Origin of the sequence: Vibrio sp. 99-8-1 (genome assembly GCF_013114595.1) — a bacterium.
Classification (GTDB): Bacteria; Pseudomonadota; Gammaproteobacteria; order Enterobacterales; family Vibrionaceae; genus Vibrio.
This window is the reverse complement of the sequence record NZ_VTXE01000041.1, coordinates 1-42,598: the sequence shown is the minus strand read 5'-3', so window position 1 is coordinate 42,598 and position 42,598 is coordinate 1. Positions and strand designations below refer to the sequence as shown.

Here is a 42,598-nt window from a genome sequence, read left to right as displayed (position 1 = left end):
GACGTAGGTCGTCTTGGTCACGGTTTAGGTATGGAACTGACAGAGCGTCCTTCTAACACCGCAACAGACAACACTGTGCTGAAACCTGGCATGGTAATGACACTAGAACCAGGCATGGTGTACGCACCTGGCAAGTCTATGGTTCATGAAGAGAACATCGTAATCACAGAAGATGGTGCGGAATGGTTAAGCGAGCGTGCTGAACCAGAATTGATAGTCATCAAGTAAGCCTTATAGTCGGCCATAACCATTGCAGGCTATGGCATTTCAGTAGAATAATAAAATATGCCTCTTTTTACCCCCAAGAGGCTATTTTCATCGACTTCATTCTCATGAAGCAGTAATCAGGAAATAGTAATCATGAAACAATTATCAGCCGAGTTGATTAGCAATATGGTCTCTTGGAGGCATCATATTCACCAGCGTCCGGAAATTGCATTTGATGTTGTTGAGACCGCGGCGTTTGTCTCTGAGTCGTTAAAGAGTGCAGGAATAGAAGTTCATGAAGGCATTGGCAAAGTTGGTGTAGTGGGCGTACTTCGTTGTGGAGATAACCCTCAACGTAAATCTATTGCGCTTCGTGCGGACTTAGATGCCATTGCCATAGAAGAAGAAAATGAGTTTGACTATAAGTCACTCAATGCAAATAAAATGCACGCATGTGGACATGATGGCCATACGGCCATGCTACTTGGTGCGGCGCATCACTTAGCGAAATTCGGTGACTTCGAAGGTACTGTCTACTTTATCTTTCAGCCGGATGAAGAGTACGGCATGGGCGCTAAGTCTATGCTAGAGGATGGCCTTTTTGAGCGATTCCCTGCGGATGAAGTTTACGGAATGCATAATTTGCCTGGATTAGAGTTGGGCAAAATCGAGATGCGTGTTGGTGGTACGATGGCGAGCGAAACGCTATTTGATATCAAAATCAAAGGACAAGGTGGTCATGCATCCTCACCGCACCGTATTAATGATCCAATCGTAGTTGCGGCTCAAGTGATGTCGAGTGTTCAGGCTATTGTGGCGAGAGCAGTTGATCCATTAGAAGCAACCGTTGTGTCTATTACCGAAGTTATTACTGACGGCGCGAGAAACGTGATACCTAGCAATATCAATATTAAAGGCGATTCAAGAACCTTTAGTAATGAAAATATTGCACTGGTTGAAAAACGAATGAGAGAGATTGTCGAAGGAAGCTGTGCCGCATTTGGTATGGAAGGAGAGGTCTCAACCGTCACTGAATTCCCTGTATCCTATAATGCTGAAGCGCAAACGGCTATTGCAGAACGCGCAGCAAAAGCTGTTGTGGGTGAGCAGAATGTCACTACTGGCTGTGTACCGAAGAGTTTTTCTGAAGATTTTGCTTTTCTAGCGAAAGAGGTTCCGGCGTGTTATGTATTCATTGGTAATGGTGTTGAAGGTAGTCATGGAATGATGTTGCATAACCCTAAATATGATTTCAATGATGATGCATTGGAAATTGGTGCTAGCTACTGGTGTCAATTGGTGGAAGTAAGTTTAGCAAAGTGAGATAAGCGATAAACTTTGCTATATGAATTCTTGTACGAAATATAGATTACATTTATATTTCGTACATATTCGCTTTTGACGATTTATAAGAATGCTGATAAAAATTATAACAGGTATGACCCTCTCTTCGTGTCTACTCGCCGTATTAAATCTAGGGGTTAATGACATCGAATATGCGGAACATTATAGCGCGGTGGCCATTAGTTGTGATGCTAATGCGACGGAAAATCATTTTAGTATTAACGGTATAGACTTTTTGGCTATGCATTCCTCGTCGGCTGACACAGAACAAAAACCTCTAAAATGGCAATCTAACCTGCACGATACTCAATGTTAACATTGTAAGTTAGGGCATCCTTGCCCTTCACATCAGCTCGATCGAGCTATCAATCAGGAATGGTTATTTAATCAATCTCTTTCTTAAAGATAAGGGAAGTATTAATGCCACCAAAGGCAAAGTTGTTACTCATAATATACTGCGCGTTTATCTCTCTGCCTTCACCAGTAATGTAATCTAAATCGCCACAGTCTGAGTCTAAATCCGTTAGGTTCAGCGTTGGGTGGAACCAGCCTGAATGCATCATCTCAATGCTTAACCAAGCTTCAATTGCTCCGCAAGCGCCTAAGGTATGGCCAAAATAGCTTTTAAGTGAGCTGATAGGGACGTTTCCTAACGCTTTCTCGGTTGCATTTGTTTCTGCTATATCACCACGATCCGTTGCAGTGCCATGAGCCGAGACATAATCGATCTGAGAAGGGAGTATATTGGCGTCACGTATGGCCATCTCCATGCAAGATTGCATGGTTTCCATTTGTGGTTGAGTAACATGAGCGGCATCGCAATTGCTGGCAAAACCAATAATCTCAGCGAGAATAGTCGCGCCACGCGCTTTTGCGTGTTCATACTCTTCAAGGATCAAAGTGCCTGCACCTTCACCTATCACCAAACCATCACGGTTTGAATCGTAAGGACGAGGGGTACTTTTTGGGTCGTCATTTTTAAGACTGGTAGCAAATAGGGTATCAAATACCGCTGATTCCGTTGGGCATAGCTCTTCGCCACCTCCGGCTATCATTGCCGTTTGGTAACCATGTTTAATCGCTTCATAAGCGTAGCCAATTGCCTGACTTCCAGAAGTACAAGCACTGCTGGTTGGAATGATTCGACCTTTAGCACCAAAAAACAGACCGACATTAACCGCTGCGGTGTGAGGCATCATCTGTACATAGGTAGTAGCAGTAATCGCTCGGGTGGTTTTCTCACTAAGCATTATGCCAAATGCACCAACCGCATCAGTACTGCCTGTTGAGGAGCCGTAAGCAACACCCGTTTGACCATTAGTGAGAATATCATGGCCGATTAACCCCGATTGAAGTAAGGCATTTTCAGTGGCAACTGTTGCCATCTTCGATACTCTGCCCATACTACGTACTTGTTTACGCTTGTAGTGTTTTGGCAACTCAAAATGGTCAATTGGCGCTGCTAACTTGGTATTTAAACCATCGTATTGTTCATAAGATGGCATGTATTGGGTGGCATTTTCACACGCTTTCAATTTAGGTTGGATTGCTTGCCAGTCGTTACCAAAGGCCGTCACACCTGACATTCCTGTTATTACAACACGACGACTCATATTAAACCTCCGTTGATTGAGATAACTTGGCGAGTAACATACGCCGCAATATCTGACATAAGATAACTCACTAAACCGGCCACTTCCTCTGGTTCACCCATACGACGAAGTGGCACTTGAGGCAGTGCGTGTTCTTTAACGTGCTCATCGACCATACCCGTATCAATAAGTCCTGGTGCGACACAGTTTACCGTTATCTTTCGTTTAGCCAGTTCGAGCGCTAAAGATTTGGTTGCCCCTATAACCCCTGCTTTTGCAGCGCTGTAGTTAGTTTGCCCCCGATTACCCATTAAACCCGATACTGATGCAAGGGTGATAATTCGACCCCCTTTGCGATTTTGAACCATAGGCATGACACAAGGGTGAAGCACGTTATAAAAGCTGTCTAAATTGGTATGGATAACGCCATCCCACTCTTGTTCTGTCATAGCCGGAAACGCTGTGTCCCGGGTAATTCCTGCATTATTGACCACACCATAGTATGCACCATGCTGTTCAATGTCTGCTTCGAGCTTCTCTCGGCACTCATCTCTCTGACTAATGTCAAACTGAATCAGACGAGCAGAACCACCAAGTTGCTCAATGGTTTCTGCTGTTTGCTGGGCACCTTTTTGATCGCCCATATAGTGGACAATAATGCTAAATCCGTCTTTAGCGAGTTGAATGGCAATCTCTTTGCCTATTCCTTTGCTTGCTCCGGTGACGAGTACTTGTCGAGTCATGATAAGTTTCCAGTTTTCATCTGTTGCAATTGTTGTTCGGTCGGCACGTAAACATTTAATTGGCAAGAGGCGAGTACTTCACCTCTATCTTCTAGCCGTGCCATAAATACCGCCATGTTGTCATCTGCTAATACTTGTTCTGCATAGATATCTAATGTTTGATTTTTGGTAAATTTATCACACATTGCAGTATAACGTCGGCTACCAAGTAAGAACCCAATCGGCGGGCTGTTATTTTCTAACAGGGCGTGGTAACCAGACCAAGCGGCGACAGATTGCGCCATAAACTCTATGCCGACATAAGCTGGAACCGTCTCTTTTTCAACATCAAAAAAGGGGTTATGTTCACCTATATCAACCTGACAGTGGATCGATTTTTCTTCAATGGTAATGGCGCGGTCAACCAAGATCATTGGGTTGTCATGAGGCACAAGTTTTTCTATAGAGGGAAGATCATTCATTACTGTAACCAAATATAAGGCTGATGTTGTTGCCGCCAAAGGCAAAAGAGTTACTGAGTATCGCTTTTCCGTTGAGTTTTGTAGGCTGTTCAATCAGGTTTATGTTTATATCCTCTGCTTTGTCAGAGCAGTTTTGTATCGGCAGAGATAAGCGGTACTTAAGTATGTGCCAAGCAATGGCAGCTTCTGTCGCGCTGGCTGCTCCCAGCGTATGTCCCGTCATCATTTTGGTAGAGCTTACTGGTGTAGCTTGACCAAAAATTCTCTGTATGGCTTTGCTCTCCATGCGGTCATTAAGTTCTGTCGCGGTACCATGCGCATTGATATAGCCAATATCATCAATGGATAAACCGGCCTGCTCAAGAGCGTTGCGCATTGCCACTTCTGCGCCATGTCCTTCTGGATGTGGGGCAGAGATATGGTGAGCATCAGAGCTCTCTCCAGCACCTAACAGGACAATATCACTCTGCTCATTACTAAGTAGCATGAATGCCGCGGCCTCACCAATATTAATACCATCTCGTTGTTCACTAAATGGTCTGCACAGCTGTTTAGATAAAGCTTCTAAGCCACGAAAGCCATTCAGAGTTAGCCGACAAACCGTATCGCAACCACCAACAATGACCGCATCTACCAAGCCTGATCGTAATAGTCGTTGGGCGGTGATAAATACTCGTCCGCTCGAGGAGCAAGCGGTAGAGATGGCATAGCAAGGGCCTGTGAGCTGAAAATAGTCGGCAATAAACTGGCTACTGTTGGCAATTTCTTGTTGTTGATAGTGAAAATGCTCAGGAAAGTCCCCTTCGGCTAACAAGCTTTCATATGCCTCTTCACCATCTGATATACCCGATGTGCTGGTCCCAACGACCACAGCCACTCGCGAGGCTCCGTACTGTTCTATCGCTTGCTGAATGGTCGGTGCAATTTGCAATAATGCAGATAAGGCCAGCTGGTTATTGCGAGTAGAGTAGCGCTGCATATGTTCAGGTAGAGTGGGAAGTGTTTCTTTAACCCGGCCAATAACAGTAGGGTCTCCCGTATTCAATATCTCATCATTGGCGATCATATTGGCATCTTTGTCACCACTGAGAACGTGATGAATCTGCTCATGCTCATTGCCCATGGCGGAGTGGAAACCACAGCACTGTATATAGACTGGGTTTGCTGATCTATTTTCCATATTAGTGCTCTACTGCTGTTTCTGCTGAATCTGGTAATTGAGGGTCTGAATTTCAATCAAATAGTCTAATGATTTATGAGTAAATCGGATAGTACCTTTCAGCGGCTGTCTATGTTGATAGTTTATCTCTATGATCGCTTTGCCGGTTTCATCCGTAATAATGCGTTGATTATCGGATTCTATAATACTCCAACCTAAATCATCTAATGGAGCGTGCCATGCGCTTTTAGGCCATAGGGTGATCATTAAATTGAACAGTATCTGTTCAGGATCTGGCAATACACCGTTTAGCCCATTCATTACTTTGGTTTCAATCTGACTATCTTGATAGCTGAGAGATAAAAGTCGAGTTCCCCAAGATGAAAATCCTGCTAACACGATTTTACTATTGGAGACTTCAAGTTGTACTGGTAACTGTTGTGTTTGGGCACCTTGCGCTGTTGTCCATTGAGCCGAAATAAGTTGGCTGGCGGTAACCTGATAACCCAACTGGCTAGGTTGTGGCAGTTGCACAAATCGATCTTTTGTAATCTCAACCTTGGCTGAAGAAGGCTTTGTAGTAAGGCTGCATGAGGAGATAAATGCGACTATAAACAGCATAACTACAAGGTTAATAATCGATTTTGCTCTGTATCTATATCTAATCATTGAGGGGAGATATCCTACATTTTGCCTTATCATTAAACTCGGGTTGTTTCTCGTTCTGGCTAGTGGAGATGTTAAGCATAAAAAGCTAATGTTCACGGGACTGAATAGCCATGGGTGACAATAACCAAGCAACAAAAATACCACTTAAAACAGTGATGCCAAAGCTGTGTATTGCATGAGTTTGACTTAACGCCAGTAAACCAAATGATAACAGAGTCGTAGTGGCGGATAATGTAATGGCAAGTAACGTACTTTTATTGCGACTGTTTTCCGCAAAAAATAGCGTGTAATCAATACCTATACCGATCACTAATATCAGTGCCAGTAAATTAAATAAGTTTAGCGCTGAGCCTGTGAGCGTTGTGACGGCTAAACCAGCCACGCATGCGATAACCGATGGCAATATGATTTTAATCGCCTGTATCATGTTATAGCGGACGCTGAGTACCAGTGTGATGGCGACAATAGCAGCAGCCAATAACTGCATCACTTTTATTCGGTAATCTCCAAACAGTGAGGAGAGTTGTTCCGCTTTATCCAAATAGAGCAGATTAGGCTGTTGTTGAAGATAGCTGTGGATAGTGTCTAAATTACTCGGCTGTTTTAACAAGATGACAGTAGCAACACTTTCGCCAACCTGACCTAAGTAAAGAAAACGTACCGGCTCGGAACTGGCTTGGCTTAAATAATCATCCAATGATACTGGGGAGAACTGAGCCGTAAAATTAGGAACGTCGGTTAGTTTTAACTGGCTAGCTAATAGGGGGCCATATTGTTGGTAATAGTTTGAGATTACCTCAAAATCTCGCTGCTGCAGTTGTGTAGAGGCAAGATATTGATTGAGTGCTTGATACCCCTTAATTACGCCATCATGGATCCATTGTTGAAGCTGAGGTTGAAGTTGTTCTAGAGACTGCATCAGTGCTTCATTGTTGCTGGCGGTTAGCAGCAACATTTTTTGCGAAGAGTGTATGCCGCTTAACTGAGATATTGTCTCTTCTTGCTGCTTAAGACTGGCTGGCATAGCTTGCAACTGTTTAATATCATCATTGTAATCGACGCCTGTTAACACCAACAAACTGATCATTAAAATTGCTACCGGTAAGCCTAATTTAAACATAGGCTTCTGCCATGTTAGCAGTAGAGAAGACCAAATAGCGCCCCAAGGAAGAGGCCTAGTTGGACTTGGTTTAGCGGCTAAGATGGGGTAGCAAACGACTACAGTTATATACGCTGAGATAAGACCAACAGCTGAAAATAGCGCGAGCTGTTGCAATCCGGGAAATGGTGCAACCAATAAGCCTAGATAACCGATTAAACTGGTGATCAGCCCTAAGGTGATTGCTGCCAAAATATGCTTCAGTCCTTGGATACTTTGCCATTTATCTCCTGAGGCTAAACGGTCAGTAAGGTAGTGAAAAGCATAGTCTATAGAGACCCCTATTAAACTCGCACCAAATACCAAGCTAAACAGATGAACCTTGCCAAAAATCATACTAGTGACACTCAGAGCGACAAGCAGGCCGACAGAGATTGAGAGTAAAGAGAGCAGCAGCGGAGTGACGCTCCGAAACACGGTAGCGATTAAAACAACAATACCCAGTAACGAGAATAGCCCAATGGTGCTGATCTCTGATTTAGCGCTTTGGGTGCCAAAGTCAGCATAAAATAGAACCCCTGTATGGAGTATCTCTACGTTGTATTGTTGAGCTAGGGTATTTTGTAGCTGGTTAATTATAGGGACTGCTTGCTGGGCAGATAAGCTGTATGGCGACTCTTTTAGCTCGGCACTAATGAGAAGATATTTTTTTCCTTGATAGTGAGTAGCAAGAAAACGCTTGTCTAAAGTAAAGGTGGATGATTGCTGACTTATCTCTGCTAAGTAATCTCGAAAAAGTAGAAAAGGGTCCGCTTCTAACTCTTGTGCGGTGACACCGGAAAATGGATTGTAAAGTGATTGAATGACTTGCTGAATTCGATCATCGGGGGACGTGGTTAACTGTATTCGCTGTGCTTCGGTGAGTTGCTGAAACCTATTCTGAAAATAGTACTTGCTCCACTCTTGCTGTTGAGATGAGTGGATCTCTCCGATTACCTTACTGAAGTACGGGGTTGCTGCTAGCCCTTCCTCTAATGCCTTTGCCGCACTATATAACGAACTCTCTTCTTTTCCTGTGACAACAAAGATAACCTTGTTGCTCATGTTACTGGTGACTTTTTCAAATGCCTGTTCAGCCAGTGGGTTTTGCTGATCCACAGGTAGCAGTTTTATTATATTGGTCTCGATAGGAGAGCCAGCAGAGAAGAACCACAGTTTGGCTAGATAAACAGAGCAAACAAGGATAAAACCAAGCCAGATGATGGCGAGATGTTTTCCTCGTGAAAACAGTAGATTAGAAAGCAAACTGTTGTTGCTCTTCATTCGTTAATGTCTCAGGCTGATGACGTTGGTTACTAAAGATAATCTCCGTTTTATCACCTCGAAGTTCTTCTAAAACTAAGCGGTTAATATCTTGCTGCCCCGACAATATGATCTGCTTAAATACTGAGTTTAAAGGTGCAGACAAAGGCACCAGTGTCAATTGCCACTGCTCACCTTGCAAAGAAAAATCCAGTTCAAATTGCTGTTTTAGCTGCTCTGTATCACCATGAAAAACCGAAAGGAAAATGTGGCTAAAATAAAATGCCATCGGGTTCTGTTGCTTGGTCACGATTTGCGCCGGTTGGTTAGCAAACGTTTGACGTAATTTATCTTCAGTTAAAACCAAGCTAACCGGAAACGGTGAGGTTTGATGCCATAACAGCCCATGCTCTTTTGCCAGTAGAAACTGGCCTGAAGAAGCTAATGGCTGCTCAAACATAGCAATATGGCGCTGCTGCGAAAAGTCACCTCTAACTAAACTCTGTGATGCTAATTGTTGTTGCAAAGAGGCGAGGTCGGTCACTTTAGCTAAGGCCAAAGGTGACAAAATAAACAAGACAATAAACAGCCATACGCGATGCATTACAAACACTCTCCATGTTTATGCCAATGAGCTATTTTATCAATAAATAGCTTGGGTGAGGCAAAGCACATCTCTTGGTTTTCCATTTCAACGGCAACTTGAGTGGTATGGGCTTTACACATACGTTGACCACTTTGACCGTCATAGATAACGTAATCTATTCGTAGGCGATTTTCCCACTCGGTTAATGTTGCGGTGACAGTAATTTGATGATTAAAAGGAAGCGCTTTTACATACTTAACTCGAGTATCGATAATTGGCCACATGTAACCAGAGTCATTCATAGCAATGTAACCGTAATCTATTTTATCCAACAGTACTCGGCGAGCTTCTTCAAAGTAACGAAAATAGTTACCATGATAGATAACGCCCATAGGATCAGCATCTTGAAACGAAGTAATAATGCTGACTTCTGATGTTAATGGAAACAATACTGCTTCACTCATATTGGCTTACTCATTTTAATGAATTATAGGGCGTCGGAATAAAGGGACCAATGGCGCTGTTGAATGCGTTGAACAAAGTGACGCAAGTCGCCTTCCAATGGACGGTCCTCTACCAATAAAGAGAATTCAGACAACACTTGCTCACGAATCGCTTTGATATTGTCACTTAGATGAGCGTCATCGAGCTGTTGCTGAGCTTTTCTAATCTCTAGCGCTTGAGTTGCGGCAAGCAACGATGCAGCGGTGACCTGTTCTGTCAGTTCCAATACTCGTAGACAATCTCGCGCCGCGATAGTGCCCATACTGACTTTGTCTTGATTGTGACATTCGGTAGAGCGAGAAAATACGCTAGCAGGCATGGTCTGTTTTAATGCCTCAGCTGTCCACGCTGAAATACCAATTTGAACCGCTTTAAAACCATGATTAATGGGTTTTCTTTCCCCAGTTGCCCCAGTCAAATTAAAAGGAAGGCCATTATTAAACTTGTAGTCCATTAATTGGGCCATTTGACGGTCAAGCAAGTCGGCAAGGTTCGCGACACCGGTTTTAAGGGTATCCATCGCCATTGCGATATGTCCACCATAGAAGTGACCACCATGTAAAACACGTTCATTATCGCCATCAATAATAGGATTATCATTAGCACTATTTAGTTCATTTTCTATTAGCTGGCGTAACCAAGGCAGTGAGTCTTGCACCACACCAATCACATGAGGAGCACAGCGAAGAGAGTAACGATCTTGTAATCTGTCGCTGTTACTTGGTGGGCGTTCTGAGCGAAGATCTTCTCGTAACCATTGTGCAATCTTCTGTTGCCCTGGATGAGGTTTCACAGCAAAAAGGCCTTGGTCGAAATGGAAGTCGTTGCCTTGAATGCCTAAAGAGACCATCGCGGTGATTTTTGTACATAACTGGCAAAGATACTCTGCACGTTTATAAGCAAGACAAGCTAAAGCTGTCATTACTGATGTGCCATTCATCAAGGCTAAACCTTCTTTAGGCTTGAGTTTGATCGGGGCAATATCAAGTTGCTTAAACACCTCTTCTGTTGAGCAAATGGTGTCGTTATAGATAACGTCACGCTCTCCAATGAGAACTGCTGCAAGGTAAGATAATGGCGTCAGATCACCACTGGCGCCGACGGAACCTTCTTGTGGAATGCGTGGGGCAATGTCTCTGTTTATAAGAGTAACAATCTGTTCTAACAGCTCATGAGAAACACCAGAAACCCCTTGAGAGAGTGAGCACAAACGCGTCGCCAGTACAGCGCGAGATTGCTCTTTGGTTAGTATCTCTCCCAAACCACAGCCATGAAAGCGGGTTAAATGCAGTGGTAGTTCGTCGACAAGTTCAGGAGGAATCGCAACAGTACAGGAGTCACCATATCCTGTAGTAACACCATAAATAACGCCATCTTCTTTTAATAAACGTTCAAGAAAAGCCACGCCACGATCAATTTTTTGTCGATACTCTACGGTATCGTTTAAGCTTGCCGTTGCTCCTTGTGAGATAGCTACGACGTTTTCAATGGTTAAGCGCTCTGCGCCAAAAGTTATATTAGTCATCTTTATTATCTTGTTGCGTTTGGCTTAACGTCCAAAAGTTGAAAAAATTGTACCACTGTAGTGGTGCTTTTAATGTGTAGTGTTCAAGTCTTGTTGCGTATTTTTGTACTGTCTGTGTTAATGCTTCTTGTCGCTCGTGTCGCGGAAACTCCAATCTATCGGAAAAGTGCTCAAAGTAAACCTCAAAATGGTCCGATTTACTCTGCTCATCACGCAATCCAAACAGAAGATACACCGGGGCTTTTAATACTGAAGCCAGCATAAAAGGCCCTTGGGGGAATGGTGCCGGCTTGCTAAGAAACTCTGCCCAGATAGAACGGCTCTCTTTACTGGTGGAGGTTCTGTCGCCAACAATGACGATCCACTCGCCCTGTTCCAACTTCTGCTGTAACAATATCGCGGTGTCTGGGCCGATAGAACTTACTTGGATAAGGTTTAAGTTCGAGTCCGGATTGATGGCGTTGAGTACAGAGTTGAACTGCTGCGCATGCTCGGTAAACACCAAAGCATTAATTTTTAAATCCGTGTAGTGACGGCTTAATGCTCGACATAGCTCAATATTGCCTAAATGAGAGCCAATTAATAGCGCCCCCTGTTTGTTGTCTATTAATGATTGAGCATCATCTTGTCCGTAAATGGATAAGTTATCGAAAGAGTAATCACCTCTCCAAGCAGCCAGTTTATCCAGCATGGTTTGACCAAAAGAGAATAGGTGCTGAAAACGGGTGAGTTTATTGGGCAATTGGATGTTGTTTTGACTTGCGTGCTGCGCAAGTTGCTGCAAATAGTGATTCGAGGCTTGTTTCGCTTGGCGGCCAACTAAAAAGTAGTAGCCAATTACAGGGTAAAGAAAAAGATTAAATACTCGCCTACCTAGCAGGCTATAAACCGCAAGCAAGGTTTTAATGCCCAACACCGTTCCCTGCTCTTTGCGTTTAGACCAATGAGCACTATCGGACGAAGAGTTTTTATTGCTCCGAATGGTGCGCATTAATAATTTTGGGCTTCGGAGTAGCATGCCAAAAAACAGCTTCGTATGCATTTTACTGATATAAATATTGTCCCACAGGGCATCAAAATGGGAGATGCCTCCTTCAGGATAGACGACTTGAGTATCAACAAATTCAATCTCACAGCCCTCCCAGTACATGCGAACCATTATTTCAGTGTCAAAATCCATGCGTAGACCAATACGGTATTGATCTAACACTTTTACGGTTTGAGAAACAGGGTAAGCCCTAAAGCCGCACATGGTATCTTTAATTGAGAAAGATAAAGTCTCGACCCAAACCCAAAAATGAGTAATGTAGCGCCCGTAAAGGCGGGACTTAGGAATGCTCTCATCATATATAGGCTGGCCGGAAATAAGAGAATCAGGTGATGACTTTGCAGCGGAAATCAGTTCAGGCAAGGCATTGACATCGTGTTGGCCGTCAGCATCTATCTGAATAGCGTGGGTAAAATTAAGGGAATTTGCATGGTGAATACCCGCGATAACGGCACCACCTTTTCCTTGGTTTTTTCTTAGGGTAAGCAGATGAATGTCATCTTGCTTTGCCAGTTCATTTAATGCCGATGAGGTGTACTGATCGCTGCCATCATTAACTAAAATTATTGGATAAGAAAACGCTTTCAATGACTGAGTAACCTTGGCAACGGTATCACCATGGTTATAACAGGGGATCAAAAAACAGGGGCTAAAGTCACTCATCACTCTCACCTAACTTGATCTTTCCTGAAGAGTGAATGGTCACGACTTCATCCTGTTCAGAGTAATATTGAAAAGAGAGTTTATGTTTATCACTATGCCATGTAAGTTGTAATGTCACTTTACCATCAGGAAGGATTGGCTCTTTAAATTTAAGTACCTCCAACCCTTTAAAGCTAGTTGGCGTTTGTAAGTACTTACTTGCGTAATAAATAGCCCAATCTATTTGGCTGACTCCGGGTAAAAGAGGGAAATGACTAAAGTGCCCAGTAAAGTCTAAAATGTCGGCATCTGCTTTGAGCTCTAATAAGGCCTGCGATACTGAAATCTGTTTCGCTAAAATTGTCGGTTTTCTTTTTACCATCATTACTAACTACACTTATCTTTAAATAGGGCTTCTATTTGTGAAAACTGTTTTTTCCCTTGGCTGTTAACAGGGATATCATTCAACACCCGATATTTTCTCGGTATCGCGACAGGCTCTAACCAGGCACGAAGTTCATTTCTAAGCTGTATCCAAAACTTACCTTTACCAAGTTGCTGGAGTTTATCTGTACCTTCTTCGGTTAACACGATTGCGGCTGCCAATATGAGTCGGCCATTTTCCTCAAGAGGAATAACGGTACTTTCATTAACCCAGCTAGTGTGATCCAATCGATTTTCTACTTCAACAAGTGATACGCGTTTTTCTTCTACTTTGATTATTCGATCTGCTCTACCAAGTAACCGGAAGTGTACGGCATCATGAAAATAGCATCGATCAGATGTTTGATACCAATCTGTACCGTTGATATGAGGGGAACAGAGTTGCAGGCACTGCTCATCATCTAACTGTGCTTTGACGGACGGGAAAAGTTGCCACAGCTGTTCTGATGTATGCTGTTGTCGAAAGGCAATTCCTCCTGTTTCCGTGCTACCAAACACCTCAATAGGAGATTGTGAATAGAGCTGTAGCGCATGTTGTGCTGCTGCAAATGATAGAGGTCCACCGGAAGAAAAAATAGCGGTGAGTGTCGACGGTGTATCTTCTAAAGATAAACGTTTTAGTAGCGCTGGACTGCTAATTAGTGTGGTATTTGAGCTGGCATGAGAGGCGATCTGCTCTGGGTATTCTAGGTTACGACAGGCAAACGCTCTACCCGCACATAAAGGCCAGAGAACTCGAAACAGCAAACCATATATGTGCTGGTGAGAGACGGTACTCTCAATGCGACTGTGTTGCAGTTGCTCTCCCCACAGCTGTTCCAAAATGGCTATTTCGCTATCCAGTTGGTGCAATGTTTTATTAATGGCTTTAGGTTTTCCGCTGGAGCCTGATGTGAAAAGAATCAGTGAAATCTCATCCAGCGCTAGCGGTGAATAACTGAACATTGAATTGGACGGAGTTGCAATGTCAATATTCATCGACCTTACATGCTCGCTAACGTCTGACTCTCCATCGCAGAATAAAAGATCAAACTGTTGTGATAATTCTATTAAGGCTTCAGGCTGATGGTTACCCGGCAGAACAATGCTCTTTCCTGCACAGGCGATGGCAAAAAATCCCACCGCGAATTGATAGCTATCGCTACAGCAAAGGGCCACTTTTTTCGCTTGGCTTTGCTGTAATTTTTTACTGTTGTAATCAATATCACTTAATAGGGACTGCCAGCACCAAGAGTGTGATGCATCAAATGCAACTAAATAGGAGAGCGGTTTAGGTGAACAGAGCAGTGTACTGAGTGAGTGAAATGCCACTTGCTGATTACTTGTCATCAATAGAGCCTATTTGTTATCTGTTCTTTATTTTTCGATTGTGTTCTTAACGTAAATAGCGAGCGTATCTGAAAACACCGTTTCTGCTAGGCTAAAACTGTTTTCGAACCTTTTGCCTAACCAACCACTCAATAGCAAACAGTGACCCTGCAAATAGGTAGCTGACTAAACCATTATATAGCGTCCAGATCTCCATCGATTGAAAACAGGTATAGAGCGCTATTGAGCCATTAATAACAAAAAATAGACACCAAACGATGGTGACTTTTCTTGTGTAATCAATGCCACTTTGAGGTAGGTCTGGTTCTTGTAGCCTTGCCAAACGTTCAATAATTGTTTTTGGCTGATTTAAGCTGTAAGCAAAAACACAAAGCATGCAGAGGTTAACGGCAACAGGATAAAAGGTTAACCAGCTGTTTTGTTTAAACCAAGCGCCAAGTAACGCCAACATGATGCCAACGCTACCACTTACCCATGCTAGCTGTTTTAATTCTTTAAGTTGTGCTTTGCTGCCGGTGATAATTCTAATAACAAATGCTGCAATTAAAAATCCACCGACAATTTCTAGGCCAAACTTATCGATCCCAAAGTAGATAGCAAATGGGTAACCGATAAGAACAATTGCAGACAGTAGTGTCAGCAATTGTCGCATTAATTATCCTTGAGAAGAGCGTCTACAGATTCGACAATATCACTCACTGTACGCACTGCTTTAAACTCTTCAGGTTTGATCTTTTTGCCAGTCACTTTTTGCAGATGAACCACAAGGTCAACCGCATCAATACTGTCTAAATCTAAATCTTGATATAGGTGGGCATCAAGGGTGATATCCGCTTCATCGATCTCAAATAGCTCGACCAAAGCATCTTTGATTTGGTTAAAAATTTGTTCTTTATTTACGTCTGTCATAATGAGGTCTGGCTGTTATTGGCTGGTTTGTGATGAAATATAGCTGGCTAAGTTGGCCACTGATGCAAAATGTTGTCGAGTATTAGAGTCGTCAGCATCAATAACAATGTTAAACTTTTTCTTTATAGCAAGACCAAGTTCTAACGCGTCAATTGAATCTAACCCCAAACCATCACCAAAAAGAGGTGCGTCAGTGTCAATATCTTGAATGGTAATATCTTCAAGATTTAAGGCATCAATAATTAACTGCTTTATATCGTTGTGTAGTAATTCCACTGCTTGTCACTCTTTGTTTTTATTGTCTGGAAAAATAGCTTTCGCTAAATATTTATTAAGCTTTCTTGCGGCTAAAGTTGGATTATTAGTTTGCTCAATAAATGATTGAATATCGATTTTACCCTTTATTTGAATATGGAAAAAGGGCTTTGTCTTCGGAACTTGATACCACTTTTTTTCTTTTGTAAGAAAACTTGGCGAAACCGAAATATGTATAACTCGTAGATCCGTCTCAGTACGAACTGCAATTTGAGCCGCTCCTCGTTGCAAAGTGGACTCTACACCGGGAGTGGTCCGGGTGCCTTCGGGGAATATTAGCAGCACATTGCCATTATCGAATCGCTGCTGACAACTGTGCAATAGATCATCTGAAGCTTGATTCGGTATATAACCTGCAGCCTTAACAATATGTTTCAAAAAAGGGTTAGACCAGATAGCGCTTTTTACTAAGCAATCACACTGTTTTAATTGTGAGGCGATAATCACATAGTCAATAAAGCTAGGGTGATTTGCCACAATGATGCAGTTTCTATCTTGTGCAAGTTGCTCGGCACCTTCAATTTTGTAGTCTATTGCACCCGACAGTTTCATTAGACGGCAGAACGTATTGAAGGTTAGCTGAATGATATGCTGAACCCGATATTGTCGACTATCAGGCTGTGAAATGAATAGAAACAGCAATGGAATAATGACAAAGCTAAGGAGTAAGCTACCAATACCAAATATGACGAAACAAAAACCGGTAGCAAAAACACGCCAATATTGATTAATGGTTAACAACGCTTCCATCTCCAATACTGACGATCCGCGTTGATTGACCACTCTTTTTTCTCTGACAGAAAATGGCTAAGAAAAGCTAGGCCTTGTGGTAACTGGCTAGTGTTGGTTAGATCTGTTTCTCTGTTTTCTAATGCAGTTAGGGAGAAATCATCGCCCTTAGACAATACCAACCCTAACGAAAAACCTTGAAAGTTATCGGTCTCGTACTGTTGATACACAGCGGGTAAAGGCTCATCAAAGTCCACCAATAGCACTTTATGACTGGGGTGTTGTTCAAGGTAACTCCAGGCTTCCAATATTGCGCTCTGAAAAGTATTTTCTGCGGCTGAAATAGAAGTTAGGGGAATCGGCTTTTTGGTTATTATGGTGGAAAGTCCTGCTGCGGTATTGTGTACCGACTGAGAAAAAGCCATGGGTGACGCTTCTTCACCTTGTACAATATCTTGGATCAATTGTGCGCTTCGGTGCAGCTCACCATGTCGGCTAGAAAAAACCAGATAATCAATATTATTCTGGTTAAGTAGCGGTATTGCGGTTTGCACAGCAAGCTTACTTAACGCACTCATTCTTCTTCTCGTCATGGCAGGAATAGCGTCTACTGCAATTGTTCCTTCATCAGGCCACTGATTATTTATCGCCCATTGTTGCCATTTTTCAGGCTGATCGAGTCCTTTCGAGTTCGCTGACCAGTGGTCTATATTTAGTGATATTACTTGAGAATAAATTGACATAACATATTGATTTTAATTTGTAGTAACGAAATACTAGCAAGCTTCTTAACATATATTTAGGGAAATACTATGAAATTCTTTAAGCTAGCCGCCGCGCTATTTTTGACTCTAATCGTTGTTGGTTGTAATCGTGTGCAACCAATAATGAATTTCGAGGATACTCCAGTTGCTTATGAACTTCAAAGTCAAGATGTTAAAGCGGCCATTATCAAAGCTGCCTCTGCTCGTGACTGGTTGGTAAAAGAAGTGAAAGAGGGTGAACTTGACGCAAAACTGTATGTGCGTAGTCACTTTGCGGAAGTGAGCATCACTTACAGCAATAAATTTTACTCTATCAATTATGTTCGTTCAGAAAACCTGAAAGAGAGTGATGGAAATATTCATCGTAATTACAATCGTTGGGTAAACAATTTGAATGTTGATATTCAAAAACAATTATCCATAATGGCAGCTTCAAAGTAGACCTTTGAGTTCCTATTCAACATTTGTTTAAGTTAGGTTTTTCAGTGATAAATCAAAATATTGATCCATTTAATGCTCTAGAAGCAAAAACAGAAGCACAAAAGCTCTCTTTTGCGCCTATTGCTTTTCATACTGCCCGCACATTAAGAGATCTTGGTATTTTAACCGCGCTCGATAAAGCGGGTACGGAAGGACTAAGTGTAGAGCAGATCTCGCAATCCACTGACGTTTCAGAGTATGGCGTTAAGGTGTTGCTAGATATGGCCATTAGCGCAAACATTGTGTTGTGGGAAAAACCTAACTACTCCCTTGCTAACCTTGGTTTTTTCTTACTGCATGACGGTATGACTAAGGCGAACATGGATTTTACTGCGGACGTTTGTTATGCCGCTATGATGCATTTGACGGAGTCTATTCAGCAAGGAAAACCGGCAGGGCTAAAAGAACTGGGAGATTGGGAAACGATCTACCAAGGTTTGTCTCGACTTCCAGAGCAAGCAAAACAGAGCTGGTTTGCTTTTGACCATTTCTATTCAGACCGATCATTTCCGGTATTGCTAGAGAAAGTGTTTCAGTCTAACCCTAAACATATCGTGGATATAGGTGGTAACACTGGTAAATGGGCAATGCAGTGTTGTAATTACAATAGTGATGTGAACGTGACTATTGTCGATCTACCGCAACAGCTTGAAATGGCAATGGCGAACGCTAAAGAGAATGGCTTTTCTGAGCGAATTCAAGGGTACCCTGCCAATATGCTGGATAAGGCTCAAACCTTACCTGAGCATGCGGATATCTGGTGGATGAGCCAGTTCCTAGATTGTTTTTCACCGATGGAAATTCTTAACATCTTAAAACGAGTGAAACAGCAGTTAGCACCGGGCTCGGTGGTTTATGTTTTAGAACTGTTTTGGGATGCACAGAAGTATGAAGCGGCTTCTTACAGTTTAAACGCTACTTCACTCTATTTTACCTGCTTAGCAAATGGCAATAGCCGTTTTTATCGCAGCGATGACTTTTTAGAGATAGTCGCTGAGTCAGGGCTAAAGATGGTAGAAAGAACGGATAATATCGGTTTAGGCCATACCTTGTTAAAACTTACCGCTTAGTTATGCCATAACGTTACTCGACAAATGTCCGTTATTTTAAATCGCCCAAAGTATAAAAATACTTTGGGCGATTTAATGACTCACTTTCACGAATTAACAATAAATGGGTTATGGCTATTGAAATATTAGCCAAATAAATTAATCTATTTGTATATTCAATTAAATTGAACCTAACTTATGTCAGACTCGCCTCTATACATTCAGATAAAACAGTATATATCGAAAAATATTGCTTCCGGTAAGTGGCCTGTCGGGCATCGTATCAATACGGAGTTGGAGCTGACTAGCCAGTTTAATGTTAGCCGAATGACGGTGAACAAAGCCATTCGAGACTTAGTCTCTGAAGGAATGTTAGTAAGAAAACCGAGAGCAGGAACCTTCGTTTGTGCTAAGGAAGAGAAGGCTGAGTCACCATTATTGGATATTCGGAATATTGCCGAAGAGGTTGTTTCTCGCGGTAAGCATTACCACAACAAAGTGATCAAACAGCTAAAAGTGGTGGCTGACGAAGTGATAGCAACAAGGCTAGGAGTTATGGTGAATACCGAGGTTTTCTATAGTGAAATTATCCACTATTCTGATTCTCTGCCCGTTCAATTGGAGGTACGCTGGGTAAACCCAATCTATGCTCCAGATTATCTAGAACAAGACTTTTCCCACTCAACCCCAAACTCCTATCTATCAGAAAATTGTCCATTAAGTGCCATTGAACATACTGTCGAAGCAATAGTACCAGAGGTTATGGTTCGTGAAGCGTTAACCATGACTGACAGTGAGCCCTGTTTGCTGTTAAATCGTCGTACTTGGAGTGACGATAAACTGGTTAGTACTGCACTGCTTTATCATCCGGGCAGTAAATATCAACTCAGTTCTAAAATTATGCTTAAATAACCCCTACTCAAGATAATAAAGTCAAAATAGCCCGCATTTTAGTACCGCTAGTTTGCCACTCTTCAGCTATTGAATGGGTTTTATAATCGCTAATCTTTCTCTATTTCTCAACTTTTGATCACATTTTCATAACATTACTATTGTCTCTGGGCTATACTTGATTTAATTGTATATACAATAAGCTTAAGTTGATGAGTGACTTGTTGATGTGAAAAGTAGGAGAGCATGATGAATCTAGTATTGGAAAATGCCCGTCTAGTTACGATGCAGTCGGGATCGCGAGGCTATGTGGTAACTGAGCCAATGCAACTGCTGATTTCTGAAGGGAAAATAGACTCTATTGATCGTCAGTCATCACAAGATAAACCTAGCCTTTACACTTTTTTTGCTGATGAGCCTTATGTTCACCTTGATTGCAGTGACACCCTTGTTACGCCTGGTTTAATTGATTGCCATACGCACCTTATCTACGCGGGTAATCGCTCTGGTGAGTTTGAGCAGAGATTGAATGGAAGCTCTTATGAGCAAATAGCCCAGCAAGGTGGCGGTATTCTATCTACGGTTAATGCCACTAGAGAGGCGACTATTGAACAGCTTGTAGACTTAGCTCAACCCCGCCTGGATGCGCTAATGGCTAGTGGCGTAACCAGTATTGAAATTAAATCTGGCTACGGCTTAACGGTGGTAGATGAACTTAAAATGCTTAGAGCGGCAAAACGGCTGCAACAGAATAACAATATAAAAATCTCGACTACTTTACTCGGTGCTCATGCTATTCCTCCTGAATATCAGGGTAGGGCAGATGACTATATCGATTATGTGTGCGAGAAGATGATCCCTTTGGCGGCAGGGGAAGGGTTAATTGACAGCGTTGATGTGTTTTGTGAAGGGATTGGTTTTAACCTTCAGCAAACAGAGCGTGTTTTTCAATGTGCCATCGAGCATGGCTTATCAATAAAAGGGCACACAGAGCAGTTGAGCCCTTTAGGTGGCAGTGCGTTAGCGGCTAAATATGGTGCGTTGTCCGTTGATCATGTTGAATACCTTACAGAGTCCGGAGTGAAAGCCATTGCGGAATCAGAAACGGTCGCTACTTTGCTACCCGGTGCGTTCTATTTTTTAAGGGAACAACAAAAACCGCCTGTCGATCTGCTTCGTCAATATAAGGTGCCGATGGCCATTGCCACGGATCATAACCCCGGAACATCGCCATTCTCTGATGTGACTTTAATGATGAATATGGCTTGTACACTGTTTGGCTTAACCCCAGAAGAGTCTCTTCGCGGAGTGACATGCCATGCTGCACAAGCACTGGGTTTTTCACAGAGCCGAGGCCAGATTAAGACCGGTTTTGATGCAGACTTTGCTCTGTGGAATATCGAACATCCTGCCGACCTGAGTTACCAAGTTGGAATAGATAGATTAGTTTGCCGCGTGGTGAATGGGGAAGTTTGCTATGACTAACCATGATTGTTCTATTGGTAACGAAAAAAACAGTAGTGGCAAACCGTGTCGACATGGTTTCAATTGGACAGGAAGAGAGGATAAAGAGGATGGTGAGTTAGGCGAGCGAGTTCATCACGTTATCACCAACTGTGAAGTTGAGAATTTAGCCAATAACAACGCGGATGTTTGTCTACTCGGGTTTGAGTGTGATGCGGGTGTAAAGCGTAATAAAGGCCGAATTGGTGCAAAAAGTGCGCCAGATTCTATCCGTACGGCACTCGCGAGTATGGCGTGGCATCAAGATAGAACACTGGTTGATTTAGGTAATGTGCCGTGTCACAGAGATGAGTTGGAACAGAGCCAGTTTGAATGTGCAACTGTGATAGCGACAGCGCTGCATCACGCCCCAGTCATTACATTGGGGGGAGGACATGAAGTGGCTTGGGCGTCTTTTCAGGGATTAGCGCAACGGTTAAGTCAACAAGAACAGCCCCCTGTTATTGGCATCATTAACTTTGACGCTCATTTTGATTTAAGAGCGTTTTCCAGTGATGAACACGAAACAGTCATGCCTAGCTCTGGAACGCCTTTTTATCAAATTGCCGACTACTGTCATAACAAGGGCTGGCCATTTCACTATGCTTGCCTAGGCGTTAGTCCTGCCAGCAACACGCGAGCACTATTTCAAAGGGCAGATGAGTTGAATGTGTGGTACATCGAAGATCATCAATTTCTCGCAGATAAAACCGCCAAACAGCTACAGCAACTAAAGAAATTCATCACTCAGTGTGACTTTATCTATCTCACCATTGATCTGGATGTGTTCCCGGCGGCCACCGCACCGGGAGTAAGTGCACCGGCAGGGAGAGGAGTTAGCTATCACGCGATTGAGCCATTTATTCAGACCATTTTATTACAACAAGATAAGTTGATTTTGGCAGACATTGCCGAATACAACCCAAACTACGATCTAGATAATCAGACGGCAAGATTGGCCGCTCGACTATGTTGGGATATCGCCAACAGCCTATCGAACTCAGATGCAATTAAAAACATAGATCGTTAATTCAATAACAGAAGCTACCTCAATCTTTGGCGATTAGCTGAGAAAGGTTGCGCTCACAGATACAAAGGAATCTCTATTATGCCAACACAAGACCCTCGTCATGATACCTCTCGTACTATTCGTGCCCCAAGAGGCACCCAGTTGCGCGCGAAATCTTGGTTAACGGAAGCACCACTGCGTATGTTAATGAACAACTTAGACCCAGAAGTTGCGGAGCATCCTCATGCTTTGGTTGTGTATGGTGGTATTGGTCGCGCTGCTCGAGATTGGCACTGTTTCGATAAAATTGTTGAGGTGTTAGAAAGGTTAGAAGACGATCAAACCCTATTGGTGCAATCTGGTAAACCGGTTGGTGTTTTCCCTACCCATAAAAATGCTCCAAGAGTTCTGATTGCTAACTCGAACTTGGTACCTCATTGGGCAAATTGGCAACACTTCAATGAGTTAGATAAACAGGGACTGATGATGTACGGTCAGATGACGGCGGGATCATGGATCTATATTGGCTCACAAGGGATAGTGCAGGGTACTTATGAAACCTTTGTCTCTATTGCCAAAAAACACTTCGATGGTATCAGTAAAGGTCGCTGGATCTTAACGGGTGGATTAGGTGGTATGGGAGGCGCTCAGCCTCTTGCTGGCACGATGGCCGGCTTTTCGATGTTGGCGGTCGAGTGTGATGAGTCTCGTATTGATTATCGCCTTCGTACCGGTTATGTAGACAAAAAGGCCACCTCTCTTGATGAAGCGCTGGATATGATCACTCAATCAGACACACCTGTGTCTGTCGGCTTGTTAGGGAACGCTGCCGATGTATTTGCAGAGTTAGTTGCACGAGGAATTACCCCAGATGTGGTGACAGATCAGACATCGGCACATGATCCACTAAACGGTTACCTACCTCAAGGTTGGACGATGGAGCAGGCTAAGCAAGAGCGCTTAGAGAATGAGTCAAAAGTCGTGAAAGCGGCGAAACAATCTATGGCGGTTCAGGTTCAAGCGATGTTAACGCTGCAAGAGCGAGGAGCGGCAACTTTAGACTATGGGAACAATATTCGACAGATGGCGTTGGAAGAGGGAGTTAAGAATGCCTTTGATTTCCCAGGGTTTGTTCCGGCTTACATCCGACCACTATTCTGTGAGGGAATTGGTCCTTTCCGTTGGGCTGCTCTGTCAGGCGATCCAGAAGATATTTATAAAACAGATGCAAAAGTAAAAGAGCTTATTCCGGACAACCCTCATCTGCATAACTGGTTGGATATGGCTCGTGAACGTATTCAATTTCAGGGACTTCCTGCACGTATCTGTTGGGTAGGACTAAAAGATAGAGCTCGCCTTGGTTTGGCCTTCAATGAAATGGTCAAAAATGGTGAGTTGAAAGCACCAATAGTGATTGGTCGAGATCATCTTGATTCCGGTTCAGTTGCTAGCCCTAACAGGGAAACAGAAGGCATGATGGACGGTTCTGATGCTGTGTCTGATTGGCCTCTGTTAAATGCGATGCTGAATGTATCTGGTGGCGCAACATGGGTCTCCTTGCATCATGGTGGTGGTGTTGGTATGGGCTTCTCTCAACACTCTGGAATGGTGGTGTGTTGTGATGGTAGCGATGATGCCGCAGAACGTGTTGGAAGAGTACTGCATAATGACCCTGCCACGGGAGTGATGCGCCATGCTGACGCAGGTTATGATATCGCCAAGCAGTGTGCTGCCGAGCAGCAGTTAGACCTTCCGATGATCAACAAGTAAAGACAGTATTAGGAAATGAACACTATGATTAATTTGCAGTTAACACCGGGACAACTTTCACTGTCTGCTCTTCGAAACATCAGTCGAGCACCGGTAAATTTATCTCTTGATCCTGCGGCAATACCTGATATTGAAGCCAGTACCAAAGTGGTGGAACAAGTGATCAGCGAAGATAGAACCGTTTATGGCATCAATACAGGATTTGGCTTACTCGCCAATACCCGAATTGCCGCAGAGGATCTTGAAACACTACAAAAAAGTATCGTGTTATCTCACGCCGCAGGAATTGGCGAGTTTATGTCGGACGAAACGGTTCGTTTGATGATGGTACTCAAAATTAACAGCTTATCTCGTGGTTTTTCTGGTATCCGCCTTGAAGTCATAGAAGCTCTAATCACCTTAGTGAACTCTCAAGTTTATCCATGTGTGCCTAAGAAGGGCTCTGTTGGTGCATCTGGAGATCTAGCGCCTTTGGCTCATATGAGTACCGTACTGTTGGGAGAAGGAGAAGCGAGACATAATGGCAAGATAATTACTGGCCTTGAAGCGTTGCATATTGCCGGTCTTGAAGCGATAACATTGGCTCCGAAAGAAGGTTTGGCGTTACTTAATGGCACACAAGCTTCCACCGCTTTTGCGTTAGAAGGTCTGTTTGAAGCGGAAGACTTATATGCATCTGCAACCGTTTGTGGTGCCATGTCGGTGGAAGCGGCGCTGGGTAGTCGCCGTCCGTTTGATCCGAGAATTCATCGGGTACGGGGACACAGAGGTCAAATTGATGCTGCAATGGCATATCGTCATTTGCTGGAGCATAGTAGTGACATTTGCCAGTCTCACAGTGATTGTGAAAAGGTTCAGGACCCGTACTCATTGCGCTGTCAGCCGCAAGTAATGGGAGCCTGTTTACAGCAAATTCGCAATGCTGCGGACATATTGCAAGTCGAAGCGAACTCTGTATCTGATAATCCGTTGGTCTTTGCTGACGATGGTGACATCATTTCAGGAGGCAACTTCCACGCTGAACCGGTAGCAATGGCAGCGGACAACTTGGCGCTGGCCATCGCCGAGATGGGGAGTCTGTCGGAAAGGCGAATGGCTCTGCTTATTGACAGCGCATTAAGTAAATTACCGCCGTTTTTGGTGGACAATGGTGGGGTTAACTCTGGCTTTATGATTGCCCAAGTCACCGCTGCAGCGCTAGCCAGCGAGAACAAAACATTGGCGCACCCTGCGTCGGTAGACAGTTTACCAACCTCAGCCAATCAGGAAGATCATGTTTCTATGGCCACTTTTGCAGGGCGCAGGCTTAAAGATATGTCGGAAAATACCCGTGGCATTTTGGCTGTAGAGTACTTATCCGCTGCCCAAGGACTAGATTTTCGTAAACCTAACTTATCCTCTCCACTGATCGAGCAAGCGAAAGCCATATTGCGAGAGAAGGTGTCGTTTTACGATAAGGATCGCTACTTCTCACCTGATATTGAGAAAGCCAATCAACTGCTAAAGTTGGCTGTGCATAACGCTTTAATGCCAGAAAATATCTTGTGCAGTTACTGATGAAACAGTGGGTTAAATAACATCCGCCCATAAGAAATAGAGCAACACAAAAAAGAGCAGTAGATATCATTGTCTACTGCTCTTTTTATTTCTGCTCTTTTTTCGACGGCTTTATTCTAGTCGTTGCTCACACCGTGAAGTTGTAAGTAGTCAGCGGCCTGTTCTGACCCCATATAACGACCAAGTGTTTTTTGTGGTACTTTTTTAAGATTCACCACTATCAGTCCATCCAATGCATCATTAAATGCGGGATCAACATTAAAGCAGACCAGTTTTCCATTTAACCCTAGATACTGTCGAAGCAGTACCGGAACTCCTTTACCACTGTCTACTCTGGCGATGACACGAGAGAGAAGCTGTAAATCCCCCAATGCGGTGAGCAGGCTGGTATTCCACGAGGTGTTTTTCTTTTCTAAAGGGTTAGACGCTTTAACCACATTGGCGGTATCCAGATCATAATGATGCAGGGTCATGGTCTCAGCTAATAGTTGTCTTGCTTCATGGCTGTACTCGTTGCTAATGCTTACTGGACCAAATAGGTGAGTGTAGTGTGGATTACGATAGACAAAGCTCGCAATCCCTTTCCACAGCAGCAGCAGTGCGCTCATGCTGCGCTGATACTCTTCTGCAATAACAGAGCGCCCCATTTCAATCGCTTTACCACAGTTCATCTTATCGATAAAACGTTGGTCGTAATGAAATAGAGTGGTTGAATAAAGCCCGTCTATACCTTGGTTTTTGGTTACCACGTCAACCAAACCAAGTCGGTAGGCTCCCACCATTCTCTGATGTTTTCTATCCCAAACAAATAACTGTAAGTAGGATTTGTCGAACTCATCTACATCGAGCGCTTCTCCAGTCCCTTCTCCCACTTGGCGAAAATTTAACTCTCGTAGACGGCCAATTTCATGCATCACTGACGGAATATTTTCAGATTCAGTACAGTAGACCTCAAACTCGCCGCTAATGAGTAGCTGTGCGGTCTCTGGTAGCTTATCTATCTCTTGTAAGATGGTATCAAGAGGCATTGCTGCGGCAACGGGAGTGGCATAAGTGTCATCATTTAATGACAGGGTATTTTGTTCAGCAGAGCCGTTGAGCAGGTAGGTGTTTAATCTCAAGTAGTTAACAAGTTTTTTATCATCTAACTTGTTCACTTCTTTGAATTTAATCTGATCGCCAATGGCAATTGAGATCGCCTCATCTTTTTTATTGAGCAGTTCGCGCCCCAGCATTAATGTGCGCAGTAAAGGGTGTATTTTTTCTGCTAAATAGAAGCGTTTAGAGTTTTGACCATTAATGTACATTGGAACGGTGACCGCTCGGTTTTTACGGATAAGCGAACCAACAGAACGACTCCACTCTTTGTCTTCTAGCCGCCCCTGTTTACTGTCTACGAGCTGAGACACTTCTCCTGCAGGGAACATTAACAGTAACCCTCCTTGCGCCAAATGTTTATTGGCGGTTCGAAGTGCCTTCATATTTGCTCTTACAGCACCAGCACCTTCAAACACATCGACACCAATAAATAACTCATCCAGTTCAGGTAAGGTTTTCAAATAGTGGTTTGCCAGTATCTGTATATCACTGCGAATGGTCAGCAACATTTCTGCCAGTATGACCCCTTCTACGCCACCTAAAGGGTGATTAGCAACAATAACCGTGGCACCTTCCGCTGGAACATTATTTAGTGAGCCTCGCATTACTTGGTAGTCAATACCAAGTACTTCTAACGTAAAACGTAGAAATTGTTGGGTATCACAATCGGCAGGTCGCTGAGCATAAAGCTTATCAAGTTGGCTTAACCCTGTTGCCCATTCTGCAAAGGATTCACCTAAACCAAACGGTGTTTTTCTTGGTAAACGAAAAGGGCTGGCTGTTTGCTGCATAAATTACCTCTAAAAACATGAAATATGTTGAACTCTACAAAGCTTGATCATCAGGTTGGCGTATAAACATGTGATATTGATGAACAGAGGGTGACTTTTGTATGACACCGAGCTAAATAGAGTTACGTTCTATTCTACTTTTATTACTTTCTATTATAGACACTTGAGGAGATAGACCGAGGAAGTTGGATTTATATTACAAATTAATTGGAGGTATTTAACAAATCAGAGCCGTTGAGGGGGAATTTGCTAATGAATATATGCTGTTAAATGGGCTAAGCGCCCATTTTCTTGAGTTTAAATAATGACCTGTGCAGTTATTTAATAAAATTGACGCTTTTCTGTTTGTTAAAAAAACCGGGGTATTTTTTTCTAATGTAAATCTGTTCTTTGGTCATCCGTTTTAGATCGGGACCTTTAGATAATTGCGCGACAAGTTCACCATCATCTAAGCGTAATACTTGCCCTTTTATTTCTATCATTTCACCATCATGAAAACGGATGCTTCCGGTGATAGAGATGCCACGGGTAACCGGATGAGAGTTAGTAAATAGAATTCTTGTTCCCTGCTCTGAAATTTCGCATACCCAAAAATCGCGCCCTAATAGTTTGGCTCTGGGTCTTTCATTACGAGGATAACGTAAACGAAAGAACTCTCGTTTCTGAATTAGTTCTTCTTGTTCCATAAATTGAACATATGACTTAAAAAAATATAGGGCTGATGCTATCACATAGCAGGGTAACTTCAAGGAACAGAGAGAAGAAGCCTTTGTTTATCTGCGATGAAGAGCATTTTTTGTGATAGACACAATATGAAAGTAGAAGGATGCGAAACCACATTAGTAGCATGAAGTTTCGCAAAGTGAGAGTAATTAGTGGGGTTTCACTTAAATTACCTCGTTTAAGCGTTACTACAGATCATTTAGATAACTAATGATGCTGTTATTATCAATGATGGCGACATAGTGTCCATCATCGTCAATTACTATCCATGGAAAGCTATAGTTATTTCTGATTTTTTCGTGAATTTCACCGCTATTAATAGTGCGATGCACACGGGTTATTCTACTGTCCATCATGGCGCTGACAGGTTTGCTTAATAGGCGGTAGTCCTGTGCGGTTTCGGTATCGGTGCCTACTGATGGTGATGAGTGAAAATTGAATATCTCTTTACTGACAAAGCCGACACATGTTTTATCATTAATAACAGGTAGAGCGATGTAGTTGGTGTTATCAAAAATCTCTTTGACTTCAGCTAAGTTATTTTCGGCACTGAGGGTTGGTGGGTAGATAAACAGTTCACTGGTATCGCTGGAACATGAACCTTGTAGATCACTGAGTTTTTTAGCATAGCCTGAGTATGGGGTCAGCTCTTCAAGTGGTTTTGGTTTACTAAAATAGAACCCTTGTAAAAGGTCTACTTTTAACTCTTTTAATATTACGATCTCTTGCAGTGTCTCTACACCTTCGGCAACGACTTGAACGCCTAAAGTGTGGGCTAAGTTGGTGATCATTTTGGCTATATAGTAGTTGTGAGAGCCGACCGTAATCCCATTGACAAATTCACGGTCAATTTTTAGTAGATCAAAATTACCATCTTTTAGATAAGCAAATGATGAGTATCCGGTACCAAAGTCATCAATAGCGATTTGTACCCCTTTTGTTCTTAGCTCAAATAAAAGATCCGCATCGGTGTCTTCACTGTTAAAGTAAGATGACTCTGTCAACTCTATGGTTATAAAGGGAATCTCTTCACTATATTTGTCCAAAATCAAACACAAATCAGCAAACAGCTTCTTCAGTGGTTTGCTGCTTGCCAAAGAGATATTGATGGTTATTTCTACACTTTTACCAAAGATCTCTGCCAGTAATTGTCTTGATGAGATAGATTTCTCTGCCATCACAAGATCAAGATCGGAAATCATATTGAGATCTTCTGCTATTTTTATGATTTTTTGAGTGTCGAGAATATTTCCCTCTGTGTCTCTAAATCGGCATAAGGCTTCAAACTTTTTGATTTGCCAGTTTTCACTGGAAATAATAGGTTGAAAGAACACTTCTACATTTGAGTTCTTAATACACTCAATAGTTAGCTGCTCCAGTGTTTCTCTTTTTTTAACCTTGTCGTGCAGTGCTCTATTATAAAAACAGATATTATTATTATTATGAGAATGCTTTTCATACATGGCTTGTAGGGCGTGAGAAACAAGAGTTGCAGAACCATTTGAGTCTAGTCCTACCACGGATGTGCCAATGGTAGATCGTGATAACACATCATAAATATCGTTATCAACTTCACTTCGGATTAAATGAAAGACCGCCTTGATGGTTTCATATATCGATAGAGAGTGGGGGCGGCTAGCACTACGTTTATAGTAAATGCAAATAGAGAATGCGTTACCCCCTAGGTAACCAGCCGTGGTGAAATTATCCGGCAAACTCGATAGGGCACTGGCTATTTTTTTTCTTACTTCATGCTCTATAGTGGCATCAAGTTCGGGAGAGAAACAGAGCACCATTAAGCCGTTATTTTGCGGCAGGTTATCGAACATCTGTTTCACTTTCTCTTTGTAGTCGCTATCACTGGGTAACTGCGTTAATAGCTCAATACCACCGTGCTCCTTGCCGGCTAACCGATAAAGCTTTTTAGAGAGGTTTTTTGTCATTCCAACATAATAAACATTCTTACTTCTTGTAACGATTCGTTGAATTGAAAGCTCTTGTGGAACAATTTTGTTGCTTTTCGTTCTACTCAGAATAAGGCCTGACCAATAATTTTCGTTACTCAATTTATGCCAAAACTGATCGAAGAACTCCGAAGAGTGTTTTTTTGCATTAAAAATGTTGGTCTTTTGCCCGACTAGCTCCGACAGTTTATAGCCCGACGAGTTTTCAAAATAGGCGTTGCAAGTAATGATCTTGGTGTCTTGATCCGTGACGAGTAAACCGTGGTGTGCATTTTCAAAAAATTGCGATGCGATGGAAGACAGCTCTTCTTGAGGTGGCAATACATTTAAAAACTGTAGATAGCCAGCGGCGACATCTTTGTTAAGCATGGTGGCTGAGACAATGCATGCTGTCATTGCAAATTCATTCTGTCCTAAGCTAACTTTTACCGGAGAGGGGGAGTTTCCTTCATGGGCTGATTTTAATAAGTTAACTAGCGTCTCTTTATCTTGTTGAGAGAAGAGTAAAACAAAGTCTTCTATCGTTTTGATGTCTTTTTCAATCTCACAGGCAATTTTTAGAGCTTTTTGGTCGATCTGAAACTCGTTCGTCGCCAGTTGCCAAGTCCACGCTAAGCCTTTGCGACGAATTCTGTTTTTTTCTTTACTAGAAGCAGAAATTGTATTCTGTTCGACCATAACCACTTTCCCTTTGAGCTCGTGTTCAAATTATAGTCTACAATAATTACAATTGGAGTTATTGATCTATTTAATTGTTTCATAATAAGAAATAGCTTTATCTAATCAATAATGGGCTAATATTCATGAGCGGATAAATGAGCCCAATTTGGCCTTATTATGGTTTTGAATTTGTGTTACTTCTGCTGGTAGACGGTGGTGCGGTTTCGTCCCGCCAACTTAGATTGGTACAACGCTTTGTCGGCACGTTCGTAAGCGACCGTAATATCGGAATCATCACTTAATATGTCACTGATGCCAATACTAATGGTTATCTGGATAGGGGTCGTTTTATAGTGAGTTAACATTTGCTCTATTTTTTCACGAATACGTTCCGCTACGGGGTAAGCTTCATTCACATCGGTATCCGTTAACAATACAGCAAACTCTTCTCCTCCTACTCGCCCAAGGTAATCCACATCACGCAGTGCTTGTTGAAGAGTGGTCGCGGTATTTTTTAATACGGCATCACCCGCTAAGTGGCCATAAGTGTCATTGACGGATTTAAAGTGGTCGATATCAAGCAGCAGTAGAGTTGTCGCTTTGCAGTATCTTTTTTTGCATTTGAAGCAGTGAACGGCTCGATCAAAAAATGAGCGGTGGCTTAAAACACCGGTTAAGTAATCTAACTCAGCTTGTTGCTTTAGCTTCTCTTGTAAAAGGTGATTTTGGGTGGTATTTCTGGAGATCCATACCACAACAGCTTCGTCGTTTACTTTAAATGGCAACAGTTGAATTCGACCTTCATACCACTGGGTAGAGTCGATTTTTGAGGTGCTAGATAGTTTCTCAAAAACGTCTGGCTCAACAGAATATTGATAAACTTGAACTGTCTTCTCTTTAATTGCGCGCTGAATCACGGCATCAAACTGCTCAGTTTTGTCGTTACCAAAGACTTTATTTAAAGATTGGCGGACAAGAGCGTGTTTATTTAAGACAATGCTAGAACCATCACCACCCATTACGTCTAATATTATCCCGGATTGAGAGATAATAAAGACGCGATCTGGCAGGGTTTCTAGTATGGTTTTGTAGCCATCAAATTGGTCAGAGATTTTCATTAACTATCCGTGTCACTGCAATGTCATTATTCTACTTGTTCGAACCAATAAATTCTTCTAATGAATATGGATGTGTGGATAGCTTCAAATTATGAGTAACTGCCCTGTACTTAGCAGAGTAACCTTAATAGAGTCAGAAAATGACCGGAAAAAGCCTGTAATTAGTAAGGATAATCCCGTGCTGACTGCTAAGCCATCAATTTAGTCGTCTATAATTTATGAGAGATAACGGATAAATATAGAGGTGTGATGTTAATAGTGTACAAGTTTTTATGTTTCTCTTTATTACTGTTCACTATTAGCTTTTTCTCTTTTGCTAATCAAAAACAGCATGTCACCATTTATGGTGAATCTACTTATCGTCCTTATGCTTGGGTAGAGGATGGGGTGTTCAAAGGTATTTATATTGATGTATTAAATACGATTTTTGAGCAGATGGATGATTACCAGGTGACTTTAAAAGCCGTCCCTTGGGAGAGAGGGCTCTTTCTGCTTAAAACAGGTGACGCGTTTTCTCTTTTTCCTCCCTATTACTACCCCAACCGACGTCCATATATATCGCCTTATTCCACACCTTTATATAGAGAGAAAACGGTATTGATATGTCAAAAAAAGGTTTTTGATATAGAGCGAAATAAGTGGCCAAATGATTATTACGGATTGAGCATAGGACAGAGCAGCGGCTATTTGTTAGGAGGAGAAGCCTTTTTTGAGGCAGTGGCGAGAAATGAGATGTTCCTTTCCGAGTCTCGTCGTGCGGGGCAAAATCTACTTATGGTGGCAACAGGACGCATTGATTGTTATATCAACGATGAGTTGGTCATTAAGACCGAGTTAAATGAACTGAGTAAAGATGAACATTATCGAGCCTATTTAGATAATGTTCAGTTTGGCCCTATTATTTCTTATGAAGATAGTTTTCTTGGGTTTAGTAATGTAAACAATGAACTGTACCCATATAAAGCTCATTTTGTAGAACAGTTTAATACTCTGCTAACAGAGATGCATAAACGTGGTGAAATAGAGTTGATCATAGAAAAGCATCTAAGCGAATGGTAATTAATTTGGGGGCTGTTGATCTTTTAGTTACAAATTTTGTTTAATCAAGAAGTATATTGAGCTTGAGCAAGATGACAGAAAAATCTTATCCCACTATAAGGTAAATGGGATTTTCGTCAAAAGCGCGACGTTTATTGAAGAAATGTTGTTTATTCCTTTGTATGCTAAACAAAAAAACAAGGTTCTTGTGTGGCTGTTTTTCGATATCGTTCCTACATACTGCTCTCTTTAGTGTTATTGCCCGTCTCTTTTGCGGCTGCAACGACGCTTAAACTTGCTTATTCAGATATACAGTCTTATCCATTTCAAATGGGAAATGGTGGAAGAACCCCATTTCCTCCCGGCTTATCGCTCGATATTATTAATAAAGTCGCCAATGAGTTAGATATAAATGTCGAATACCAACGTCTTCCGGGTAAACGCGTTTTACAATATATAAAAAGCAGTAAAGTCGACGGCGGATTTATCTTTTCCTATAACCCTCAAAGAGCGAAGTACGCTAATTACCCTATGGTGAATGGTGTACCTGATCGCAGCAAACGAGTGGCAACAATAGGTTATTATTTTTATAAGTTAAAAGATCAGCCTTTTGAGTGGGACGGTATTAGCGTAAAAGGTACAGAAAAGAAAGTTGTTGGTGCCCATTTAGGATTCTCTATCGTAAAAGAGCTCAGACGCAAAAGCATTAATGTAGAAGAAGTAAAAACCACAGAACAACTTTTTCATATGCTAGAAACCAAACGTTTGCCTAGCATTGCCATTCAAGATACTACCGCCCAGTCTTACTTAAATGACAACGGAGTAGCTAATATTGAAAGAGTAGAGCCTGCAATAAAAACCAAGGATTACTATTTAACTTTTAGTGGTAAATTTGTTGCTAATAATCCCAAGTTAGTCGAAAAAATTTGGCAGAGTATTGCGACAGTTCGAGAGGATGTGATTAATACAGAGAGTAGCAAGTATGCCAGTAAAAGAGAGTAATATTGGCAGAGTAGATACGTTAGTTTTGTGGTGAAGCCAGTGTCTGTTTTTGATTTTTCTTCTCTTTATTTTTCTCCTCTTTATTTTTTGGTAACAGTTTATCTAGTGGTTGCAGCATCTTTGCTAGTTGAGTGCCATTAATTAAGTCGATATTTTTGCTAAGTGCGAGCTGTTGGGCATTAAGGGTGAACTCCCCTAAGCTGACAATCGTTATTCGATCTGCTTGCTGTGAAAGCGAGCGATTGTAATACTCTTTAACCACTTTAGTTTCAACTCTCCGTGTTTTTCTATGCTGACAATAGATTAAATGACTTTGACCAAATTTTGTCACTTCTATATCCATTTCACTTTCGCTTTCAACGTTGGAGTGAACCAGCATTTTTACTAGGTAACCTTGCTTTTGGTAATAATTAACGAGAACAGATGCAAATTCTCTTTTATTGAGATTTTTTAAATTATCTTTGGCGTTATTTTGTTGTAACTGGGCTCTGATGGCAGAAAGGATGAACCAGACAATGAAAAGAGTTACAGACGTCATTAATACAACAGGTAGAAATGTGCGTAGTCCCAGCTCGATTTGATCTGTATAGAGAGTGTTACAGAGACTGCAAACACGAGTAAAAAGTGTCGGTAATAGCCCAGTAAAAAGAGCGTAGCTTATAACAGAGCCAAGAATACATACCCACCAAAGACTGCCTGATAAGTATGATAATAAACCCGTTTTTTGTTTTTCCATTTGAGTGAAATTTATTCTTCTAGTGTCATTAGACGAAGTTAATTTCGTCATGATCCATATGCAGGGTGAATCATAAGTGAAAAGAAGAGAGATATTTTGATTTCACTACGGGTTTTGGCAAATAGTAGAAAATAAATCCGAGTGCCGTGATGCATATGGTGTTATCAAGTAATACAGCCAAATGAAACTGATGCCGAGAGAGAAAATGTAATTTTGGTTAATGTTAGCTTTATAAGCAGAGTATAAGAGTTGGTGCTTATACTCTGCTAGGTTCTAATATACTGCTAGAGAGTGGGCTGGTGGCATATGGAAATGTGCCACCAGTGATATGCCGTTAAGCGTAACCTATTAATGTCGGTAACCAGAGTACAATTCCCGGAAATGAGATAAGTACGGCGATTGTCACAACATCCGCAACAAAAAATGGCGTACATCCACGGAACACATCTTGAACAGAACATTCAGGACGAACTCCTGCCACAACAAAGCAGTTTAGGCCAATTGGTGGAGTGATGAGACAAAGCTCTGCCATTTTCACCACGATTATTCCAAACCAGATAGCGCAGCCTACCCCTGAAACCCCAAAAGCAGAATCGACCGCTGCGACATCCACGCCACCATTAAGTGCAATGATTGCGGGATATACCACTGGTAAGGTAAGCAATAGCATACCAATCGCATCCATGAACATGCCTAATACTGCGTAAGCACAAAGGATCAGCAACAGTGTTAGCATTGGGCTCTGTTCTAAGCTGACGATCCAGTCAGAGAAAGCGCTCGGTAAGTCGGCAAAGCCAAGAAAACGAACATAGATTAATACCCCCCAAATAATGGCAAAAATCATCGCTGACAGTTTGGCGGTTTCCATAAGTGAGCTCTTGAGCTCTTTCCAACGGCTACCGTGGTAGAGAGCCACAACAAGAATCAGTGAAGCGCCGAGTGCTCCAGCCTCAGTCGGTGTGCCAACGCCTCCGTAGATACAGACCATAATAATGGCAACCACAAAAAAGATCGGGAGAGCGGCGGGGAGTGATTCAAAACGTTGTTTCCAAGTATATCCTTTTACTGGGGGACCAAAATCCTTACGGGTCATGGCCAAAAATATGACTAGACCACCATAAATTAATGCCGATACAAAGCCGGGAATAAAACCGGCCATTAATAGCGCACCTACGTCTTGCTCAACGATAATGGCATAAATAACCAATATTGCTGAAGGTGGAATAAGAGAGGCTAAGGTGCCACCTGCGGCGACGACGCCAGCCGCAAAGCGCTTGTCGTAACCCAGTTTAAGCATTTCCGGAACAGCAATGCGGGCAAATACGGCGGATGTGGCGACGGACGCTCCTGATACCGCAGCAAACCCCGCGGTAGAGAACACGGTCGCAACTCCCATTCCGCCCGGTAACCAACCGACCCAACGCTTTGCAGCTTCAAACAGTGAACGAGTTAATCCGGCGTGATAGGCCAAAAAACCGATAAGAATAAATGTTGGGATCAGTGATAAGGCGAGAGATGACACTTTTGAATGAGGAATGGTTCCGGCCATTTTGAGTGCCACTAAAAAGCCGCGTTCAAAGCCGAGTTTGGCACTGAATATCCATAGTAAGCCGAGAAACCCTGCAATGGCGGCTGCAAAGGCAACCCTTACACCTAACAGGACAAACAGCAACATAGCACCGGACACCCATAGGCCAATTTCAACCCTATCCATGCTTGCCATGGCTTGTATTAGTTCTGACAAAATTAATCTCCTAGTCGTGACTGCTTACGGTTTCAGCTTCTTTGGCGGCAACTTCGGCAGCCGACTCAATTAACGGTACGGCAATCGGATACTCTGTGCCCTGTTTGAAAGCGCGTAGATACCCCCAGATTTGCAGTAGCAAACGCAGGGCAAGAACAGTAAGCGCGACAGGCACGGCCAACTTTGCAGGCCAAGTAGGCAAATTGATATCCAGTGAAGAGTCACCAATCGAAAATGCACGCCAAAAGTGCAGGTATGAGCCGTAGATAAGGATGAGAGTGACGATAAGCATTAATGAGGTAGTAATTAACTCAGTAAACCATAGCCAGCGACGACGGAGCTTTCCGACCAGAATATCCATGCGGATATGACCGCCCATTCGCTGTGTGTAGGCGATACCAAGAAAAGCGATAAAGGCCATTGCTTGTTCTACCCAGTCAACATAGCCGCTAATTGGAGCAGAGAAAAGCCAGCGACCTAGCACATTTACGGTCGCAAGCAGCACCAGTAAAAAAATGGCCATACCGCCAGCGAGATTAAGGAAAGATTCAAAGCGAAAGAACATGCGATCTGTTCTGCTTAAGACCGAACTATCTTCCAAAACAGAAGCAGTTGCAGACATATCAGTCTCCTACTTATTAAGTGATGAATAAGATATAAGGGGTTAATGGCAGCACGAGCTTGGAGTTAAAGGAGCCCAAGTCCATGGTAGCCAGCAATAGAGGCGATTTACCATTTGGCAAATCGCACAACTAACCTGTAGTGACACTATTTTTGCGCGAATAAGTTCGCGGTATAGTCGAATAGCGTTTGAGCGTCGAAGTTGCCTTTATGCTTATCAACCCACTCTTGGCGAACCGACTCTGATAACTGGTTGAGCTTATCTGTTTGTTCGGCGTTGAAAGTGACCATGGTTAAGCCTTGCTCTTTTACTGCTGCATCGTATTTAGCAGTGGTGTTTTTCTCATAGCTCTTAACGTAATAATCCAGAGCTTCGTCCACAGACCCAAGCAGAGCGTCACGATGGCTAGGTTTTAGCATCTCTAGTGCTTCAGTGTTAACAACGACAGGGCAGTTAGCTGAACCAAGGTTTAAGTTGGTTGTTGCCCAGTTCCCCACTTTATATGAGTTGGTTGCGAGGTGAGCATGGGGGGCAAATGAGGCTGCATCAATAACGCCCGAATCCATGGACTGACGTACTTCAGAGAAAGGAACCCCGGTTTTCACGGCGTCTAATTTACCAAGTACTCCCATAATGCCACCAGGGCCACGTACTCGAAGACCTTTAAAGTCATCTAACGACGTTAAGGTATCGCCCTTACTGACAATATTGTATTGCGGTAATGGCGTAGGCATTAGCAGTGTGGCGTTCCAGCGAGCTAAATCTTTCTTAACGATAGGATGTTTAAATACCTGTGAGTAGATCTCACTGACTCGTGCTAATGACACATCTTGTGAGAAAGGCAGTTCGGTTACCGTGATTGTTGGGTTTTTATCTGGATGATAAAAGGCACAAAACTGAGCCATTTCAAAAGCGCCAAATGAGATACCATCTAGGTTTTCTCGAGATTTGGATAAACCGCCATACGAGATGTTAAGGGTAAACTCACCATTGGTTTTTGCTTCTACTAGTTCAGCTAGCTTTTCCACATTTTCAGTAAAGGCGCGGCGCTTTCCCCATAGAGAAACATTCCATTCAGTGGCTGCGTTTGCCTCTGCAACCATAAAACCAGTGAGCATCATGGTCGTGATCAATGATGTTGATAGTGCTTTCATACTTTCGTCCTTGTTTATCGTTATTTGCTCTAAAATGTAGGGCTAGAGCATTTATCATTCGTCAACTACAGAGCAAAAGCTTTGCCAACAAGGCCAGTTTACAAAATAAAATTTATAATCCTTTGATTAATAGGTGCTATTTGTTTTTTTGAGATTGTAGCTAGCTTACAGGAGTGGTGAAACAAACCCATGATAAGCCAAAGTTGGCTGATTGCTGTGATGGATGCATGGATCAATAAGCCATTTTTGGCTTATTGTTTTGATGGCATCACGAGGACATCTAGCGCACTCACCGTTTTATCGTATTATTGGTGTATATTAATATTAGATTAACAGACCCGAGTTAAGCTGCATTGAATCTGGAGAGACAGGATGTCCAAAACCAGCACTAAAAAAACCTACAGTTGGATTGTGCTTTTTGCTCTGTTATTGGGGGGAATATTGGCTGTTGTGTTAATAAAAACGACAGAACAATCCCATTATCAAGAGCTACACCGTGTTGGTGAGGAGAGGTTAAACCTGTATGCCTCTACGGCAGAAGCAGAACATAAACGCTTTGATTACTTGCCTTTTATTGTTGCTCAAGATCATCAGGTGCTACAGCTATTACAAGAGCCACGTCACCCCAATGCGACAAAAGCGGTGAATAACAAATTGGTAAGTTGGCAGCAAGAGTCGAATGCCGATGCTCTTTATTTAATGAATGCTCAAGGGATCGTTGTTGCCAGCAGTAACTGGAACCTATCAACTAGCTTTATGGGCAACGATTATCACTTCCGTCCATACTTCAAACAAGCCATTAAAGGCAGCACCAGTCGATTCTTCGCCATAGGGGTAACGACGGGGCAACCGGGCTTATTTCTCTCTCGTCCTGTTTATTTTCATGAAAAAGTCGTCGGAGTTGCGGTGGTGAAAATAAACATGTCGGTACTAGAAGCAAACTGGAAAGCGGGTGGTGAGCAGGTATGGGTCAGTGATAGCGATGGGGTGATCTTCTTAGCCAGTGATCCTGCATGGCGCTACCGAAGTTTGTCCACCCTACCTGCTGATGTGATGGCGCGATTGAAAGCAGCAAAAAAATACAGTCATCATTCGATTGATGCCTTGGATCTTGAGTTCCTCTCTCCATCGCCTCAAGGAAATAAAATCATAAAGCTGTTTAATAGCGCTCATTCCAAAAGTATTCAACCCAATAGCCGTACTTACATGTTGCACCATCGAGAAATTGCTAACCTTGGTTGGAGCTTGTATTACTTAAGTGATTTAAAGGGATTAAAAGAGAGCAAAAATAACGCCATGTTGATCTCGGTGCTGGTGGCGGCGTTGTTCGCGGTTATCGGTTTGTTTGGTTTTAGTCGGATTAGACACCAACAGTTATTGGAGTGGCGAGTAACTCAACGTACCAAAGAGTTAAACAGGAGCAACGCTCAACTCAAAAGAGAAGTAGATGAGCGAATCCGGGCAGAGAAAGCACAAAGGCAGACTCATGAAGAGTTAGTGCAAGCAGAGAAAATAGGGGCATTAGGTCAGTTATCTGCAGAACTGGTCCATGAAATTAGCCAACCTCTGCAAGCGACATTGACCTTTTTGGCCAGCACAAAGCTATTGATCGAGCGCCAAGAGTACCAGCTAGCAAAAGAGAATTTAGGGGAGGTGGATAAATTGATCCGTCGCGTATCCAGTATCGTGACTCACCTTAAAAATTTTGCCAGTAAGTCTCGCGGGGTATTCGGTCGAGTCGAGCTTACTCACGTGATAAACAATGCGCTATTGATACTCAATTCAAAAATAGAACACTCTGCCGTAAAGGTTAATTGGTCTCCTGCAGAGCAACCGATTTTAGTGAATGCTGATGACATTAAGCTAGAACAGATCATTGTGAATTTAATACGTAATGCAATTGATGCGATTCAGGCATTAGAGTCGGTAGAGCAAGGTCAGATAGATATTGGCACTGTGGTGTTTGAAGACCAAGTTAAGATGACTATTCGCGATAATGGTTGTGGCGTAAGCCCGGATCATCTGCCAAGGCTATTTGACCCATTTTTTACCACTAAACCTCCGGGGGAGGGCATGGGGCTAGGTTTATCGGTTTCGTACGGTATTGTTAAAGAGTTTGGCGGACGGTTAGAAGTGACACCAAACTCGGATCAAGGCACCACATTTACTCTTACACTCTCATCTGCGGATATAACGTATGAAAAACAGTAACAACAGTATAAACAGCACCAATCATGTTCAGCCGATTAACGTTGTCTTAGTGGATGATGAAGACGCAATCCGTAAAGCCACCAAGCAGTGGTTAAACTTGGCAGGGATAGAGGTCGAAGATTACCCGAACGCTAAGGCTGCTCTTGCATCAATTACCGCAAATGGTCGTCAAATAGTGGTGTCTGATATTCGTATGCCAGAGATGGACGGCATGACATTTGCGGCAGAAGTTCAGCGCATAGATCCTGATCTTCCGGTGTTGCTCGTGACTGCCCATGGTGATGTAAGTATGGCGGTTGACGCCATGCGCACGGGAGTTTACGACTTTATTGAAAAGCCGGTCGAGCCAGACCTATTGGTGGACAGAATTCAGCGAGCGAGTGAAAAACGACGTTTGGTGCTAGAAAATAGAAATTTGCAGCGGCTGCTCAGTCAGAAGCCATCATTGGAAAGTAAGATGATTGGTCAATCTGGCGTGATGACAGCTTTGCGTCAACAAGTGCTCATGTTAGGGCAAACTCCCGTCGATACAGTAATCAATGGCGCGACAGGTACAGGAAAAGAACTTATTGCGCGTTGTCTTCATGACTTTAGTGTGCGAAGTGAGCATCCATTTGTGGCCGTGAACTGTGGTGCGATCCCTGAAAATCTTTTTGAAAGTGAGTTGTTTGGTCATGAGAAAGGCGCGTTTACCGGAGCGGAAAGTCAACGTATAGGCAAGATTGAACATGCGCACAAAGGCACTCTATTTTTGGATGAGATAGAGAGTATGCCGATCAATTTTCAGATAAAACTGCTGCGTGTACTGCAAGAGCGAAAACTGGAGCGGGTGGGCTCGAACAAAGAGATTGCATTAGATTTATGGGTGGTGGCGGCGACGAAAGAAGACTTAGCCAAAGCATCAGTTGAAGGGCGATTTAGAGAGGATCTCTACTATCGATTTAACGTGATGGAGTTGCATCTACCTGACATGAAAGATAGGCGAGAAGACATCCCCATGTTGTTTGATTACTTTGCACGTAAAGCTTCTATCCAGTTTGAGCGGGACTATTCAGAACTGGATGAACAAGAGCTAGCGCTGCTTATTGATCACGATTGGCCGGGAAACGTGCGGCAATTGAAAAATGTAGCTGAGCGTTATGTGTTAGCAATGAGTCGTTCCAGCTCTATTCGTGCCATTTTAGGCCATGAAGAGCAGCAGAACGTGACACCCGCAAGCAATAATCTAGCGGAGCGGGTGCAAGGGTTCGAACGTCAGTTAATTGTTCAAGCTCTGAAACGCCATAAAGGCAATATTCAAACGGTAACCGAAGAGCTTGAACTTCCACGCAGAACCCTTAATAACAAGATGAAGCAGTACCAGATCCAACGTCGAGATTTCTTATAATGTGAGTAGTACGCGGAAGATGGTTCAGTAAATGATGGTTTATATGAAATGTTAGTTTGGTATAGGTGAACAAAGGAATTAAATATGTGGTCTATTTCGTCAGTAAAGGTTAATTCGAAACAAGCAGTATCCTATTACGTTTGCGATGGTTTTCCATTGGAAAAAGTAAGAGGCGGTGAGAAGCAAGAGGGGCAAGAGAGCGGCCAACGATTAATGATAAATGGGTTGGGTTATATAGATATTGAAGATATCAGTTCTCAACCCGATGCGATGGGAGAGTTCGTTCTTAAGTTGAATGGACTTAGTTATCGTTACCACGAGCAAGCAAACATTCAGTTTGAGATTGAGCTAGATGGTACTTTTACCGCAACAGGGCAAGATAATCACGTATCTGGAAAACTGCATGCTATTCCAGCGGTGACGCCAGAGGTGCTGGCATTGTTTGATGAGATGATGGAGCACAAAATCGTTCCCTATCAAAACCCACCCTCAGGCACGACCAAATCGATTGAACAGTTACAACAGTTGGCAGAGCAGTACTATCCAGGTGATGCGAACGGTTTTAACTACGCTATGTGTTTATATGACTGGACCAGCCCGAGCTTTATTCGTATAGATGGACCCTGTAAATAATTCTGTGTAACTGCCATTGGTTACAAGTATTCAGTTAATCGGTCTTCGAACATAATCATAAAGCGGTTCAGCGCTTGCTTCCAGTTT

Annotated in this window: 40 protein-coding genes; 15 read left to right on the top strand and 25 right to left on the bottom strand. The window is 42.7% G+C overall.

The annotated features are described in order from the left end of the window. The 3 genes from F0227_RS18900 to F0227_RS18890 all read left to right on the top strand — a co-directional run. The coding region (locus F0227_RS18900; protein ID WP_171754804.1) for a M24 family metallopeptidase at window positions 1-228 on the top strand (228 nt) is incomplete at its 5' end. A gap of 132 nt (window positions 229-360) precedes the next feature. Next, window positions 361-1,530 carry an amidohydrolase gene (locus F0227_RS18895; protein ID WP_171754803.1) on the top strand — a complete coding sequence of 390 codons (1,170 nt, stop codon included), beginning with the start codon at window positions 361-363 and terminating at the stop codon, window positions 1,528-1,530. Window positions 1,531-1,621: 91 nt separating this feature from the next. Beyond that, window positions 1,622-1,867 (top strand): hypothetical protein, encoded by a 246-nt coding sequence (locus tag F0227_RS18890; protein ID WP_171754802.1) that lies wholly within the window; start codon window positions 1,622-1,624, stop codon window positions 1,865-1,867. Window positions 1,868-1,934: 67 nt separating this feature from the next. On the opposite strand, the gene F0227_RS18885 is transcribed toward F0227_RS18890, so the two are convergent. The 17 genes from F0227_RS18885 to F0227_RS18805 form a co-directional block, all read right to left on the bottom strand. Continuing rightward, window positions 1,935-3,164, bottom strand: a complete 1,230-nt coding sequence (locus F0227_RS18885) for a beta-ketoacyl-ACP synthase (RefSeq protein WP_171754801.1) — start codon at window positions 3,162-3,164, stop codon at window positions 1,935-1,937. After that, window positions 3,161-3,886: a 3-oxoacyl-ACP reductase FabG gene (gene fabG / locus F0227_RS18880; protein WP_171754800.1), complete on the bottom strand. Its 726-nt coding sequence runs from the start codon at window positions 3,884-3,886 to the stop codon at window positions 3,161-3,163. The genes F0227_RS18885 and fabG overlap by 4 nt, the downstream gene beginning before the upstream one ends. After that, window positions 3,883-4,347, bottom strand: coding sequence for a hotdog family protein (locus tag F0227_RS18875; RefSeq protein ID WP_171754799.1), 465 nt, complete (start codon window positions 4,345-4,347; stop codon window positions 3,883-3,885). The genes fabG and F0227_RS18875 overlap by 4 nt, the downstream gene beginning before the upstream one ends. Beyond that, on the bottom strand, window positions 4,340-5,527 hold the full coding sequence (locus tag F0227_RS18870; protein ID WP_171754798.1) for a beta-ketoacyl-[acyl-carrier-protein] synthase family protein: 1,188 nt from the start codon (window positions 5,525-5,527) through the stop codon (window positions 4,340-4,342). Before F0227_RS18870 ends, F0227_RS18875 begins: the two co-directional genes overlap by 8 nt. 9 nt (window positions 5,528-5,536) lie before the next feature. Further along, complete coding sequence (locus F0227_RS18865) at window positions 5,537-6,127, bottom strand: DUF3261 domain-containing protein (RefSeq protein WP_253822135.1); 591 nt, start codon at window positions 6,125-6,127, stop codon at window positions 5,537-5,539. 133 nt (window positions 6,128-6,260) lie between these two features. Beyond that, the gene (locus F0227_RS18860) at window positions 6,261-8,597 is read right to left on the bottom strand and encodes an MMPL family transporter (protein ID WP_171754796.1); all 2,337 of its coding nucleotides are present in this window, start codon (window positions 8,595-8,597) and stop codon (window positions 6,261-6,263) included. Beyond that, window positions 8,569-9,180: an outer membrane lipoprotein carrier protein LolA gene (locus F0227_RS18855; protein ID WP_171754795.1), complete on the bottom strand. Its 612-nt coding sequence runs from the start codon at window positions 9,178-9,180 to the stop codon at window positions 8,569-8,571. The genes F0227_RS18860 and F0227_RS18855 overlap by 29 nt, the downstream gene beginning before the upstream one ends. Next, window positions 9,180-9,626, bottom strand: a complete 447-nt coding sequence (locus F0227_RS18850) for an acyl-CoA thioesterase (RefSeq protein ID WP_171754794.1) — start codon at window positions 9,624-9,626, stop codon at window positions 9,180-9,182. The genes F0227_RS18855 and F0227_RS18850 overlap by 1 nt, the downstream gene beginning before the upstream one ends. Before the next feature lie 23 nt (window positions 9,627-9,649). Next, window positions 9,650-11,191 carry an aromatic amino acid ammonia-lyase gene (locus F0227_RS18845; protein WP_171754793.1) on the bottom strand — a complete coding sequence of 514 codons (1,542 nt, stop codon included), beginning with the start codon at window positions 11,189-11,191 and terminating at the stop codon, window positions 9,650-9,652. Further along, on the bottom strand, window positions 11,184-12,902 hold the full coding sequence (locus F0227_RS18840) for a glycosyltransferase family 2 protein (RefSeq protein WP_171754792.1): 1,719 nt from the start codon (window positions 12,900-12,902) through the stop codon (window positions 11,184-11,186). Before F0227_RS18840 ends, F0227_RS18845 begins: the two co-directional genes overlap by 8 nt. Continuing rightward, entirely contained in the window at window positions 12,895-13,266 is a 372-nt protein-coding gene (locus F0227_RS18835) for a 3-hydroxyacyl-ACP dehydratase (protein WP_171754791.1), read from the bottom strand. Before F0227_RS18835 ends, F0227_RS18840 begins: the two co-directional genes overlap by 8 nt. A 2-nt stretch (window positions 13,267-13,268) precedes the next feature. Beyond that, window positions 13,269-14,654, bottom strand: coding sequence for an AMP-binding protein (locus F0227_RS18830; RefSeq protein WP_171754790.1), 1,386 nt, complete (start codon window positions 14,652-14,654; stop codon window positions 13,269-13,271). 91 nt (window positions 14,655-14,745) lie between these two features. Next, window positions 14,746-15,306: a septation protein IspZ gene (locus F0227_RS18825; protein WP_171754789.1), complete on the bottom strand. Its 561-nt coding sequence runs from the start codon at window positions 15,304-15,306 to the stop codon at window positions 14,746-14,748. Continuing rightward, complete coding sequence (locus F0227_RS18820) at window positions 15,306-15,563, bottom strand: acyl carrier protein (RefSeq protein ID WP_171754788.1); 258 nt, start codon at window positions 15,561-15,563, stop codon at window positions 15,306-15,308. Before F0227_RS18820 ends, F0227_RS18825 begins: the two co-directional genes overlap by 1 nt. A gap of 15 nt (window positions 15,564-15,578) precedes the next feature. After that, window positions 15,579-15,839 (bottom strand): phosphopantetheine-binding protein, encoded by a 261-nt coding sequence (locus F0227_RS18815; protein WP_171754787.1) that lies wholly within the window; start codon window positions 15,837-15,839, stop codon window positions 15,579-15,581. A 6-nt stretch (window positions 15,840-15,845) separates the two neighbouring features. After that, window positions 15,846-16,619, bottom strand: coding sequence for a lysophospholipid acyltransferase family protein (locus F0227_RS18810; RefSeq protein ID WP_171754807.1), 774 nt, complete (start codon window positions 16,617-16,619; stop codon window positions 15,846-15,848). Further along, the gene (locus tag F0227_RS18805) at window positions 16,613-17,350 is read right to left on the bottom strand and encodes a beta-ketoacyl synthase chain length factor (protein WP_171754786.1); all 738 of its coding nucleotides are present in this window, start codon (window positions 17,348-17,350) and stop codon (window positions 16,613-16,615) included. Before F0227_RS18805 ends, F0227_RS18810 begins: the two co-directional genes overlap by 7 nt. A gap of 69 nt (window positions 17,351-17,419) precedes the next feature. Between F0227_RS18805 and F0227_RS18800 the strand changes: the two genes are divergently transcribed. The 7 genes from F0227_RS18800 to hutH all read left to right on the top strand — a co-directional run bounded on the left by F0227_RS18800 (window position 17,420) and on the right by hutH (window position 25,630). Beyond that, window positions 17,420-17,812, top strand: coding sequence for a hypothetical protein (locus F0227_RS18800; RefSeq protein ID WP_171754785.1), 393 nt, complete (start codon window positions 17,420-17,422; stop codon window positions 17,810-17,812). A 44-nt stretch (window positions 17,813-17,856) separates the two neighbouring features. Continuing rightward, window positions 17,857-18,921: a methyltransferase gene (locus tag F0227_RS18795; protein ID WP_171754784.1), complete on the top strand. Its 1,065-nt coding sequence runs from the start codon at window positions 17,857-17,859 to the stop codon at window positions 18,919-18,921. A gap of 177 nt (window positions 18,922-19,098) precedes the next feature. Further along, on the top strand, window positions 19,099-19,812 hold the full coding sequence (gene hutC, locus F0227_RS18790; protein ID WP_171754783.1) for a histidine utilization repressor: 714 nt from the start codon (window positions 19,099-19,101) through the stop codon (window positions 19,810-19,812). A 228-nt stretch (window positions 19,813-20,040) separates the two neighbouring features. Continuing rightward, entirely contained in the window at window positions 20,041-21,276 is a 1,236-nt protein-coding gene (hutI, locus tag F0227_RS18785; protein WP_171754782.1) for an imidazolonepropionase, read from the top strand. Continuing rightward, window positions 21,269-22,324 (top strand): formimidoylglutamase, encoded by a 1,056-nt coding sequence (hutG, locus tag F0227_RS18780; RefSeq protein WP_171754781.1) that lies wholly within the window; start codon window positions 21,269-21,271, stop codon window positions 22,322-22,324. Before hutI ends, hutG begins: the two co-directional genes overlap by 8 nt. Before the next feature lie 78 nt (window positions 22,325-22,402). Beyond that, the gene (gene hutU / locus F0227_RS18775; protein ID WP_171754780.1) at window positions 22,403-24,073 is read left to right on the top strand and encodes a urocanate hydratase; all 1,671 of its coding nucleotides are present in this window, start codon (window positions 22,403-22,405) and stop codon (window positions 24,071-24,073) included. A gap of 24 nt (window positions 24,074-24,097) precedes the next feature. Further along, complete coding sequence (gene hutH, locus F0227_RS18770) at window positions 24,098-25,630, top strand: histidine ammonia-lyase (protein WP_171754779.1); 1,533 nt, start codon at window positions 24,098-24,100, stop codon at window positions 25,628-25,630. Window positions 25,631-25,746: 116 nt separating this feature from the next. On the opposite strand, the gene F0227_RS18765 is transcribed toward hutH, so the two are convergent. From F0227_RS18765 to F0227_RS18750, 4 genes are all read right to left on the bottom strand, one after another. Then, window positions 25,747-27,519 carry a lysophospholipid acyltransferase family protein gene (locus tag F0227_RS18765; protein ID WP_171754778.1) on the bottom strand — a complete coding sequence of 591 codons (1,773 nt, stop codon included), beginning with the start codon at window positions 27,517-27,519 and terminating at the stop codon, window positions 25,747-25,749. A gap of 317 nt (window positions 27,520-27,836) precedes the next feature. Next, entirely contained in the window at window positions 27,837-28,205 is a 369-nt protein-coding gene (locus F0227_RS18760) for a PilZ domain-containing protein (protein ID WP_171754777.1), read from the bottom strand. Between the two features lie 225 nt (window positions 28,206-28,430). Beyond that, on the bottom strand, window positions 28,431-30,884 hold the full coding sequence (locus F0227_RS18755; RefSeq protein WP_171754776.1) for an EAL domain-containing protein: 2,454 nt from the start codon (window positions 30,882-30,884) through the stop codon (window positions 28,431-28,433). 176 nt (window positions 30,885-31,060) lie between these two features. Then, window positions 31,061-31,984: a GGDEF domain-containing protein gene (locus F0227_RS18750; RefSeq protein ID WP_171754775.1), complete on the bottom strand. Its 924-nt coding sequence runs from the start codon at window positions 31,982-31,984 to the stop codon at window positions 31,061-31,063. A 258-nt stretch (window positions 31,985-32,242) separates the two neighbouring features. On the opposite strand from F0227_RS18750, the gene F0227_RS18745 reads away from it, so the two are divergent. Further along, complete coding sequence (locus tag F0227_RS18745; RefSeq protein WP_171754774.1) at window positions 32,243-33,043, top strand: transporter substrate-binding domain-containing protein; 801 nt, start codon at window positions 32,243-32,245, stop codon at window positions 33,041-33,043. Window positions 33,044-33,232: 189 nt separating this feature from the next. Beyond that, on the top strand, window positions 33,233-34,024 hold the full coding sequence (locus F0227_RS18740) for a transporter substrate-binding domain-containing protein (RefSeq protein WP_171754773.1): 792 nt from the start codon (window positions 33,233-33,235) through the stop codon (window positions 34,022-34,024). A 19-nt stretch (window positions 34,025-34,043) separates the two neighbouring features. On the opposite strand, the gene F0227_RS18735 is transcribed toward F0227_RS18740, so the two are convergent. The 4 genes from F0227_RS18735 to dctP form a co-directional block, all read right to left on the bottom strand. Next, the gene (locus tag F0227_RS18735; protein ID WP_171754772.1) at window positions 34,044-34,760 is read right to left on the bottom strand and encodes a restriction endonuclease; all 717 of its coding nucleotides are present in this window, start codon (window positions 34,758-34,760) and stop codon (window positions 34,044-34,046) included. A 334-nt stretch (window positions 34,761-35,094) separates the two neighbouring features. After that, complete coding sequence (locus F0227_RS18730) at window positions 35,095-36,504, bottom strand: TRAP transporter large permease (protein WP_216613485.1); 1,410 nt, start codon at window positions 36,502-36,504, stop codon at window positions 35,095-35,097. Window positions 36,505-36,514: 10 nt separating this feature from the next. Then, complete coding sequence (locus F0227_RS18725) at window positions 36,515-37,126, bottom strand: TRAP transporter small permease (RefSeq protein WP_171754771.1); 612 nt, start codon at window positions 37,124-37,126, stop codon at window positions 36,515-36,517. Between the two features lie 146 nt (window positions 37,127-37,272). Beyond that, entirely contained in the window at window positions 37,273-38,280 is a 1,008-nt protein-coding gene (dctP, locus tag F0227_RS18720; protein ID WP_216613484.1) for a TRAP transporter substrate-binding protein DctP, read from the bottom strand. Window positions 38,281-38,652: 372 nt separating this feature from the next. Between dctP and F0227_RS18715 the strand changes: the two genes are divergently transcribed. The 3 genes from F0227_RS18715 to F0227_RS18705 all read left to right on the top strand — a co-directional run bounded on the left by F0227_RS18715 (window position 38,653) and on the right by F0227_RS18705 (window position 42,511). Continuing rightward, a complete protein-coding gene (locus F0227_RS18715) occupies window positions 38,653-40,491 on the top strand; it encodes an ATP-binding protein (RefSeq protein ID WP_171754770.1) in 1,839 nt (612 codons plus the stop codon). Beyond that, window positions 40,478-41,878 carry a sigma-54 dependent transcriptional regulator gene (locus F0227_RS18710; protein ID WP_171754769.1) on the top strand — a complete coding sequence of 467 codons (1,401 nt, stop codon included), beginning with the start codon at window positions 40,478-40,480 and terminating at the stop codon, window positions 41,876-41,878. Before F0227_RS18715 ends, F0227_RS18710 begins: the two co-directional genes overlap by 14 nt. Window positions 41,879-41,962: 84 nt before the next feature. After that, entirely contained in the window at window positions 41,963-42,511 is a 549-nt protein-coding gene (locus tag F0227_RS18705; protein ID WP_171754768.1) for a hypothetical protein, read from the top strand. The last annotated feature ends 87 nt before the right edge of the window (window positions 42,512-42,598 follow it).

Excerpts from the sequence above, each read along its gene's own strand:
- F0227_RS18895 (WP_171754803.1), top strand. The coding sequence starts at position 361 with ATGAAACAATTATCAGCCGAGTTGATTAGCAATATGGTCTCTTGGAGG.
- F0227_RS18890 (WP_171754802.1), top strand. The coding sequence starts at position 1,622 with ATGCTGATAAAAATTATAACAGGTATGACCCTCTCTTCGTGTCTACTC.
- F0227_RS18885 (WP_171754801.1), bottom strand. The coding sequence starts at position 3,164 with ATGAGTCGTCGTGTTGTAATAACAGGAATGTCAGGTGTGACGGCCTTT.
- fabG (WP_171754800.1), bottom strand. The coding sequence starts at position 3,886 with ATGACTCGACAAGTACTCGTCACCGGAGCAAGCAAAGGAATAGGCAAA.
- F0227_RS18875 (WP_171754799.1), bottom strand. The coding sequence starts at position 4,347 with ATGAATGATCTTCCCTCTATAGAAAAACTTGTGCCTCATGACAACCCA.
- F0227_RS18870 (WP_171754798.1), bottom strand. The coding sequence starts at position 5,527 with ATGGAAAATAGATCAGCAAACCCAGTCTATATACAGTGCTGTGGTTTC.
- F0227_RS18865 (WP_253822135.1), bottom strand. The coding sequence starts at position 6,127 with ATGCTGTTTATAGTCGCATTTATCTCCTCATGCAGCCTTACTACAAAG.
- F0227_RS18860 (WP_171754796.1), bottom strand. The coding sequence starts at position 8,597 with ATGAAGAGCAACAACAGTTTGCTTTCTAATCTACTGTTTTCACGAGGA.
- F0227_RS18855 (WP_171754795.1), bottom strand. The coding sequence starts at position 9,180 with ATGCATCGCGTATGGCTGTTTATTGTCTTGTTTATTTTGTCACCTTTG.
- F0227_RS18850 (WP_171754794.1), bottom strand. The coding sequence starts at position 9,626 with ATGAGTGAAGCAGTATTGTTTCCATTAACATCAGAAGTCAGCATTATT.
- F0227_RS18845 (WP_171754793.1), bottom strand. The coding sequence starts at position 11,191 with ATGACTAATATAACTTTTGGCGCAGAGCGCTTAACCATTGAAAACGTC.
- F0227_RS18840 (WP_171754792.1), bottom strand. The coding sequence starts at position 12,902 with ATGAGTGACTTTAGCCCCTGTTTTTTGATCCCCTGTTATAACCATGGT.
- F0227_RS18835 (WP_171754791.1), bottom strand. The coding sequence starts at position 13,266 with ATGATGGTAAAAAGAAAACCGACAATTTTAGCGAAACAGATTTCAGTA.
- F0227_RS18830 (WP_171754790.1), bottom strand. The coding sequence starts at position 14,654 with ATGACAAGTAATCAGCAAGTGGCATTTCACTCACTCAGTACACTGCTC.
- F0227_RS18825 (WP_171754789.1), bottom strand. The coding sequence starts at position 15,306 with ATGCGACAATTGCTGACACTACTGTCTGCAATTGTTCTTATCGGTTAC.
- F0227_RS18820 (WP_171754788.1), bottom strand. The coding sequence starts at position 15,563 with ATGACAGACGTAAATAAAGAACAAATTTTTAACCAAATCAAAGATGCT.
- F0227_RS18805 (WP_171754786.1), bottom strand. The coding sequence starts at position 17,350 with ATGTCAATTTATTCTCAAGTAATATCACTAAATATAGACCACTGGTCA.
- F0227_RS18800 (WP_171754785.1), top strand. The coding sequence starts at position 17,420 with ATGAAATTCTTTAAGCTAGCCGCCGCGCTATTTTTGACTCTAATCGTT.
- hutC (WP_171754783.1), top strand. The coding sequence starts at position 19,099 with ATGTCAGACTCGCCTCTATACATTCAGATAAAACAGTATATATCGAAA.
- hutI (WP_171754782.1), top strand. The coding sequence starts at position 20,041 with ATGAATCTAGTATTGGAAAATGCCCGTCTAGTTACGATGCAGTCGGGA.
- hutG (WP_171754781.1), top strand. The coding sequence starts at position 21,269 with ATGACTAACCATGATTGTTCTATTGGTAACGAAAAAAACAGTAGTGGC.
- hutU (WP_171754780.1), top strand. The coding sequence starts at position 22,403 with ATGCCAACACAAGACCCTCGTCATGATACCTCTCGTACTATTCGTGCC.
- hutH (WP_171754779.1), top strand. The coding sequence starts at position 24,098 with ATGATTAATTTGCAGTTAACACCGGGACAACTTTCACTGTCTGCTCTT.
- F0227_RS18765 (WP_171754778.1), bottom strand. The coding sequence starts at position 27,519 with ATGCAGCAAACAGCCAGCCCTTTTCGTTTACCAAGAAAAACACCGTTT.
- F0227_RS18760 (WP_171754777.1), bottom strand. The coding sequence starts at position 28,205 with ATGGAACAAGAAGAACTAATTCAGAAACGAGAGTTCTTTCGTTTACGT.
- F0227_RS18755 (WP_171754776.1), bottom strand. The coding sequence starts at position 30,884 with ATGGTCGAACAGAATACAATTTCTGCTTCTAGTAAAGAAAAAAACAGA.
- F0227_RS18750 (WP_171754775.1), bottom strand. The coding sequence starts at position 31,984 with ATGAAAATCTCTGACCAATTTGATGGCTACAAAACCATACTAGAAACC.
- F0227_RS18735 (WP_171754772.1), bottom strand. The coding sequence starts at position 34,760 with ATGGAAAAACAAAAAACGGGTTTATTATCATACTTATCAGGCAGTCTT.
- F0227_RS18725 (WP_171754771.1), bottom strand. The coding sequence starts at position 37,126 with ATGTCTGCAACTGCTTCTGTTTTGGAAGATAGTTCGGTCTTAAGCAGA.
- dctP (WP_216613484.1), bottom strand. The coding sequence starts at position 38,280 with ATGAAAGCACTATCAACATCATTGATCACGACCATGATGCTCACTGGT.
- F0227_RS18715 (WP_171754770.1), top strand. The coding sequence starts at position 38,653 with ATGTCCAAAACCAGCACTAAAAAAACCTACAGTTGGATTGTGCTTTTT.
- F0227_RS18710 (WP_171754769.1), top strand. The coding sequence starts at position 40,478 with ATGAAAAACAGTAACAACAGTATAAACAGCACCAATCATGTTCAGCCG.
- F0227_RS18705 (WP_171754768.1), top strand. The coding sequence starts at position 41,963 with ATGTGGTCTATTTCGTCAGTAAAGGTTAATTCGAAACAAGCAGTATCC.